Source organism: Paenibacillus sp. FSL W8-0187, from assembly GCF_037969755.1.
In the GTDB taxonomy this organism is placed as follows: domain Bacteria; phylum Bacillota; class Bacilli; order Paenibacillales; family Paenibacillaceae; genus Paenibacillus_AQ.
Genome location: NZ_CP150206.1, coordinates 4,085,103 through 4,142,314 on the forward strand (window position 1 = coordinate 4,085,103; position 57,212 = coordinate 4,142,314).

Annotated in this window: 58 protein-coding genes and 5 pseudogenes (2 of these 63 cut by a window edge); 12 read left to right on the plus strand and 51 right to left on the minus strand. The window is 45.6% G+C overall.

Annotated features, from left to right (window positions below; all coding sequences use genetic code 11):
- Positions 1-1,962 carry the 3' portion of an S-layer homology domain-containing protein gene (locus MKY48_RS18170; protein WP_339265210.1) on the plus strand. The gene continues 441 nt to the left of window position 1, outside the view, so only the last 1,962 of its 2,403 coding nucleotides appear in the window; the start codon falls outside the window, past its left edge; it ends in the stop codon at positions 1,960-1,962.
- Between the two features lie 279 nt (positions 1,963-2,241).
- Here MKY48_RS18170 and MKY48_RS18175 read toward each other — a convergent pair whose 3' ends face one another.
- From MKY48_RS18175 to MKY48_RS18185, 3 genes are read right to left on the minus strand one after another with little or no spacing between them, the layout of a single operon-like run.
- Positions 2,242-2,835, minus strand: a complete 594-nt coding sequence (locus tag MKY48_RS18175) for a YdeI family protein (protein ID WP_339265212.1) — start codon at positions 2,833-2,835, stop codon at positions 2,242-2,244.
- 12 nt (positions 2,836-2,847) lie between these two features.
- Positions 2,848-3,408, minus strand: coding sequence for a pyridoxamine 5'-phosphate oxidase family protein (locus tag MKY48_RS18180; protein ID WP_215157030.1), 561 nt, complete (start codon positions 3,406-3,408; stop codon positions 2,848-2,850).
- Positions 3,409-3,432: 24 nt separating this feature from the next.
- Entirely contained in the window at positions 3,433-3,582 is a 150-nt protein-coding gene (locus tag MKY48_RS18185; RefSeq protein ID WP_339290224.1) for a hypothetical protein, read from the minus strand.
- Positions 3,583-3,871: 289 nt separating this feature from the next.
- Here MKY48_RS18185 and MKY48_RS18190 point away from each other — a divergent pair, with 289 nt between their 5' ends.
- A complete protein-coding gene (locus tag MKY48_RS18190) occupies positions 3,872-5,926 on the plus strand; it encodes a serine hydrolase domain-containing protein (protein WP_339290226.1) in 2,055 nt (684 codons plus the stop codon).
- Positions 5,927-6,000: 74 nt separating this feature from the next.
- On the opposite strand, the gene MKY48_RS18195 is transcribed toward MKY48_RS18190, so the two are convergent.
- Positions 6,001-6,405 carry a nuclear transport factor 2 family protein gene (locus MKY48_RS18195; protein ID WP_339290228.1) on the minus strand — a complete coding sequence of 135 codons (405 nt, stop codon included), beginning with the start codon at positions 6,403-6,405 and terminating at the stop codon, positions 6,001-6,003.
- Positions 6,406-6,514: 109 nt separating this feature from the next.
- Positions 6,515-6,982 carry a DinB family protein gene (locus tag MKY48_RS18200; RefSeq protein ID WP_339290230.1) on the minus strand — a complete coding sequence of 156 codons (468 nt, stop codon included), beginning with the start codon at positions 6,980-6,982 and terminating at the stop codon, positions 6,515-6,517.
- A gap of 193 nt (positions 6,983-7,175) precedes the next feature.
- Between MKY48_RS18200 and MKY48_RS18205 the strand changes: the two genes are divergently transcribed.
- Both MKY48_RS18205 and MKY48_RS18210 read left to right on the plus strand, forming a co-directional pair.
- On the plus strand, positions 7,176-8,078 hold the full coding sequence (locus MKY48_RS18205; RefSeq protein ID WP_339293525.1) for a LysR substrate-binding domain-containing protein: 903 nt from the start codon (positions 7,176-7,178) through the stop codon (positions 8,076-8,078).
- A gap of 196 nt (positions 8,079-8,274) precedes the next feature.
- Positions 8,275-9,198: an LD-carboxypeptidase gene (locus tag MKY48_RS18210; protein ID WP_339290232.1), complete on the plus strand. Its 924-nt coding sequence runs from the start codon at positions 8,275-8,277 to the stop codon at positions 9,196-9,198.
- Positions 9,199-9,529: 331 nt separating this feature from the next.
- On the opposite strand, the pseudogene MKY48_RS18215 reads toward MKY48_RS18210, so the two are convergent.
- Positions 9,530-9,853: pseudogene (locus MKY48_RS18215) on the minus strand (ATP-binding domain-containing protein); the annotation flags it as partial.
- Here MKY48_RS18215 and MKY48_RS18220 point away from each other — a divergent pair.
- Positions 9,780-10,442, plus strand: coding sequence for an SDR family oxidoreductase (locus MKY48_RS18220; protein WP_339290233.1), 663 nt, complete (start codon positions 9,780-9,782; stop codon positions 10,440-10,442). The pseudogene MKY48_RS18215 and the gene MKY48_RS18220 overlap by 74 nt on opposite strands.
- A gap of 268 nt (positions 10,443-10,710) precedes the next feature.
- On the opposite strand, the gene MKY48_RS18225 is transcribed toward MKY48_RS18220, so the two are convergent.
- The 13 genes and pseudogenes from MKY48_RS18225 to MKY48_RS18285 form a co-directional block, all read right to left on the minus strand.
- Positions 10,711-11,073, minus strand: a complete 363-nt coding sequence (locus tag MKY48_RS18225; protein WP_339290235.1) for a DUF4181 domain-containing protein — start codon at positions 11,071-11,073, stop codon at positions 10,711-10,713.
- Positions 11,074-11,299: 226 nt separating this feature from the next.
- Positions 11,300-11,943 (minus strand): annotated as a pseudogene (locus tag MKY48_RS18230) (glycosyltransferase).
- 151 nt (positions 11,944-12,094) lie between these two features.
- Positions 12,095-12,973, minus strand: a complete 879-nt coding sequence (locus MKY48_RS18235; protein ID WP_339290237.1) for an AraC family transcriptional regulator — start codon at positions 12,971-12,973, stop codon at positions 12,095-12,097.
- A gap of 90 nt (positions 12,974-13,063) precedes the next feature.
- Positions 13,064-13,941 (minus strand): annotated as a pseudogene (locus MKY48_RS18240) (ADP-ribosylglycohydrolase family protein).
- A 53-nt stretch (positions 13,942-13,994) separates the two neighbouring features.
- A complete protein-coding gene (locus tag MKY48_RS18245; protein WP_339290239.1) occupies positions 13,995-15,527 on the minus strand; it encodes a DUF4179 domain-containing protein in 1,533 nt (510 codons plus the stop codon).
- Positions 15,521-16,084 (minus strand): sigma-70 family RNA polymerase sigma factor, encoded by a 564-nt coding sequence (locus MKY48_RS18250; protein ID WP_076321556.1) that lies wholly within the window; start codon positions 16,082-16,084, stop codon positions 15,521-15,523. Before MKY48_RS18250 ends, MKY48_RS18245 begins: the two co-directional genes overlap by 7 nt.
- A gap of 125 nt (positions 16,085-16,209) precedes the next feature.
- Positions 16,210-17,031, minus strand: a complete 822-nt coding sequence (locus MKY48_RS18255) for a DUF5643 domain-containing protein (protein ID WP_339290241.1) — start codon at positions 17,029-17,031, stop codon at positions 16,210-16,212.
- A gap of 283 nt (positions 17,032-17,314) precedes the next feature.
- On the minus strand, positions 17,315-18,565 hold the full coding sequence (locus MKY48_RS18260) for an MFS transporter (protein ID WP_339290243.1): 1,251 nt from the start codon (positions 18,563-18,565) through the stop codon (positions 17,315-17,317).
- A gap of 119 nt (positions 18,566-18,684) precedes the next feature.
- The gene (locus MKY48_RS18265; protein ID WP_339290244.1) at positions 18,685-19,080 is read right to left on the minus strand and encodes a VOC family protein; all 396 of its coding nucleotides are present in this window, start codon (positions 19,078-19,080) and stop codon (positions 18,685-18,687) included.
- A gap of 38 nt (positions 19,081-19,118) precedes the next feature.
- Positions 19,119-19,349, minus strand: a complete 231-nt coding sequence (locus MKY48_RS18270) for an SRPBCC domain-containing protein (RefSeq protein ID WP_256720445.1) — start codon at positions 19,347-19,349, stop codon at positions 19,119-19,121.
- 394 nt (positions 19,350-19,743) lie between these two features.
- A complete protein-coding gene (locus MKY48_RS18275) occupies positions 19,744-20,241 on the minus strand; it encodes a DinB family protein (RefSeq protein ID WP_339290247.1) in 498 nt (165 codons plus the stop codon).
- Positions 20,242-20,475: 234 nt separating this feature from the next.
- Positions 20,476-20,706, minus strand: a complete 231-nt coding sequence (locus MKY48_RS18280) for a hypothetical protein (protein WP_339290249.1) — start codon at positions 20,704-20,706, stop codon at positions 20,476-20,478.
- Between the two features lie 117 nt (positions 20,707-20,823).
- Positions 20,824-21,600, minus strand: coding sequence for a TerC family protein (locus MKY48_RS18285; protein ID WP_339290251.1), 777 nt, complete (start codon positions 21,598-21,600; stop codon positions 20,824-20,826).
- A 639-nt stretch (positions 21,601-22,239) separates the two neighbouring features.
- On the opposite strand from MKY48_RS18285, the gene MKY48_RS18290 reads away from it, so the two are divergent.
- Positions 22,240-22,647, plus strand: a complete 408-nt coding sequence (locus MKY48_RS18290; protein WP_339290253.1) for a FixH family protein — start codon at positions 22,240-22,242, stop codon at positions 22,645-22,647.
- Positions 22,648-22,653: 6 nt separating this feature from the next.
- On the opposite strand, the gene MKY48_RS18295 is transcribed toward MKY48_RS18290, so the two are convergent.
- A complete protein-coding gene (locus tag MKY48_RS18295) occupies positions 22,654-23,340 on the minus strand; it encodes a sulfite exporter TauE/SafE family protein (RefSeq protein WP_339265252.1) in 687 nt (228 codons plus the stop codon).
- Positions 23,331-23,555: a hypothetical protein gene (locus MKY48_RS18300; protein WP_339290254.1), complete on the minus strand. Its 225-nt coding sequence runs from the start codon at positions 23,553-23,555 to the stop codon at positions 23,331-23,333. Before MKY48_RS18300 ends, MKY48_RS18295 begins: the two co-directional genes overlap by 10 nt.
- Positions 23,556-23,727: 172 nt before the next feature.
- Here MKY48_RS18300 and MKY48_RS18305 point away from each other — a divergent pair, with 172 nt between their 5' ends.
- Positions 23,728-24,267 carry a hypothetical protein gene (locus MKY48_RS18305; RefSeq protein WP_339265256.1) on the plus strand — a complete coding sequence of 180 codons (540 nt, stop codon included), beginning with the start codon at positions 23,728-23,730 and terminating at the stop codon, positions 24,265-24,267.
- An 87-nt stretch (positions 24,268-24,354) separates the two neighbouring features.
- On the opposite strand, the gene MKY48_RS18310 is transcribed toward MKY48_RS18305, so the two are convergent.
- The 13 genes from MKY48_RS18310 to MKY48_RS18370 form a co-directional block, all read right to left on the minus strand.
- Positions 24,355-24,990: a flavin reductase family protein gene (locus MKY48_RS18310; protein WP_339290255.1), complete on the minus strand. Its 636-nt coding sequence runs from the start codon at positions 24,988-24,990 to the stop codon at positions 24,355-24,357.
- 154 nt (positions 24,991-25,144) lie between these two features.
- Positions 25,145-25,570 (minus strand): disulfide oxidoreductase, encoded by a 426-nt coding sequence (locus tag MKY48_RS18315; RefSeq protein WP_339290257.1) that lies wholly within the window; start codon positions 25,568-25,570, stop codon positions 25,145-25,147.
- Positions 25,571-25,919: 349 nt separating this feature from the next.
- Positions 25,920-27,464, minus strand: a complete 1,545-nt coding sequence (locus tag MKY48_RS18320) for a right-handed parallel beta-helix repeat-containing protein (RefSeq protein ID WP_339293526.1) — start codon at positions 27,462-27,464, stop codon at positions 25,920-25,922.
- A gap of 177 nt (positions 27,465-27,641) precedes the next feature.
- On the minus strand, positions 27,642-27,956 hold the full coding sequence (trxA, locus tag MKY48_RS18325) for a thioredoxin (protein ID WP_339265262.1): 315 nt from the start codon (positions 27,954-27,956) through the stop codon (positions 27,642-27,644).
- A gap of 55 nt (positions 27,957-28,011) precedes the next feature.
- Positions 28,012-28,902 carry a class I SAM-dependent methyltransferase gene (locus tag MKY48_RS18330; protein WP_339265264.1) on the minus strand — a complete coding sequence of 297 codons (891 nt, stop codon included), beginning with the start codon at positions 28,900-28,902 and terminating at the stop codon, positions 28,012-28,014.
- A gap of 389 nt (positions 28,903-29,291) precedes the next feature.
- Positions 29,292-30,131 (minus strand): SUMF1/EgtB/PvdO family nonheme iron enzyme, encoded by an 840-nt coding sequence (locus MKY48_RS18335; protein WP_339290260.1) that lies wholly within the window; start codon positions 30,129-30,131, stop codon positions 29,292-29,294.
- Positions 30,132-30,424: 293 nt separating this feature from the next.
- Positions 30,425-31,060, minus strand: coding sequence for a glycoside hydrolase family 11 protein (locus MKY48_RS18340; RefSeq protein WP_076321573.1), 636 nt, complete (start codon positions 31,058-31,060; stop codon positions 30,425-30,427).
- Between the two features lie 161 nt (positions 31,061-31,221).
- Positions 31,222-31,449: a hypothetical protein gene (locus MKY48_RS18345; RefSeq protein WP_339293577.1), complete on the minus strand. Its 228-nt coding sequence runs from the start codon at positions 31,447-31,449 to the stop codon at positions 31,222-31,224.
- Entirely contained in the window at positions 31,433-31,906 is a 474-nt protein-coding gene (locus tag MKY48_RS18350; RefSeq protein ID WP_339290261.1) for a MerR family transcriptional regulator, read from the minus strand. The genes MKY48_RS18345 and MKY48_RS18350 overlap by 17 nt, the downstream gene beginning before the upstream one ends.
- A gap of 143 nt (positions 31,907-32,049) precedes the next feature.
- Positions 32,050-32,463: a hypothetical protein gene (locus MKY48_RS18355; protein WP_076321575.1), complete on the minus strand. Its 414-nt coding sequence runs from the start codon at positions 32,461-32,463 to the stop codon at positions 32,050-32,052.
- Between the two features lie 183 nt (positions 32,464-32,646).
- Positions 32,647-32,751: a DUF6254 family protein gene (locus MKY48_RS18360; protein WP_015735743.1), complete on the minus strand. Its 105-nt coding sequence runs from the start codon at positions 32,749-32,751 to the stop codon at positions 32,647-32,649.
- A gap of 80 nt (positions 32,752-32,831) precedes the next feature.
- The gene (map, locus tag MKY48_RS18365) at positions 32,832-33,578 is read right to left on the minus strand and encodes a type I methionyl aminopeptidase (protein WP_339265271.1); all 747 of its coding nucleotides are present in this window, start codon (positions 33,576-33,578) and stop codon (positions 32,832-32,834) included.
- A 26-nt stretch (positions 33,579-33,604) separates the two neighbouring features.
- Positions 33,605-34,363: a TetR family transcriptional regulator gene (locus MKY48_RS18370; RefSeq protein ID WP_339290263.1), complete on the minus strand. Its 759-nt coding sequence runs from the start codon at positions 34,361-34,363 to the stop codon at positions 33,605-33,607.
- A 387-nt stretch (positions 34,364-34,750) separates the two neighbouring features.
- Between MKY48_RS18370 and MKY48_RS18375 the strand changes: the two genes are divergently transcribed.
- Positions 34,751-35,626, plus strand: a complete 876-nt coding sequence (locus MKY48_RS18375; RefSeq protein ID WP_339290265.1) for a hypothetical protein — start codon at positions 34,751-34,753, stop codon at positions 35,624-35,626.
- Positions 35,627-35,721: 95 nt separating this feature from the next.
- On the opposite strand, the gene glyA is transcribed toward MKY48_RS18375, so the two are convergent.
- Complete coding sequence (gene glyA / locus MKY48_RS18380; RefSeq protein WP_339290266.1) at positions 35,722-36,963, minus strand: serine hydroxymethyltransferase; 1,242 nt, start codon at positions 36,961-36,963, stop codon at positions 35,722-35,724.
- 151 nt (positions 36,964-37,114) lie between these two features.
- Here glyA and MKY48_RS18385 point away from each other — a divergent pair.
- A pseudogene (locus tag MKY48_RS18385) lies at positions 37,115-38,549 on the plus strand (PLP-dependent aminotransferase family protein).
- A 61-nt stretch (positions 38,550-38,610) separates the two neighbouring features.
- On the opposite strand, the gene MKY48_RS18390 reads toward MKY48_RS18385, so the two are convergent.
- From MKY48_RS18390 to MKY48_RS18430, 9 genes are all read right to left on the minus strand, one after another.
- Positions 38,611-39,843 (minus strand): benzoate/H(+) symporter BenE family transporter, encoded by a 1,233-nt coding sequence (locus MKY48_RS18390; RefSeq protein ID WP_339265280.1) that lies wholly within the window; start codon positions 39,841-39,843, stop codon positions 38,611-38,613.
- 21 nt (positions 39,844-39,864) lie between these two features.
- Entirely contained in the window at positions 39,865-40,608 is a 744-nt protein-coding gene (locus MKY48_RS18395; protein ID WP_339265282.1) for a YggS family pyridoxal phosphate-dependent enzyme, read from the minus strand.
- Positions 40,609-40,871: 263 nt separating this feature from the next.
- Positions 40,872-42,347 carry a DUF4179 domain-containing protein gene (locus tag MKY48_RS18400; protein WP_339265284.1) on the minus strand — a complete coding sequence of 492 codons (1,476 nt, stop codon included), beginning with the start codon at positions 42,345-42,347 and terminating at the stop codon, positions 40,872-40,874.
- Complete coding sequence (locus MKY48_RS18405) at positions 42,334-42,861, minus strand: sigma-70 family RNA polymerase sigma factor (protein WP_339265286.1); 528 nt, start codon at positions 42,859-42,861, stop codon at positions 42,334-42,336. Before MKY48_RS18405 ends, MKY48_RS18400 begins: the two co-directional genes overlap by 14 nt.
- Positions 42,862-43,134: 273 nt before the next feature.
- A complete protein-coding gene (locus tag MKY48_RS18410; RefSeq protein WP_339290268.1) occupies positions 43,135-43,692 on the minus strand; it encodes a hypothetical protein in 558 nt (185 codons plus the stop codon).
- 114 nt (positions 43,693-43,806) lie between these two features.
- On the minus strand, positions 43,807-44,100 hold the full coding sequence (locus MKY48_RS18415) for a hypothetical protein (RefSeq protein ID WP_339265289.1): 294 nt from the start codon (positions 44,098-44,100) through the stop codon (positions 43,807-43,809).
- Positions 44,101-44,399: 299 nt separating this feature from the next.
- Complete coding sequence (locus MKY48_RS18420) at positions 44,400-44,615, minus strand: helix-turn-helix transcriptional regulator (protein WP_213646620.1); 216 nt, start codon at positions 44,613-44,615, stop codon at positions 44,400-44,402.
- Between the two features lie 9 nt (positions 44,616-44,624).
- A complete protein-coding gene (locus tag MKY48_RS18425; RefSeq protein ID WP_339265292.1) occupies positions 44,625-45,107 on the minus strand; it encodes a DUF2975 domain-containing protein in 483 nt (160 codons plus the stop codon).
- Positions 45,108-45,367: 260 nt separating this feature from the next.
- Complete coding sequence (locus tag MKY48_RS18430) at positions 45,368-46,282, minus strand: arginase family protein (protein WP_339265293.1); 915 nt, start codon at positions 46,280-46,282, stop codon at positions 45,368-45,370.
- Between the two features lie 106 nt (positions 46,283-46,388).
- Between MKY48_RS18430 and MKY48_RS18435 the strand changes: the two genes are divergently transcribed.
- Positions 46,389-46,730, plus strand: a complete 342-nt coding sequence (locus MKY48_RS18435) for a helix-turn-helix domain-containing protein (protein ID WP_076321586.1) — start codon at positions 46,389-46,391, stop codon at positions 46,728-46,730.
- A 136-nt stretch (positions 46,731-46,866) separates the two neighbouring features.
- Here the strand turns inward: MKY48_RS18435 and MKY48_RS18440 are convergent.
- Positions 46,867-47,168: pseudogene (locus MKY48_RS18440) on the minus strand (hydroxylamine reductase); the annotation flags it as partial.
- 172 nt (positions 47,169-47,340) lie between these two features.
- On the opposite strand from MKY48_RS18440, the gene MKY48_RS18445 reads away from it, so the two are divergent.
- Positions 47,341-49,665 (plus strand): helix-turn-helix domain-containing protein, encoded by a 2,325-nt coding sequence (locus MKY48_RS18445; protein ID WP_339265297.1) that lies wholly within the window; start codon positions 47,341-47,343, stop codon positions 49,663-49,665.
- 61 nt (positions 49,666-49,726) lie between these two features.
- Here MKY48_RS18445 and MKY48_RS18450 read toward each other — a convergent pair whose 3' ends face one another.
- The 5 genes from MKY48_RS18450 to MKY48_RS18470 form a co-directional block, all read right to left on the minus strand.
- Positions 49,727-50,743: a glycosidase gene (locus MKY48_RS18450; protein WP_339265299.1), complete on the minus strand. Its 1,017-nt coding sequence runs from the start codon at positions 50,741-50,743 to the stop codon at positions 49,727-49,729.
- A 76-nt stretch (positions 50,744-50,819) separates the two neighbouring features.
- Positions 50,820-52,433 carry an extracellular solute-binding protein gene (locus MKY48_RS18455; RefSeq protein WP_339290272.1) on the minus strand — a complete coding sequence of 538 codons (1,614 nt, stop codon included), beginning with the start codon at positions 52,431-52,433 and terminating at the stop codon, positions 50,820-50,822.
- Positions 52,434-52,486: 53 nt separating this feature from the next.
- Entirely contained in the window at positions 52,487-53,398 is a 912-nt protein-coding gene (locus MKY48_RS18460; RefSeq protein ID WP_076321589.1) for a carbohydrate ABC transporter permease, read from the minus strand.
- A gap of 16 nt (positions 53,399-53,414) precedes the next feature.
- Positions 53,415-54,404: an ABC transporter permease subunit gene (locus MKY48_RS18465; RefSeq protein WP_339265302.1), complete on the minus strand. Its 990-nt coding sequence runs from the start codon at positions 54,402-54,404 to the stop codon at positions 53,415-53,417.
- A gap of 684 nt (positions 54,405-55,088) precedes the next feature.
- The gene (locus MKY48_RS18470) at positions 55,089-55,565 is read right to left on the minus strand and encodes a GNAT family N-acetyltransferase (protein ID WP_339265303.1); all 477 of its coding nucleotides are present in this window, start codon (positions 55,563-55,565) and stop codon (positions 55,089-55,091) included.
- 335 nt (positions 55,566-55,900) lie between these two features.
- Here MKY48_RS18470 and MKY48_RS18475 point away from each other — a divergent pair, with 335 nt between their 5' ends.
- Positions 55,901-56,026: a hypothetical protein gene (locus MKY48_RS18475; protein ID WP_339265305.1), complete on the plus strand. Its 126-nt coding sequence runs from the start codon at positions 55,901-55,903 to the stop codon at positions 56,024-56,026.
- Positions 56,027-56,388: 362 nt separating this feature from the next.
- On the opposite strand, the gene MKY48_RS18480 is transcribed toward MKY48_RS18475, so the two are convergent.
- Positions 56,389-57,212 carry the 3' portion of a DUF4179 domain-containing protein gene (locus MKY48_RS18480; RefSeq protein ID WP_339265307.1) on the minus strand. It continues 574 nt past the right edge of the window, so 824 of the gene's 1,398 nt are visible here — the last part of the coding sequence; its start codon lies beyond the right edge, outside the window; the stop codon is at positions 56,389-56,391.

Sequence of the window (57,212 nt, forward strand, 5' to 3'; positions counted from 1 at the left end):
GCGAGCATCTCCTACTATGCCAAGGATGCCGTTGCAGCCGCCATTGAGCTTGGGCTTATGAACGGCATGAATGGAAAGGAGTTCAACCCAGTCGGTCAAGCGGACAGGCAATCGGTCGCCTTAGTCGCCAATCGATTCCTGAAAGTGAAAGAGCAGCTAGATACCCCGTCAGAACAGCCAGTCCAGACGCCCAAACCCGACGAGGTAACACCTCCTCCTGCTGAGAAGCCGACGCAGAATCCAACGCCGTCTACCGGAGGCAGCAGCGGCGGATCAACCGTGCCAAGCTATCCGAATCCGGGCAACCCAAGCTCGCCAGATAGCGCTGCTCCGATTGTAAGGCTTTTGTCTGCCTCCTCCGTTCTCATAGGGGAGAACGTGGCGGTCACTAGCAATGAAACCGGTTTCGTTTACTTAGTCCCCTATTCCCTAAACACCAACACGAAAGCGCAGCTTGAAACCTCTGTCGCCGAAAAGCTTGCCAGTAAATCCGTCGTTGCAGCGGCTCAAGCGGAAACACTCATTGCAACGGCGAATCTGTCAGCGGGCGACTACAAAGCGTATGCGGTCGACGCTGCAGGCAATGTGTCCGCGCCAACCGGCAAAATTACGCTTTCAGCGCTGCAGTTGGAACAGCCGGCCTTGCATTTTTCCGATGCACGGACGCTCGTCATCACATACAATGAGACCCTTAACCCCCTCTTCGTTCCAACTGCCCATGAATTATCGGTATATACCAAGGATGGTGAGGTACAATTACCGAAAGAGGTTGAACATATTAACATTACGGGCCGAACCGTTGTTGTTGCCCTAGCGGAATCACTGCCGATGGCAAGGCCGGTGGAGGTCGTATATGATCCGTCTTCAGCCGCCACCGCGATCCGCAGTGCAACAGGAACGATCTCACCTGCATTCGGGCCGATCATGGTTCAGTATTTGCCGGACAACGTAAGGGAATTGTTTGAAGCGCTGATCACCGAAGCCGAGGCGCTGCGCGACACCTCAATTCCAGGGAACACAGCCGGCACTTACCCGTCGTTCGCGTTTGAGCAATTAAACCAGGCGATCTTGAACGCCTACTCCATCACAGACAACCCGAATTCGCCTGCTGCAAGTTTGGCAATCGGTTATAACGATCTGATCCAACAAATGAAAGCCTTCAAAAACAGCCGAATAGAGTCCCTAAGGGTCTCTCTTGCCGAGGAAAATGCATCGTTTGTATTAAATAGCAACATGTTGCGCGTGAATGGCATGTCAGCCCAAATTACGGACTCCTCGCTAGACGAAGATCGATATGATATAAGGAATATTAGAAACCTTATCGAGGTAACGAGAGGCGATGCTTTCATAGAATTGGACATTCGTTATGACTCTGTCACTAATAGGTACGAGATTCAATCAGAAGGCCAAACGATAGGACATATCGAGATCGAGACTTCGGATCCATCGCTCATCCAGTTAACCGCCCGTGATCATGGCATCCATGTAGCACCTGTTCCGAATGTCGATCAAGACCGCCCGGTCTCCCTGATCTTTAAAGTTTTCGAGAAGGATGCAGAAATCGACAAAGTCGAATTGCCCATCCGATTTGATTCCGAGCCTCCAACGGTTACAGAAGTTACTTACGACAGCGCTCAAGGACTCTTCTTATTCCAATCCAGTGAACCGGTATACTCTTATCCTCAGACCATTCAACTAAGAGCACAAGTGGATTATTCCGGTAACGGCGATTTCAGCCAAAATTCCATCGATATCTTCCCGTTAGTGGACGGAGAAGACTTCAATTTAGAAATCACACTGGATAAACGCGCCGTCACGCTCCAGCTTACCCCTATGGGCATTTCCAAGCTGGCCACCCAGCTTCCAGGTGGAAAGTTCAAAATCATGATTAACGGCATGAGTGATTTCGCTATGAATTGGCAGCCGGAGATTCATATCATTGACGCGCCGGAAACACCATAAACAGATGGAAGCCCGGATTTTTCAAGGAAGTACCCACGTTGTTCATTGCTACTCGTATATCCTCACTCTCGCAAAGTTAGATGGATTTGTTGTGTAAAAAGAGTTGAATTCCCTTCCAACATACAAAATCCCACTGATTCTTAATTTGATCAGTGGGATTTATTATCTGTGCGGACCCTTTAGATGAATATGTATTAATTTACTATATAACAGGCAGCACCTTTGTATGTGGGGCAGAACTGAGTCAAATACTCCAGGCTGTTGCTCGTGTGTTGTCGATCAATCATTTAATCCCTTTCCATTCAAGATATGCGGGATATATTTTTCAACCCTGGACTCTCGCGTTTTGGATTGCTTGGGTGCAGAAAAATGCAAAATGTAGGCTCTTTGCCGTCCCGGCGTTAATGCTTCAAAAGCCGTTTTTAAGCCTTGAATTTCAACGAATTTACTTTCTAATTCTTCCGGTATGATATATTCCGTATTCTTTTTAAAGCTCACTTGCAAACCGGCTTTCTCAACTTCGATGGCTTCAACAATATATGTTTTCAGGATAAGTTGCATTTCATCGATCTCTTGAACATTGGTGAACCGAATCTGACGCGCTGCCTGAACATTCGCCGTTTGCTGGATTAGGATTCCATGGGGATCTTTTAACAACGCGCCTTTGTGAAACAGAAGCGCACAGTAATCCTTAAAGCCATGAATCAAAACAATGTTTTTGTTATCTAACGTGTAACAAGGATGCATCCACTTAAAATCCTCGGTCAGTCCGCAGTCAAGAACGATTTCTCTCAGCAGATTGAATTCTTCCTTCCACTTCTTAAGCTTGTTAAAATAGGGATCAATCTTGGAATTCCTTTCACCGTTTGTCATAAGCTACCCCCTTTATGTCCTTGTTCGTTTCGCTAGAGATGTCGGCAATTGGTCGAGGCTGCTCAAATTCTTTTCTTGCCAGTAACTGTTCAAGCCTTCTTCACCTTTGTGCTCCGCCCACCGTTGGAGTGTTTCTCTCTCCTTTTCGTACGACATGAATGGTACCGCATAACCGCAGGACGTCTGGACTTTATGTATATCGACTGTAATGATCTGCCGGACTCCAGGCATCGGCTCGAACATTCCGTATAACAACTCCCACTCGGTGTGTTCCGGAAGAATTACCGTTCCGGTTCCGTACAGGCGCAGAATATTCGGAGGTCCCTGGAATGCGCAGAACATCATTGTGATACGACCGTTCTCTTCGAGATGGGCACTGGTCTCATTGCCGCTCCCGGTCAAATCCAAATATGCGACCTTACGATCGGACAAAATCCGGAACGTGTCGTATCCCTTCGGCGACAGGTTGACGTGCCCATCCCGCGACATGGGAGCCGTGCCGACAAAAAACAGGTGCTGCTTTCGGATAAAGGCCATATGCTCGGGGAGCATGGCCGGAAACTGTTTTCCCATCGTATCCCCTCCGATGAACTTGTATTAGGTTCGATTCACGCGTGAACACCGACCCAGGTCGAGCGCTCTGAGGCGTTCGGACGGATCGCTGGCTCCGGTCATGATCTCGCTCTTGGCTATACGTTCATTGTATTCGAAGCCGCCACATAAGTATAATATATTCTTATCACGCATACATACACTCCGGTTATGAATAAGGCGACTAACTCTTCACAACTGTTACGGATGCGCTCTGCCTCGATTATAGTACATGCCTTGTTCGTTATCGACCAACAACATGCCCTTACATTTTACAACTGAATTTCCCCTCCCCCCGCTAATTTATACATCGATATCTAACCCATATCTCTTACGAATCTTGTGTCCTGCTTCCTTTTTACTTTGGCTTTACTTCATTTTTACTCCCATCTATTAAGCTAACGTGAGGTAGTAAATACCGCTTTTATTTTAGGAGGAATTATTAATGAAGAAGATAGCTTCTGTGTTAATCGCCGCTATGCTTTTTGCATTACCGGCCACCCCTGCTTTTGCTCAAATGAATGAAGATACGGTCAAGCAAAAGGCTCAAGCGTTGGCTTCGGAGATCGTGTCCAATTATGATGTTAGTGGCTTGCAGTATGCCATCATGGATCATGGATCCATTGTGTTATCTGATAGCGCTGGTGTGTATGATAGAGCTACCAAGGAACCGGTAACCAAAGATACCATGTTTGGAATAGGCTCGGTCAGTAAAATGTATGTATCTACTGCAACGATGGTGTTAGCTGATTCAAATAAAATTGATATTGATAAACCACTGATCACGTATATCAAGGAATTTAAAATGGCTGATGAACGATATAAAAAGATTACGCCACGGATGTTAATGAATCATTCTTCAGGTCTTTACGGTAGTCACTATGCGAATAGTATATTTTTTGATGATAATGATACGAAAAATCATGATGAATTATTGGTCAAATTACAATCAGAAGTTTTAAAGTCAGACCCAGGCGAATATTCAGTATATTGTAATGATGGGTTTCAACTCCTTGAATTATTGGTTGAACGAGTGAGCGGTTTGAGTTATACCGAATTCATTGAACAATATATTAGCTCCCCGCTGAATTTAGACTCTACTAAAACACCACTCGATTCCTTTGATAGAGTACGGTTGGCAAAAACTTATTTCCCTGGGATCCATCGGGCTTTACCCGTTGAGAGTGCCAATATCCTTGGGACAGGAGGCCTCTACTCCACGGCAGAGGAAGTAAGTAAGTTTGCTGAAGTATTAATCGGGAATCGAACGGATATTTTATCTGAGAAGTCTGCAAAGGCCATGCAAAATCATGAGTATCGAAATGGAATCTGGGTTTCTGAAGAGACGAACACCGTGAATTACGGTCTTGGTTGGGATGCCGTTCGTTTAGCACCTTTTAGTGATTACGGAATAACAGCATTATCCAAAGGCGGGGATACCGTTATGTATCACGCAGCTTTAACTGCCCTACCCGAACATGATATTTCTATGGCTGTGCTTTCATCTGGAGGGAGTTCAGTTTTCAATAGTGCATTTGCATCCAACGTTTTATTAGAATATTTAAAGGATAAAGGCATCATTCAAGATATCCTGCCCGATAAAATATTTGATCCTTCCATAAAAGTGGATATGCCATCGGAATATCTCTCTTATTCTGGATTATACGGTTCCGTGGACAGAACAATAAATCTTGAAGTCAAGAACGGAGAAATTGATTTACCTGCTCTACAAGGCGGAGAGATACCATCACAAACATATGTATACACGGGGAATGGACAATTTAAAAACAAGGAAGGAAATGTAGCCATAAGCTTTGATCTACAAAAGAATGGAAAAACGTATTTAAAGGTTAACGCATATACGAATCTACCAGGTTTAGGCCAAACCGTTACGGTAATGTATGAATATCAAAAGCTGGATCCCAATCCTCTAAATGATACAACTAAAAAGGTATGGGAGCATAGAAACGGAAAGAGTTATTATGCATTGGATGAAAAGATAACTTCTGGATTTTATCTAGCACCACAGGTCTTAAATAAGAAAATATCCGTTGATGTGGAACATGGGTACGCAAACGGCACTAATATTGTGGATGAGAATCAAGCCGTAAACGCAGTTGAAATTCCTATCATGTATGGAAGGGATGCATTTGATTTGAAGTTCTATACATTGAACCGTACGGAGTATGTAATGGTCAATAGTCAATCCTATATCAGTGAAGATGCGATTCAACCCATATATGCAGGGAACTCCTCGATCAGCAGCATACCATTCAATGGTCAGGCTGTTTGGTATAAGATTGATGAAAAATCAGCCAATCGAGCCATGACTGTGGTGGCTCCTTCAAGTGGAGGATTTGCCGTTTATGACGGAAAGGGAAATGTTGTGAACTTTTCAAAGGCAAGCAACAATCACTCGGTTGTACTGCCTGAAAGCGGGATGATCGTTTTTGGTGGTAAGGCGGGAGATGTATTTCAAATTAATCTGAAGGCTAAGTAGGCTAGAACTTGTATGGGGAAGCCTTGATCCGAATGGAACCGGCTTCCCAATATACACGGCAGTGTTTATATCGATTATGGGGTCTCGTAGTTTTTTAACGGCATACCTACGTATTCCCGGAAGGAGCGAATCCGCTCTCCCTCGAACTCGAAGACGATTGCAAGCTCATTACGAAAAGGCCGCCCATTCAACAAACCTTCCGAGCGAAATACCACCACCCCGTTGTCCTCACTCTCAAGCTCGATGAGCGGAGTCAGTTGCATCTTAAATACGGAGCGCTCGAACCTGATCAACTCCTCGAACCGCTCTTTGCCTTGCTGTTCGTGGTTCCATCCCTCTAACGGAAGCGGAACGAAGAAATGGAAATCTTCCGTAACCGTTGTAAGAAAATCGGCTGTGTCCCCTGTTTCCAAAGCCTGCTTAAAAGCATCAAACACTTCACAAGTCCGGGATTGGACTGAGTCTAGAGATTTATCCATGAACAAATCCTCCTTATTAATGGTTTATTGTACTCTCTAAATATTGAGTTTTCATTGAGTCGTTTTGATTGGTGAGACGCCATGTAAAAGGAATCTTGCGTAACATTGGTTAGTGCGACACAACCTTTAGCTGGCTCGATATCGTTCCAAGGTGAATGGCTTCGTGAATCAGAGCGAAGTTGAACAACTCGCCGGCGGTGTTGAATTGGAACGGGCCCAAAGCATACGGATTCGAAAGCTTCTCCCCCAGCATTTCAGGTGTCAACTCAGATAAGCGAGAAAGCTGCGCGGTTAACAACGCGACCAACTCTTCCTTCGATGGAGGAGTAAACGTCCATTCCAAGGGCTTTGTTCCAGAGTTAAACAGCGTTTCGTACGAACCCGGTATAGCAGCCGGAGAGCCGAAGCTTAGCGTAGAATACTTATCCATCCAATAAATCACATGGCCGACATTCCAACGGATTGTATTGTTGAATCCTAGCCCTTGAATGTCGAACAGTTCCTCAGGGATCGCCTGCACCTGCTGCAGCACCACTTGACGTACGGTTGTTGCCGTGTTGATAACCATGTCAGACATGTTAATTTCCTCCTTTGTTATGAGAACCTTTTGCTATTCCCAGTTTAGATCTCATGGAACCTTCCATCAATGCAGTGGGCGTTACCGGAACGTTAAGTATCAGTTAACGATTATTCGTTGACAGAAAAACAAGATGGAGCAACAATAATCAGTGAACATGATACAGCGATACAATAGAAAGCAGGTGAGATCGATAGAGTTAAAACAACTGCAATATTTCATGGCCATATGTGAAGAGCTTCATTTCACGAGAGCAGCCGAAAAAATGGGTGTCAGCGCACCCAATATCAGTCAGCAGATAAGAAGATTGGAAGAAGAATTAGGGGTTCTGTTGTTCGATCGTGTGGGTAAAACTATTGTTCTTACAGACGCTGGAGCAATTCTTCGTGAACATGGTGCTGCCGTGTTCAGGCATCTGCAGCAAGCGGACGACGCCATTGCTGATCTGAAGCAAATGCAAGGCGGATCTCTTTCCATCGGGGTCTTGCCCGGTGACGCGGATCTCATGTTTAATGCCTTGCTACTGAACTTCCATCAAACCTATCCCACCATCTCCCTGTCCCTTTTGGAAACCACAAAAGTAACAGAACAAGTTCTGGACCGAAGCATCGATGTCGGAGTAACCATTGGACCTGTTATCGATGATCGTCTCACGTCAATTCCTCTGTTTCATGAAGAGTTCTCATTAGCAGTAAGTATGAATGATCCCATTGCCACGGAGAACTTCATCCCCTTGAAGAGGTTGCAAGCCTTAAAGATGGTCATGTTTCCAGCCGACCACCAATGCCGGAAGCTGATCGACCGATTTTGCATGGACAACGGGTTTACTCTACAGCCGCACATGGTGACAACAACGTTATCTTCCCTCCTGCAGATGGTTCAGGGCGGAGTTGGCGCTTGTGTTCTGCCGCGACTTCTATTGGAGAATCTTCACAATCCCGACATCAAGGTTGTGCACCTGAGGAACCCTACGCCTTCTCAGGACATTTGTCTGATCTACCGTAGCGACAGGTATGTCGGATACGCCATGCGTACGTTTATCAAAACTTTGAGAGCCTACATCGAGACATCTATCCAACATTCGAAGTCTTCATAGAAGGCAGCACTTTTCTGATCCTTCGGCGATATAGCAAGAGAAACGAGCAAGCAAAGTCTGCCCCACTTCTTCTATCTCAACACAGAATACGTTCATTCAAAATCTTTTTTTAGTACTGCACTGCAAATTTAGTCAATATATTCTAAAGACATGATCGCGATGGCTTCTTCTATTTTCAGGGAAGGAAGAAATGGATATGCCGATACGTCCGCCTATCTTGCAGAGCGGCGATACCGTTGGAATCGTTACCTTGGGTAGCCCACTCGCTGCAAACATCATTAATGCACGAATCGAATATTTGAGAGCAATGGGGCTTAACGTTGTATTGGGTCAATATGTATATGCGCAGAATGGATTTCTTGCCGGCACAGACGAGCAGCGCGCCTCCGATTTAATGATGATGTTTCGAGATGAGCAGGTGAAAATGATACTACCCACCAGAGGCGGTACAGGAGTGGCCGGAATACTTCCGTACCTTGATTATAATGAGATACGAAATCATCCAAAAATCGTTACGGGTTACAGCGACATCACGGTACTCTTAAATGTACTGCATCAATACGTGGATCTAATAACATTCCATAGTCTGCTGCTTATTGACTTCAAACCCGAAACGCCCGCTTATAATTTCGATCAGTTTTTTTCTGCGACATCCGTATATTCATTAACCCGGTCCATCTTGAATCCACAGGGGATGCCGCTGATAAGCCGTGTTCCCGGCAACGTTACGGGGCAGCTTGTAGGTGGTAATCTGACATCGTTTGTCGATACGTTAGGCACGCCTTTCGAAATCGATACACGGGGGAAGATTCTCGTTCTTGAAGAAACACATGAACCCACCAATACCGTCTACAGGTACTTGAATGATTTGAAGCTTGCCGGAAAATTTCGTGACTGCATCGGCATTATTATGGGAGAATGCTCAGGCTGCCAGGCGGCTTATGGCAAATCCTATGAAGATGTAATCAACGAATTTGTTGTACCTCTCGGTAAGCCGCTTATAACGAACCTTGCTACAGGTCATGGTTTTTATAAAGCCGCTTTGCCGATTGGCGCAACCGTTAATCTCGATTCAGTCCATAGTAGAATAACTATAGTTGAACCTACCGTCAGCGTTTAACATCGGCTAAGACGATGAGCTGTATCATGTCTAGCGAAAAGCCTCGCAGAGCGGAGCCTGCAAAGAAAGTTCTCTGCCCTTATAATGTGATGTACGGTTCAGACTAACAAGCAGTAAAAAACAGCCTTGGCCGACTAACGGCCTAGGCTGTTTACAAGTTTACATACGTGCGAGTCGACAACTTTGTTTGCAAAGGAGCTAGCATGATCCCTGTTGTCTGCTCATCGAGCTGTGTATGGATAAACAAGGTCGATGAATAAATGGATCTGTTCCCGAAGTTTGGCTAAATTATGGGCAGCAGCTTATCGCAAAAGGTGTCCTCATCGATCCGTCAATATGCTGCTTGCTCATACAAATCAACAGGCAATGCCTGCACGAACGGCGACCAGTCGCCCGTTGTGTATACGTGAAGTCGGTGCATGGCACGTGTACATGCTGTATATAGAAGTTTGCGATCGTTTTCCCGGCTGTAAGCTCGAGATGATGCCTCATAAATCAGAACCGCATCAAACTCAACACCCTTGGCGAGATATAATGGAATGACCATCGCTCCTTTTTCAAAGGTGGCCGTCTCCTTCGTAATGAACTGCAATGCTTCGCTACCTTGCATCCGTAACGATTCAAAGGCTGCGCGGCTTTCAGCCGCAGTCTTCGTTGGCCAACATTTGCTGGAGCAGTTCGTCGCCAATCGTTACGTTCGCATCAAACAAATGGCGGATTTGTCCATTGTGAAATATGGACGAATTGATGCTAACTTTAACAACGCTGGTATTATGCCCACAGCTCCGCTCGCTGAGAGCAGAAAACAAGAGTGGAAAGCCATGTTGGACGTAAATATTATGGGCGTTTTGAATGGAATCTCAGCCGTTTTACCAATCATGCAAAAGCAGCATTCCGGAAAAATTATTACAACATCTTCGGTTGCTGGTCATGTTGTTTATCCAGATTCGTCTGTTTATTGTGGTACGAAATTTGCTGTAAGAGCAATTATGGAGGGACTGCGTCAAGGAGAAAGAGAAAACAATATTCAATCCATCGTTATTTCTCCTGGGGCAGTTGATACAGAACTATATACGTCCATTCATCATGAAGAGAATCGAAAGTGGGTGCAACAAAATTCTGCAAACCCTGAGCTCAGCATGAAATCCGAAGATATTGCAGATGCGGTTGCTTATGTAGTAGGAACACCAAATAGCGTATCCATAAGCGAAATGGTTATTCGTCCAACAAAGCAGCCTATTTAAATACATCTCATGATTCAGCGAGTGGGTTTATTAGCAACCATGGAAATTAACATCATTATCAAGAAAGAGGTTGTCCTTCAAGTCACAAAATGTGACCTCGGGCAACCTCTCTCTCATTTTACAAGCTCTGTCCATTTCGAAGGTGCAACGGGGCTCTGCCCAAGTCAGAGAAAGCAACCCTTTCGGGTGACGATGGAAAGCTTAAACGGCTCTTAATGGTTTGTTTAGATAAAAAAGTTTCCTATAGAATTTCCGTGTTCTTGTGTTGTCACACAAATAGCTCGACACCAAGGAAAAAGAGAAAGCCGCTAACACTTGTATAAGCACTGAGGAGGTATTGTTTGGAATCCTTATTGAGGCGTCTTTCAACAACGGATCGGAATGCATGCAGAATAGCTATTACAAGAATAACGTCCTGATAAGCCGATAATCTCCATTCCATAACAAACCTCATGTAGAAAAGGCCGATTAGAAAAACAACTACAATGATGGACTCCCCAATTAGATGAAATCGATTAATATGCTTATACAGCAGCCCATCTGAATCGTAGGATACCTTCAGCTTTTTTTTGATCCATAAGTACCCGGACGAAACGACGATCGCATACAAAATGATACTGAGTAGGAACATTCTAAAGCCCCCTTTCCCAAATTAGAGGCCAGTATCACTCAAGACCTGACTTGCTTCGTTTTTTAAATTACACTTATCTGGTAATAGAGGTTTATCATTCCTTTAAAATACACTATTTTCTTATTTGAATCAATGCGTAAACAAAACAGCACCTATGGAAAACAAGGTGCTGTTTTGAGTCTGAGTTCAATGATTGTTCCAACGATATCTGCTTCTTAAGCGCGCATCAAAATTTTTCAGGAAATTGTTTGACAATGCCTTCCGTCAGAATATCCGCTAAATGAATCATATGGATCTCGTTTTTGTCAGTTGCTGCAATATCCGCTTTCCAATCTCCTTTGATACAGCTAACGACGATTTCCGTAACCAACTGAAGGTGCGTATACAGCATATCTTGCAGCGTTTTAAACTGCCAGTTCGGATTCGCTGCGCTTAAAAATTTGGCGATATCGTCGGCGTTTCTATGCCAATCTGCCTCTAACTTGTCACATCTGCCTGATTGCCCGCTTTGGCAGCGTCTACAATTTTCACTGCGATCAGAATATGCTCTCTTAGAAGATCAGCCAGCTTATTGCCTGCGGCTTCTCCATAATATGGCTTGATCACATTGCCCATGTCCTGCTGGTTCCGCAATAGCCGGTCCAATACGTCCTTCTGATCAGGTCGATTGGATACGGCGCTGACAATATAGCTTCTTGTCCATATTGTGTGGTCGATCCAAACTTTCTGCATATCGGTTTTTAGCTGCACCATTTTGGGACTTAGGCAATCCTTCTCCTTAGCAGCCTTCGCTTGCACAGGTACTACTGGCGTCATGGTAAAAACTAGCGCCAAGGTTAACAGTAATGCCACCAATCCTTTGTTTTTCACATTCATCTGCTCCTCTGTATGTTTGGAATAAAACAATCTGTCTTATTATGGTTGAAGCATCCCATTTCATACAGAGGATGATTTACGAGACAGCTGTCATTAGATACAGGTTTCAATTAACAAGAAAAAACACACGTAATGGAGTGTTTTTCTACCGGACTACTTTAATTACAGGAACCCATAACTCGACTTTTTTTTCTTCTGTAAACACCTGTTTTCCTATACCTACTTCGATATCAGGACCTACTTGTATCACTGGCCCTTCAACTTGCTCATACCCTGAGGAAGGAAACCATTCTCCATAAATACGGTGCCATTTCTCCTTCCCCCACGGGACCATAACTTCAAATACGACCCATGTCATAGCTGGTACAGATAATTTAGAGAAGTATTCTGGACAGGGTTCTGTTGAAGCAACTCCCATGTAATAATCAAAATCTTGCTTCAGTCGTATTGCATCTCCAACATTCACATGCAAAATTCCATATGGTTCTAAATTGTTAAGTGCTTTCAATAAGTTGTACGTTTCCTTGTCTGTTGATCCCCAGACCTGTGCCACACCAGGATGTTCTCCAGAATCTACTGGTGTAACTCTATTACTTATCCCAACCACTTGAAATGCGTCCTTTTGCTCAATTCTAAACCTCATGGGCTCACTACCTCCTATTGATAATCGAAAGGTCATTGGAGGAAAAGCTTGTAGTGAATGGCTGGTATTTCTTGCCTCTGTTGGTGTAATTCCATGTAATCCTTGAAAAGCGCGAGTAAATGCGTCTGGAGAATTGTAACCGTACTTAATGGCAATATCGATCACTTTGACTGTTCTGTCCTGCAAATCAAATGCTGCGAGCGTAAGACGTCTGCGGCGAATATATTCTTGAAGAGGAATACCTGCCAGGTATGAGAACATTCTTTTGAAATGAAAAACCGAACAGTAAGCACGTTTAGCTATCTCTTGTTCATCAATCTCATTCTCGAGATTCTGATCGATGTAGTCTAATGCTTCATTTAATTTTTCGAGCACATTCATCCAACGACCTCCCTTCATCCTTAGAATAGCAGGGAATGATATCAGACATCCGGCAAATCCTGTTCAATTTCTGCAGGGTGACAAACAACTCTATGAAGTTTTCAGTGCATACAGCTGCGAAATTATCCGATCGAGTCTCTCTTGGATGAGGATCGCTTCCGCATATCGGGCAGGAATGCCCTCATATCCGTAGTAGATACCTGCCAACCCACCCGCGATGGCGCCGATCGTATCGGAATCTTCCCCTAGATTTGCCGCCTTCTGTACGACGCCTGCAAAATCTGATGTTTGGAGCAAAATATGTAGTACCCACCGGAAGGTATGCACCACAAAACCGCTTGCCGGGCAATCCGGCTGTGCTTCAATGATGCCTTCGTATTCGCTTCCCACCACCTCGGCCATGATGGCTGCTCTTAAATTTTCGCCCTGTAGAAGGCGTTGCGCCATTCGGTTGTACAAAACGCAGACTTCGGCGCACCTTGGATCATAATGCGTCATCCGTGACTGCAAAATTGTCACTCGGTCAATATCCACCAGGTCCTTATAGGCAAGAGCCACCGGCAGGCAGCGCATGAGGGAACCATTCCCGGCGCTTTGCCCTATATCCATGTGCGCAACAAAGGCCGCTTCAAACCAGTCTCCCTCGTATTTTTGAAAAACATGACGGATGATATTCCCTATGTCTTTGGGCCGTGATTGGTACCATTCCATAAAGAAACGCCCGATCGCCTCCAGCGGCTCATCAGGGTTTTCGAGTATCCCATCTGCCACGCAAAGCGTCATCACGTATCATCGGTCACTTCCCCCGGTTTCAGCTGCCACACCCCGCCACCGATAATCTCCGTCAAATAACCGTGCTTCTCCTTAATCTCCCGTTCGCTCATAAACTCCGTCGTTCCACCAAGAGCGTCGCCTACAGCCACTCCGTACAGGCCGCCCTTGATGCGATCATATAATTTGTTATCCATGCAACCACCTCATATTCATTCTGGAAAAGAAATCAAGTAGTGTTTCTTCACGGTCATCGTAGTGAACGGATAGGAATTGTAATGTCTTGGTTTATCCGGACCGGGGCAGCTTCCCGGTACATTACAATTTCATAGGTTTCCAGTTTGGGAGCGAAAACTCGTACTTCATAGTAATCGTCCTGTTCGCTTCTCACTCGTGCTTCCCCTGAATCTATCCCGATGCCTTTATCGAAACGCTCCTGCAATTCGGGATTTAAACTCCCTTTGGCTTCAGGGTACATTGCAAACAAAATACCCAAACGCTTGTTATGATCGTTACTTTCCTTTTTAATTTTCAATCGCAAATAGTCGTTCTTGTAACTCGCCCCGATTATTGTTAACTCCTGATCTTTAAAGCGGACTTTCTTTGGATACGTTTCGTCTAGCGAAAGGGTAAACGATCCGCCCGGGCTCTTTTCTGTCAGTAGCACTTGATCCAAGTGCAGCGTAAGAGAATTCACCGACTCATCGAAGTAAGGGGAGCCTGTAAACATAAGCTTGTTGCCGTTCATCCGTTTCCCACCGGGAACATCCACCATGTTCTGCGGGGTGTCCGTATGCAATTGGTACTTCTTCCCCTTATCATCCGTTACAAATGGGGCGGCTCCAGAATGGCCGAATAACAGATAGTAATCCGCTTCATCCGCGATTTTGATATCGAGATAGGTATTGGTCGGTGTAATTTTTATATGCTCCAGCGTCATTTCCCGCAAATCCGGGTCCCCCGCCACCTTGACGGTCTGATGAATCGGTATGATCCGATCCTCCAACCAGTCCGTATGATGAAAAGGAACACTCATCTTGAGTGTATCTGTTGTTTGTTTACCGTCTTCATCAACGTAGGGTCGAATACCGATTTCAAATTGCAATTCTTTAGGGTTTTGGTTTAAAAACATGTTGACATCCTCTGGATTTACTTCACCAATCCGGCTGATGACCAGTATTGGCTCCTTTGCATCACCGCTCGATTCGATCACAACGCTAGCGCTACTGCCTCCATCAGCAATTTCAGGAATATTTACGGAATAGACCGGTGCTTCCCTGTTAAGATCTAAACTGCCGTCCTGTCTTTTAAAGACATGTTGTTTCAAACGGTCGGATTTAATGAACACTTTATATGACAGCCTATCGCTCGTCAAATATACATCGCTGATGCTGACTGTCACCCCATCAAACTGTTTCACGACAGGTTCAAACGGACTGTAGCCATGGGATTGGGCGTTCTCAACGCCATCATGACCGCGCAGCGTGTCCAGCCAATCCGAAACGATGGAGAAGCCGGGAATCCCTTTGACCATAGCGGCAAGAGCCGGAGACTTCTGCACGGTGAAACCCAGAGATAAGGCCAATACCATGCAGGCTGCAGCTATTGTATACCTTCTTCTGCCGCTTCGCTGCCGGGGCTTCGTCACCACCATGTCCTCCTCCGGCTGCTGATAACAAAGCGGTACCTCCTTGGCAAATTGAATTAAAGAATCAGGAAGCGGAATTTCATCTAACGATTGCTGTATATTTTTCTTCAGCTGCCGTTCATCCTGGTTTAACATTCGATCACCTGCTCCATTTTTAGTCGGGATGCCGTTTGGCTCAGCTTTAGTCTGGCGGCATGAAGCCGCGATTTAACCGTCCCGGCCTTGATGCCCAGAACGTCGGCAATCTCATCGATGGACAGCTCCTGGTAATAATACAGCGCAATGACGGACCGATGGTGGATGTCCAGTGACATGACGCATTCCAGCAGTTCGGATCCCCTCTCTTTTTTCAGTACGGCTTCGAGCGGTGATTCATGCTCGTCCGGAAGCTCCAGCTCGTCGATATTTCCCGAAACATTAGCGTGCCGTGACCTTTGTCTGACCAGATCCAATGCACGGCAGGCCGCCAAATGATTGAACCAGGATTTGAAATTCCTTATTTTTTTCCCTTTGATAATGGCTTGATAAGCTTCGATCAGCGTGTTCTGTACCGCATCCTCAGCCAAATGAGTGGAGCGCAAAATAGCCGCGGACGTACTGTATACTCGGCTCAGCAGAGGTTCCACCAGCTTAAAAAAAGCATCTTTATTGCCTTTCCGGCACAACTCAAACAATCGTTCTTCGCTTTCCATCCTGTCAACTCCCAAAAGTACTATACAATAAAGGCGAACAGAATGGAGGTTCGGTTCATTATTTGTGCAAAAAAAAACAGAAACGGCACTGATGGCCGTTTCTACTTCCTGCATATGGTTGGCTTTTACTGGAGCTTAATCCTCATCTCCAACTCTTTCAAAAACGTAACAGGCGTCATTCGCTTAGTCATCACCTGAAGGGCCGCATTTCGATCAACCGCCGGGAATTCAAGTTCGTAGCGGTAGACACCGTCTTTTAAGCCGATCAATTCCTTACGAGTTAAATCCAGGGCCTTTCCATTTTCCACGAGCCAAGTTCCAACGTTTTGAATGGATGCCGTCTCCCCTTCGATCGACAACGTTAGCACGGTCCGGTTCTTTTCGAATTTCACACCCGTTACGGTCATGGTTCCGATCTTGCCCTGATCCAGCTTAACCGGATAGGTATCCGATAGCTTCGCCGTTACGGTGGATTTTTCCGCTAACTTTGTACTTTTATCATCATAATTGCCTCCTACATAGGGCTTGATGATAAGTTCCTTCGGTTTGCTCTTTAATGCCCCCAGTTTCTCTTTATAATAACGGTCAAACGTGCCGTCCGGCTTTTCGCGCATTTTGTCTTCCGCCTGAATACGGTCGTAAATCCATCCGTTGCTGTCCATGACGACATAGTTCATAAGCATAATATTGCGGTCCATTTCCGGATCCATATTTTCAGGGACATTCCGTGAAATGACATATTCCATGAATTTCGGAGTAGCTGTTAAAGATTCCAGTTCAAATACGGCTCCCCCGTATTCCTTTATAATAGCCGGATTCAGCTTGAATCCGGAGCTTACTACGCTTTGCCCTGCTTCCGCTTGGGAAGCCGCATGAACGGCGTGCGACGACAAAGTTCCTCCGATTAATAACGCTGCACTTAGATATACAATGGTTGTTTTTTTCATGATTATTTCCTCCTTTATCTGATGAAACAAAACACATATCCGGGCTCCTTTATCAATTTGGATCAAGATGATGCATTGTTGTTTCTACACTATAGGCGAAGGAAATAACAAGAAGGTTCAGACAGGAATCATTTTAGTCCGATGGATAGATTGCAAGTCACGCCATACTGACCGTAGCTTCATGGACTGCTTGTGCTGGAAGTTAATCACCACAAAATGAAGAAGAACCGACTCATTTTTCATAGCCGGCTCTTTTGCATTAAACCTTATAAATATCGCGAGATTATATCTCTTGTGCAGTAAGTACGTTATCCGGCGCTTTTTGGTTCATAATCGGCACCATGACCAGTGCGCCAAAGAGAAATAGTAATCCGGCTCCGCCATATATCGTACTCAGCGAAAAGGCATCCTTTAACGCACCAGCGAAAGACATGGAAATGACCATCATGCCTACGAACATCGGATTCAGAACCCCATTCACCCGACCGACAATGGAAGCATGTGACCATTTCAGGATCATGGTGCTGATTCCGATATGAATGCAAGGGAACACAAGCCCATTCAGAAATTGAACGGTCAGCGTGACCGTAACGCTCGTCGAATAACCGACAATGGCTGTGCAGACCGCGCCTGCCAGCATGCCTATTGCAAGAAGAACCTGCGGCGGAACCCGCTTCGCGAAGACGGCAACGATCCCCCCGCCGATCAGCATGGCTACGCCATTCACCATCAGCAGATATTGCAGGAACTCCTCGCTCCTACCCAGCCGCTCCGTTACGATAAACAGGTTGAGAGCTTGGGCTACGCCAACAGCAAGTCCTGCGAGAATGAACGCGAGTCCGAGCATGCGCAGCACTTGGCTTTGCCAAACATAGCGGAAGCCTTCCGCGAAATCTTTACGGAATTGCCCTTTGACTGCGGCCGTTTGAGATTTCATATTATCCTCAGGAAGGCGAATCAGGACGAGTGCGGAAAGCAGAAAGACCACGCCCATCACAGCGATGGATGTTTCAAGTCCAAACGTGCTGTAAACGAAGGTGCCAAGCATAGGGCCAAGTACCATGAAGATGGCCATCAGCGATTGAAATAAAGCCATCCCTTGCTGCAGTTGTTCTTCAGACACATGATACTTAAATAACCGCATACTTGAAGGTTGCGAGAACTGCGAAAGAATAGCCGAGATGAATGCGACAAGGTAGACGGATTGCCAAGAACCGTAATGTATGGTAAGAAGCACTACGAATACCGATACCGCGGATAATAAATCGCACCAGATCATCGTTCGCTTTGGCCTCCAGCGGTCAGCAAATGTACCTCCGATGAACGAAAAAACAAAAATAGGTGCGAATTCTGCTACGCTGATAAGCGAAATGGCGTATGGATCATTATTTGTTCTATCCGCAACATACAGGAGGATCGCGAAATTACGTACCCAGATGCCGATCTGCAGGAGTACGCTTGATAATAAAATCGTCTGCAGGAACCGATTGCGTAGAAGGCTTGGTGCATTGGTGCTTTTGTCGTGCCTATTCAATCTTTTCAACCTCCAATTTGTCTTTAAAAGATATCCGCCTTGATTATGGGTATGTCTCTCCTTTCCATTCCTTATTATAAGGACCTCATCATCGTTGACCTCCGCCTGAAGACTGAAATCTATATCAATTGCTGCGCTATCTCCCAGACATGTCCTGCCGGATCTGTGAAGGCAGCAGTGCGTACCCCCCATGGTCGATCCACTGGACCATTAAGTAGAGCAACACCTTGTTTATTTAATTCATTACATACTGCATCCACATCTTCCACCCTAATGGTAAACTGGAAACGAGATCCGGATTCTCGGCTTGCAACTGTTCCAGGATGGATCAGACCGTATGCCTCGGAAATATTGAGGAGGTTAATGCTCATATTTCCGAAATCAAATACTGCAGATACTTCGTCTTCATATGTGGCGGAAAATCGAAATACTTCTTGATAGAACGCTCTCACCCTTTGCAAATCCTCCACAAACAACGTTATAACATCTACATTCATCGACCCTAATGTCTTCATACGTACACTCCTTCAACAATCAGATTAAATGGAAGGTTTTACACTATCTGATTTGAACCAGCGTTTCCCGTTAACGTCAGTTGGTATTTGGAAAAATCAACGCCATCAGGACCGAGCATGATAAACTCCCATGTACCGCCCGGCTTCATATCAAACTGCTGAATAGTCATCGTAAAACCTTGTGGCCCCCACCACTTCGATAGGTGTTCCTCTTTCGTCCAAACATCAAACACAAGATCACGTGAAGCATCAAATACGCGGGTGATCACAATCTCGCATTCACCTACTTGCGTCGCAATTTTGTTTGTTGCATTTGTTTTGGTTCATGTCCATCCCTCCAATATGAATTTGACTTGTTGACAACTCCTATTTTCGATCATAGCAAATTAATAATGCATGGATTTCTTTTAGATTGCTCTTTTGAATAACACAATGATTACACTCGAAAACGCCCAGTTTCCTTAAATAATTGATTCAATAAAACTGCCCGTTATCTTCAGGTTTGGCTTCTAAGGCCGATTGGAATTAGAGTATCATCTGCTCAGTTAGAATATATTTTTTTGTCTATATCCGCTGACAAAAAAAGCCGCGATTTCCGCGACTTCGTATGTGTATGTGTTCTTGTCTCTTACAAGTGCCCTGCGACTTTTCGGCGCTTCTCGTTCACTTGCCTTCCTCATCGGCTGAGGGACCGTAGATGCCCGGCACCGGAATATCAAGCAGCCGCAAATATACCCCGAGCTGCGCCCGATGGTGAACCATATGGCTTAAACCGAAGGTGCGAAGCGCGACTGCCCGCGGTTGGCGCAGAATGATATGGTCGCCGTTCCGCAAGGTCCATTCCTCTGCGAGCGCTTTCTCATCGCATTCGGCTAACAGCTGTTCAAGCTTGATAACGTTCGCGTCAAATTCCTCCAGCATGTCTTCGCGTCTTTCCAAAGCTTCCCGCCGAAGCGGCACGGTCGAAAGATCGAATTCCGGGTAAAGAAAAATCGCGACTTGCCAGTTCAGCAAGTTGATCAGGTGCGTGGCGAGCCCGCCTAACGTCATGGATTTGACGTGCGGTTTCCACGTCATATGCTCCTCGGGTAAGCACTCCAGGATGCGGCGCGTATGGGCCAATTCGTGCAGAGCGTCTCCGACGATCAGTTGTTTCACCATAAATTCCCACTCCTCCCTAATATGGTTAGCATACTATAAATCCGATCGAGTGAAAAGGCTTGTCTCGGTCGTTCGGCATCCGATAACGGGACGACATTTCCAGAACATATGTCCCTCCTTTGCATTCGAGGACTCAGTAATCCCCGTCATCGGCCGCTGGCCCAGGAGCAGACGGCTGATCGCATCCGCGTTATAGCCGAACTTGTGCCAGCTACTACTATTATCAGTATGATATCAGTCTTTATCTTCGTATTCAGCCCTTAAGTACGTTAAAATCTCCAAGGTACTCGGTTTTTCTTCAATGCCTTCGTTCTGAAGCATTTTTACGTATAACTTCCTTGCTTCGGCTATTGTACATCCTGTTTTCTCTTGCACATATTTACAGACATGGAGCACATCGTTCTTTTGTAAATAATCCAAAACCTCAGCAGAATCAACCGTTTCGCCATTTATTTCATAATACATATATCAAGAACCCCTTGGTCTGTCTTTATTTGTTATCAATGAATCCTATTCAATCTGATGCAAAATGGCCCTCCGATACGGAAAGGCCATCTGCCTGCAATGAAGGAAAGCACGGAACTAGAGTTGACCGGTCTGTGACTGTTTATTTTTCACAGGCGCAAACCAACCGAGAAGAGCTATCGCCACCAAGACACCATAGAAAATAATGGTCCAGACTGTGCTATGTGGGAAATCATGATTTAACACCCCGATATCCTCATGGGCCAAAGTAATCACAGCGAGCTTGACACCGACCCATGCCACGATGGCATAAGCCGTGGTCTCCAGTGCTGGCCGCTGCGCAAGCAGCTTTACAAACCATGTGGCAGCAAATTTGATCAGAACGAGCCCGGCGATTCCGCCAAGCACGACAACCAAGAATTGTCCTCCGTCCATACCGCCGAAATCCGGAAGCGGGGAATCTGGGAGACCCAGTGCCAAAGCCACTGCAGCAAGAATGGAATCAATTGCAAAGGCGAGATCTGCAATAGCAATTTTGCTTACCGTTGGCCAGAAGCCTTTACCGGCAGCATCTTTCTTTACGTCCTCGCGAATATTCGTGTTTTCCTTACCGAAACGCGCTTTGATGATGTGCTTTAACCCGAGGTATAGAAGATAAGCAGCTCCGATCGCCTGTATTTGCCAGACATTCGCAATAAACGATATTGCAAACAGAGCAGCGAAGCGAAAAACAAAAGCCATAATGATCCCATAATTAATAGCTTTCTTCTTCTGGTCCTCCGGTAAGTGCTTCGCGATCACTGCCAGTACAAGGGCATTATCCGCCGATAGTAAACCTTCCAATCCAATTAGAATTAGTAATGCCCAAGCATACTCCAACCAAAGTGATTCCAACAGTACTTCTCCCCTCTTAACTGAGAAATTTTATGGTTAAACCTCTGACTAAAACAACTAAGCTCCAGTTAAAGCAGCAGAGGTTTATTCCAGTTTTGATTGTGCCATGACTCCCTTTCGTTATTACGTTGTCAAGTAACGTCTCGTTTCATTCATTTATGGCACAACTTTTTAATCTACTCTCTACAAGGCGACTTCTCGATCAGAAATCAAAAACCCCCTTTTCCAAGGGGATTTCCTTATGCACTCTTATTTCCGCCAAAAAAGTTGAACAGTCTGCCTTATCTACAATTAAACTCGATCATTTTCTCAAGTATTGAGAAATCAACCGGACTTTCCTACCGGATACGTATCAATTCTTAAGATTGGAGACCCGCCTTCCCATCCATCAATATTCCATCCAAATCCCAAACGATCTTACAGAGTCCGCTATCAAAAAAATCCACAACCAGGTCACAGGGAAATTCCAACATCCCTAGAAGGTTGCGGAGGGGATTAAGTTCCGGTATGGATTTCTTCTCCATATTAGGTTACCAGCACATATCCAGAATTAGAGTCTCATCTATATGTGCATGTTCTGACCTTTTCTTACATACCTATGAGAGAATACTCATGTTTTCAGGCGAAAGAAGGGATATCATGAAGACAAGATGGGGCATTGCTTTGTTGTTGCTCTTTATGATCGCGGCTATAATTCTGTACCGGCAAGTTCATGATCGTACCAAAGTAGAAGATCTTTATACCGATGGGCAGCTTCGCATGGAAATACAAACCGTTCACTCTGTTGCAGAACCCATGAAGGAGACGTCCTTTCAGGTTTTCATTACCGAGCTGCCTGAGAAGCCCGTTGTTAACGCCGATATCAAACTCAACCTCAAGATGCCAGATATGTTTTGTGGTGTGTTCCCCGCCGTAATTGTCGAATCAAAGCCGGGTGTATACAGTGCAACGGCCGTACCTGTTATGCAAGGACTTTGGCAGGCGGAAGCGGTCCTTCGTTGGGAGAATGAATATGTCACGGTGAAGACGTTGTTCAAAGTTCGCTAGTTCTGCTTACCATAACCATGGGTGAATTCCCGGAATCCATCCGTTGACGCTAAGTCCTTTTAAAATAGACAGCACTCCCATTAAAAAGGCCAGAAATCCGCCGAATTTACGCATTCCTCTGCGCCACTTTTTCGTTAAACTGCCGGCAGACAGCCCCGTTAGGAGCAAAATGGGAAAAGTCGAAAGTCCAAACACCAGCATGATCAAGAGGCCTTCCAGACTAGAACCGGATGCCGCTGCATTCATCTGCATCGCATAGGTCAAGCCGCATGGAAGAAAACCGAGCAAAAGGCCGGTTAAAAATGTCGCTACCAACTCATACCGCTGACCAAGCCGTTCCAATTTCAGGTGAAAAAAAGAGTGTCTCGGCAGATGAGCGTTATAAATGGGCAATGTGTACCGCCGAAAAGTCCACAGCAGAATGAGCAGTCCGCCAATGATGCTGGCCGCTCCTTGGAAACCTACAAAGCTGCCAGCCACATCCAGGAAAGAGCCCACCATCCCCATAAAACCTCCGATCACTGTGTACGTTGTCACTCTGCCAGCGTTGTAGGCTAACACAGAAGCAAGCGGAGAACTGCTGGTTCGAAGGGCCAGAGACGAAACAATCCCTCCGCACATAATCAGACAATGCGGCGCCCCCATCAAGCCAGTCAGTGCTACTAACAGCAATCCGCTCCCCGTCAATGCCATGCTCTTACCCCCCGCTGTACCCATAACTGGGGTCCAGGCGAATGACCGACAACCAGCAAAGAGCTGGCTTCCATTCCGGTTGTAATCTCTGCTTTTGGCTTCAAATCCTGTCCGAGCCTTCCTCCATCTATTTTCGGTTTCCCACACATACGTAATATCGTTCCAAGAAGCATTCCATCCCCCTTCCCGGCCACATTATATATGCCGTTCTTCATAGGATTGCCGCACCCATTCATTGTATGAAGGTGCGCAAATATTAAGAATAGCTATGAGGCTGCGTGATTATGGGGTTGGAGAAATTAGAGCTAGGTTTTCTACTAATATATTGATAGGTTACAAATTATGGTATATGCTATAAGCACTACAACTGAAGAGGTGCATATCCTAATGAAAAAGACTTTTGTATTACTTTTGATGCTGGCATTGTTCATTCCGTCACAGGCTTTTGCAGCATCCGTTTCTACGTCTGAGATTCATAAACTGTACTTTAAGGACTATAACGCACAGGTGAAAAAAGTGAAGGCTGCCCAAAAAGCGTACAAGCACCCTGTGTGCGTGAATGTGACCTCGCTAACCACTCAATTCAAACAACTTTCTACTGAATATAACAGCCTTAAGAAGGCTAAAGCCAGTAAAGAAGCGTTGAGCCAAGCGAAAATGTCACTTGATAAGGCAAAAAAAAGTCTCAGCGAAGCAAAGAAAACTTGTAGCAAGCAGACATCCGACATGAAAAAAAGAAGCAACGTCATGCTAAAGAAATTGAACAAATACAAATCCGACAGCATTCAAGAGATCAAGTCTTATATGCAAGGCAAAAGTAAAATGTCTTCGGAAGAGTTCAGCAAGTACATATCTGGAATGAACACTTACATCAATACCAGCATTGAAGAAATTTTAGTTTTCCTTGGAGCACCAGCGGCAGGTTGAATCCTGTCGCTTTTTTTATTGCAAACTTATTGAGTTCAAGCCAAACGCTAGTCCCACATCGCATACCCTTATATGCCATACCATTCATTACATATTCATGCTTTCAACTGAATGAGGTCCGAATACCGGGGCTAATTTAGATGCAGACAATTGCTCACTTAAACCGAAATATTCACAAAAATTCATAATCATCGGATTCCATTTCGAAGGATCAATATAATTTGATTGGCCATCTATAAGAAGATTTTCCTCGATATGAACCTTTTCAATATGCACTTTGATGGCAACAAGTGAACTTGGTTCTTCAAAAGGATGGAGCTTTACAAACCTGGCTTCCAGATGGACGGGGCATTCTTTCACACGCGGCGCTTGAACAAGCTGGGACGGAAGTTGATTTAACCCTGCGACACCAAATTTATTCGCCTCAAACTTATATCCCCTCTCTGCTTTCGACTCAGGGACTGGGTTGCGACCTGTCAACATGGTCAGACGATCAACTGCGGGAATCAAGTCAATCGACGGGAGATTAAGCACACACTCACCTTCACGGATCATATTTTGCACAGTCTGAGACTTGCTGCTCATTCCAAGCATACATGATTGATTGAGCCACCAGGCAGAGGACATCGGAGCCAGGTTGGGGGTGCCGTCTTCGTTGATCGTACTTATCAACACAACCGAAGTCCCGAAATAGTGGATTTTGGGGTTGATTACTTTATGCATAACAAATTCCATCTCCTCGTCATGATTTTTAAGTAATGTATCACAAGCTCCTTGTTGGAGGATAGGGATATGGAATAAGACCACAAGATATAAAAAGTGGGTGATGATGGAAAACAGCCGACCATTAGGCCGGCTGTTACGTGTCATTTACTTATCACTGGTTTGTTTGTTGCTTCTGCGAGCGCAGGGCCATCAATAGAGCTACAGCGATGAGCACGAACGCGGCAAATGCCAGCATCGGAATCGTCAACCAGCCGAACCAATTCAAGTAGTCATTCAAGCAGGAGACCGGCCCGCATGCAGCAATACCCGACTCTTTGGGGAGCTTTTGAATAATACTATGATATGTAGATATGCCTCCGCCAATGATAACCAGGGGCAGGATATATGGGACGATGTGCGTCTTTTGCCGATATGCTGCGATTCCCAAAACAATGACTAATGGATACATGAAGATCCGTTGATACCAACATAAGACGCATGGCGTAAAATGCCATACTTCACTAAGAAACAAACTTCCGCTAGTTGCTGCAGCTGATACAGTCCATGCAAAAAATAACCAAACTCCTGTTTTATTCATTTTTCAAGCTACTTCCCTTCTATTCCATTCTTGTTCCAGCAGCCTTACGACTCGGTAGTATTACATGATTTTCTCATTTTCTCTTAATTATCTATATATGAAAATGGCTCATTCGGGCTATATGTGATCATGAGTCAAAAAAAGACTGCCGGTCATATTTACCGACAGCCTTCTTAAGATTTTCATTTTCCATCAATACAATACAATCATCCAGGCATTGGGGTTCCCTGATTCCAAAAAGCCAATAGTCTGTCATGGTTGACACGTGGCCAGCTGGCGCAGCATGTTCGTAATATTGCCTCCCTTAACATTTCAGCTCTGTTTTGCCCATTTTCAAAAAAACATTGCTCTACTCATCTGCGCCGATGTTCACATTGGCTCCTTGCACTCTTGGCTCACCGTCAATGTCCTGCGTTCCGATGATCGCGTGATCCGTCGAACCAGCATCTATCGCTGGGGACGAAGACTGAAGATGAAAATCGCCTTCGGGAGCATTTACGAATTTAGGATCCATGAACAAAGAATGCGCATCGTTGCCGGTTCCCGCTTTGTATGCGGAGAAGCCAGTATAGTCTTTGCTCTTCCATGTCCAGAATGCATCTGCACTACCGCCTGGAGAATAATATAGATTGTAATCCACGACGTTTCCTGAATTTTTGGCATATTCATTGTAGATCAGCACACCTGTGGAACTGGCCACAAAGATATTGTTCTTGATCACGTTATTTCTCGTATCATACTGGACATAGAGCTGGCCGCTACCATCACCTAAAATATCGTTATTGTAGACGGTGTTGTTTACGACTTTACAATTCACCGTTGAGCCCCGCTCCTCGTCGTATCCACCCATGGCGATCCCCGTCAACCGGTTATTGTGCACCATGTTGCTTCGAATCGTAATATTGCTGGTGGATTTGCCCGCATGCTCGGAGGCAATTTCAATGCCGATATCATTGTTGTAGCTGTAGTTCTGCTCAATGATGCTGTCTTTGCCGCCATCAACATAAATACCGCCAGCTGAGTTACTGTTATTCGGGATTTTTTTCCCATAAGAAGGATTGTTGTTGGAAGAAATGTTGTATATCCGATTACCTTTCACCAAGCCATTTCGGGCCTGGTCGTATGCTTCTTCCGGCGCTGTCCCCTCGAAACCGATAATATCGATCCCAATGTTGTCGTTATCGTGAATGAGATTGTCCGTTACCGCGAACTTATCTACATTACCATTCAGTACCAGTGTCTCACTGGAACCAAGGACAAGATTATACAGCTCATTACCATGAATCGTAATGTCATGAAGCGATTCCGGAGCTTTGGTGCCATATACGGCGATACCATGAGCATCTCTTCCAAGCAAATCGCTGCCGGTTGGTGTGACCGTGCTCTTGATATCGTGGATCTTGTTGTTGGTCAGATTAATAAAGCCGCCTGAGCCTTGAACATAGATTCCAACAGGCACCGCATTTCTGGAAGTCGTCGTATAATTGCGAATCTCTAAGCCCTGAATAGTAATGTAATTCACATCTTTTATCTCGATTAGCCCTTCGATCCCGTTGACTGAAAGTCCAGCACCATCAATGATGGCTTTCTCCGAACCGTAGTTCGTGAAAGTAATGGGACCTTGTGCAGCTGTCCCGGAGCGTGTTATCTTAAGCTTCTGATTGTATACGCCGTCCCGAACGTAAATCATGCTACCCGGATCAGCCTCGTCTGCCGCATGCTGCAGCGTCTTCCATGGCGCACGGATCGTCCCTGGATTGGAGTCGCTGCCGTCGGTGGCGACATAATATTCTGTACTGGCTGCCGACACGGCGGTAGGTTGCACATTTCCAGAATCTAAACCAATTACAGTCATGCTCAATCCCACGAGCATAGCCTTTACTAATTTCAACATCATTCCTCATCTCCCATCTGTTCATATTTATATTACATTGAGGTCATCCATGAAGTCACGACGAATATGGAAAAAGCCAAAAAAGCCGCCCACAAAGCACGACTTCTTGTGCATGCATACCGTGATCCCTTTGAGATCTCATTTCTATTTATGAAGAACTCCTTTCATTTTGAGCCTTTAATTGGAGGCAGTGCGATGTTTCAAGACATGTTTCGGCAATATGCCTGATTCTTTATAAAGAAGCTTCCCATCTTTGAAAATAAGGGTGGTCGGTATGCTCATAATCTGATATTGGGAAGACGTCACCGGGTTATCGTCTACATTAACTTTAACTACTTTAATGGAACCTTTTGCTTCCCTTTCAAATTCCTCAAGAACGGGTGCAAACATTCTGCACGGACCACACCAAGAAGCCCAAAAATTCACTACGGTTACTCCTTCGGTTTGGACCATCCCTCTAAAAGTAGAATCTGTTGCGTGTTGAATCGCCATCACTATCATCCTTTCATCTTCTTGGTCTGACTACGTAACACGTGCGTAGTCTCGATCAAATTTTTCTTGTGTACATGCTTTGATCTTGCATTCGAACCAGTACTTTGCCATAACGACCACTCTGCCGGATGGTTACTTTGCCGGACGGATACGCTTGCTCCAAATAGTCTGCAACCAATTTCCGATTCTGATCATCTGCAGCAAGACCGTGACTGCGAAGCCAGTTCATCATTTCTTGTAACGCCGCTTCTCTTGTAACTTCCGTCGTTTTCGTTTCCCGTGTGATAAGGGACTCATAGGAATAGCCTTTGAGATACAGCAGATGAAGCAAATATCCGAACTCCAAGTGCTTCGATTGGAAGGGCTGACCGGTGATGAGCGGCCAGATTTCATTCACCAAACTGAGCTCCATAGAGCCTGCCGGCATACTGATATAACAATAATCCCGGGCGCATTGTAAAATCTTTTCGACGCTATCCCAATCCAGAATGACCGGACACATCGAAACAAAGACAAGATTGAAGGCATTGTCCCAGTCTCTGGCCAGCACGTCAATATCTTCAAAAGGTTCCGGTACAATCTTCACCTGGTCATTGGCGAATTTTGTGATATTTTCCTTCAGCAATTCGATCAATGGCAGAGAGGATTCTACGGCAGTTACGCGGGCCCCTCGCTCTGCAAACGGCACCGAAAATACTCCCGAAGCGGCGCCAATGTCCAGTACAGAGGCGTTGTCGAATTGAACCCCTTGTCCTTCAAGCCAATTCATGATCCGTGTGGTCCGTTTTCTTCCCTCTTCATTAAATGATTGCTCATTGAAGGTCTTCGCCTTATGATCAAAGGTTCGGGTCGGGTCGATTCCGGTCTTTTTCATCTTGTTCACAACGCGTTCGCCGTGTTCTTTCCATGCCTTCTCCCAAATGGCTTCATTAAAAAAATCGTTCATAACATCCATCTCTCTTCCGCTATAGTTTCTGAGGGCAGTGAAAAGCCCGCCTAGCCGCCTCCAATAAACTCCACATCGAATGTTGGTTGATCATTGGTTTTTTACTTTTACGGATCTACATTATCCATAATTGGAGCGAAAAATAACCTTCTTGCATACGCTATTGTTCCATTGCTAATGAGCCTGATCCGGTACGGATTATATTATGGATGTCTTATATCCATAATAAACGATTCAACTTCAGTTTGCAATAGGCGTCCATTATCAAAATTCTTTATTCGCTAGATACCAACGGCTAACGAACAAAAAACCGCCCTCTTCAGAGGACGGCGAGAGGTTTATATCATTTCTTGGGCGAATGAATCAACCTTAATTATGCCTTGTTCCGGCTATTCTCCGCGAACGACACGAAAACCCTGATCGGGGCCAAAGCCATTGGGATCGAATTTACCTCGGAAAGATATCTCGTTGTTGCTGACGTCGCCGATCCAACCTCCACCCTTTACTACTCGGAAGGAACCGCTTGGACTATCCAAGTCGCCATGCCAGTCCCAGCACCATTCCCTTACGTTTCCAGACATATCGTAAACCCCCAACTCGTTGGGTTTCTGGGTACCGATCGATTTTGTTGTATTATGATTGCTCTCTATGATAGGCCAGTTCCAATCCCCAGATAGGTATTTGTCTCCGGCGTTTTTCCAATACCATGCAACCTCGTCGGCATTATTGCTTCCGCTGTAGATGTAACCCTTGCTATTCTGACCTCCGCCTGCAGCATATTCCCACTCGGCTTCTGTAGGCAATCGGTAACCGTTAGCTCCCTCATTGATCGTGACAATCCATTTGATATGATCGTTATCATTCCTATTATTCGGATCTTTCTTACCCTTGTCTATGTTGTAATATGGTTTTAAGCCCTCTAGAATACTTCTTTGATTACAATACTCCACAACGTCATACCAACTCACCATTTCCACCGGCAAATGGTCGCCTTTGAATGCAGAGGGATTACTGCCCATGACTTCCACCCACTCTTTTTGAGTGACCTCATATTTGCCAATGTAAAAGTGCGATACGGTTGCGTTTTTTTCAGCGTAGTTAGACTGGTTGTTCTTAGAGGTCCCACCTTCCACAAATAGAAAACCATCTATCTTTTCAGACTTCACTTGTGAACAAGCGCCGATCACAACCATTGTTGCTATTAAAAAGAACATTAATAGCTTTCTCATTGATATATCTCCTTTATGCTGATGCTGATAGGAACACTGATAGGCCATAACGGCATGTAACTCGCCTCCCCCCGTTACGTTGAAGGCCGTTCGTATGACGAGAAACGGCCCGCAACGTATCCGCACTTAGGGGTAAACGAAGGAAACGGCCACCGGTCTGTCTCCAATGTGGGGGATTGAAGTTTCCTTATGGTCGATTCGTTGTTGATACCATATCAGACAGCACAAACCCCGCTTATCCTCAGAGACGGCCCTACCACTCCCGTTCGCTTGAGTTTATTGATGGCGATCGGTTACCACACTGTTACGTTTGAGCTCCCGCTACTTTGATAACCCTCTGTTGCTAACACCTGATATGACCAGCTGCTTCCCAGATTCATTCCCTTGCTTGCCCATGCGTTCACGTGGTTGCTGAAAGTGATGGACGAGTTGACCCCGGTCGCTCTTTTCGATTGTCGAACACTCCAGTACTGGGCAAACGTTTGTGTGCCGTCAATGGAAGGTGCGTTGTATCTCATGGTCGTATAGATGTCATATGTGCCCCCATCACTGGTTACCGTGCCTTTATGAGTCCCGGTAGGTCGATACGTACCCCAGCTGTCAACGACGTAATATTCGATCAGTGCGTTTCTCGTCCATCCGTAGAGTGTCAAATACCCATTGCCGGACGGGGCCCAGACCCCGGCATTGTAATTAATCGTCCGGTTTGGCGATCCCGTATTCCAGCCTTTACCGACAACAAAATTCCCGGTGTTTTGCCAGGTCACGCTGTAATTACCGCCGGAGCCGTTAACGGCATTAACCGTTCCGCCGCCATCGGTCCAATTTTGCCAATAGTCGGTCGCAGCACTTGAGGTCGTTGCAAACAAACCAAAACTCATGGTAGCTGCAAGAATAACCGTCATCAACTTCTTACTGAATTTAAACATAATCTACCTCCTCATATTTTGATTTATCTTTTTCCTTTTACCTCCTTTCTAAGTAAATTATAGAATGACAGCGATTACACAACACTTAGCAAATTAAATATGATATCTAGATTATTTTACAATTTTAGGCACTTGCGACCTTATGGAACAGGTCGGAAAGATTAAGACAAAAAAGAAGACTGCCGGTAATTTACGCCGACAGTCTTATCATCCAAGTAGTAAATTCTTTTTCCTTTTCGCTGGACAACGGTTCGAGTGTCCATCGCTATCGCACTCACATGGAGCATCGGCAGCACTGCGGATTGCCCATTCCATGCGTGTGTAAAGGCAAATAGTATCGCCAGAATGCCAGCAATCAAAAAATAGAAATTCCTAACGTTGATGCCCATGACATCCCTCCTCGGATATTCCCGGTTCCTGCTTGCGAATAGACCGGTAAAGTTCGCGAACGATTTCTGCCAGCCGTTGGTCGCTTTCATGATTAAAGTCCCTTAGCGTTTCGGCTGCTACGTCGAGCAATTGACTGACCTTTTCCAGATGGGCAATTTTCTTACGCGTTTCTGCATTCTTCGCATCGAGGAACGAAGCAACCTTACGGCAATAAGCTGGATCTACATTCTCCATTCTGTGGAACCCAAACGTTCCCTTGATCTCGTTAAGAGTGAAGTCCGCATACTGCATGATTTGAATATTCATCAAATCGATGAGGTCGTTCTTCGAATACCTGCGGTACCGATTGTCTTCACGGGACGGCGATACGATCCCAATCCGGTCATAGTACCGAAGCGTATCCTTTGGAATCCCAAGTAACTGCGAAACCTCTTGTATAGAATAAAGTTTTTCCATGTATTCAAAGTAACATTGGAGTAAGCTCCAATGTCAAGTCAATTTGTATATTCATTTTCGCATAATCAAGCAATCTCCAGATTCGTTGTGAGTCTGTTAAAGACAGATAAAAAAAGACCGTCCAATTATGGACGGTCCAAGCATTAGTATGATCTTGCAGCCAATGAAATCCAGTAGGGTCCTCCACCATCATTTACAACCACTTTGATTTTGTAGGTTCCTTCGATTTTGGGTTTAGTCTCCAGTTTAACTTGATAATCAGTCCGAGATGTTGAATTACCTGAAGCAAAAAGATTGCCATTTGGATCATAAACAAGGAGCTCCATACCAGCGCGTTCATCATCCCCCAGCCAGACACGTAAGTTCACTCCATCTGATTTTGCATAATCAAAAGTAACCTCATCTTCACCTGATATAACGAAATTCCATTGATCATGTGCAAGCGGGGTGATAATGCTGGATGATTGAGTTTGTAATGGCGTGTATGCAAATGCACTTGCTGGAATAGATAATAAAACTGCAGTAGCGGTAAGAATACTAGCAATTCTCTTTTTCATAGGCGCACGCTCCTCTTCACACAAATATTATTTTTAATTCCAATATCTACTATAATTGTAATATAAATATTTTTCAAGTTTTTTCCATAGACTACCGAGATGTCTGATGAATGAATACAAGAAAGAAGACTGCCGGTATTTTACGCCGACAGTCTTTCTCTCACATGGAGTATACTCTTCATTCTATTCGCTGGACAATTCCTTGAGCGATTTGATTTTACCATGGGGATGCTGTTCTTGCTTTCGTGACTTCCAGGCAGCTTCTTTCCTTCTCTTCTGGTGAGCCATAACAGATATCCTCCTTTGGAAAATGAAATGTATACCACTTTCTTATATTGTCATTCCCCGGCTTTGTTCATTCAAAAAATTCACTGGGCCGTTAAAATCAGCGGTCCGTCAGCCGTGATTGCAATCGTATGCTCATATTGCGCCGACAGCTTGCCGTCGGCCGTTCTCGCCGTCCACTGATCGTCGTCGATCGTGATACGGAACGTACCTTCGTTGATCATCGGTTCAATCGTAAACACCATGCCTTCCTTTAACCGAATGCCTTTGCCGGCTACGCCGATATGCTCGTAGTTCGGCTCCTCATGCAGGCTCCGCCCAATCCCGTGCGCCAGCAGATCGCGTACGACCGAGAACCCGTTCGCTTCCGCATGCTGTTGAATCGCCGACGTGATGTCGCCGAGCCGACCCCCGGGGATTGCCCGGGCGATCCCCAGATCCAAGCATTCCTTTGCCACCTTCATTATTTTTTGCGCCTCCGGCCGGATATTGCCCACCGCATAACACCAGCACGAATCGCCGAACCAACCGCCGTATTCCACGACGATGTCGAGCTTCAGCAAGTCGCCGTCCATAAGCACCCGATTCGAAGGAATGCCGTGGGCCACCACATCGTTGACCGAAGTGCAGGTTTCGGCGGGGAAACCGTTGTACCCTTTCGTAAACTGCTTGCCGCCCAGCTTGGTGATGTGTCTGGCAACAAAGTCATTGATTTCCCGGGTGGTGATCCCAGGCTCGATCAGTCTGGCCACCTCACGGTAGCAGTCCGCAACGATTTGGCTCGCCGGCTTCATCTCTTCGATTTCCCTAGGTGATTTTAAAATGATCATCTATGTTTATTCGCTCCTTATCAGCACTATAGTTTTAAAAACCGTACGATATCCCTGGCCTCCTCGTGCAGCTTACCGCGGCGAAGTGAAAGCGAGGCACAGCCGACTAAGGCGGCCAGCAGCATTTCCGCGCGCTGCAGCCGATTTGGCGGCTCCGCCGCGTTTCCGCCAGAAGGGGCAGCTCCTTCCGCCACACGGCTGGTTTCCAGCAGCGTGGCAAACGGAGCGAGCACCTCCCGGTGAAAGGCGGCTGAGAGCGGGGCCGAACGCGCTTCAGGTAACGAGGCAAAGCCCTCACCGGCTAGCTTATGCAGCAGGTACAGGGCGTGGTCCTCAGCCCAAAGCTCCAGCAGCCGGACGCTGGAGGCAGCGACGGGGCTAAGCTCTGCGGCATCGGCCGTTTCGCGGCTTTCGCTTCGGGAATCCGTGGCAGCGGAGTTCCCGGTATCCGCCGCCGCAGCCAAGCCGAAATGCCCGCCCGCCAGCGCCTCATCCGAAGCCGGAGCCCGCGCGACCTCCGGCTGAACCTTCAGCGGCGCCTCTGGTGGAGCCTCCAGCCATCCCCCGGCCCGCTCCAACGCGTCCCATAGCAGATCGTGGAGCAAATCGCCCTTATTGCTGTAATAATGGTATACCGTGCCATAGCCGAGCTCCGCCTGCGTGGCAACATCACGGATTTCCAGTAAAGGCCCTTTATTCAAAAACACATCGGCAGCGGCTTTACGGATTTGCGTCAGTCGCCGCAGCCGGATCTCTTCGTTTTGTTCCTTCGTGCGTGGAGTCATCTCGTCCGTTCACCTCTTTTATTTTTGACCTACTCTTATGTCAATATAAAACATCAGCCTACGAATTACAAGAGATTAGCTGGGACTTTTCGGCTCAACCTAAAAATCGGTGACTTGACCAACGGGTTAGCTTTGAGCCGGAAATCCCGTTTATCCTCAGGCTGGCTTTAAGCACGTTATTTCAAGCTCTTTCTACCATTGCTCCAGTTTGACTGTTCTGCCCATCAGCATAACGAGGTTAGCCTCTGCTGAATAACATCACTTCCTCTATGTCCCGCCTGGTCCTTTAAGCGCATGTCTACATTACTAGTAGCTATTATAATAGAATGAGACATCCCAAAGTTATCAGAAGAGCGAGCTTATCCCCCTCGATTGAAAGGAGTTATTATGAATAACAAGCTGATGCGCGTTTTGAAAAAGCTGTACCACCACTCGAATAACGACTATGATCGGGAACGCGAGGTTTCCATCTATAAGACCGCTACACTTACTCCGGCCGAGCAGGAGCTGCTCCACGCCAGCGGATGGGTCCCAAATGAACTGCAATACATCCGTCATGACGAGATCATCGACAAGCTGATCAAGCTGCAGACGAACCCCTTCCTTTCCTGGAGCAGCGTAGGCAGCGCCTTTATCGCCGGGGTTGGCGGGAGCTACCCGCGAGGCATATCTTCGCTGGCCAGTTACCATTCCATGATACATGCGCGGGCGCATACGTATGAGGAAGCCGAGCGCGTTCTTGCCTGTAGGGTGTGCGCATTCAGTCATAGCGACGAAGGCTGGGACAACTTGTCCTACATCCGTTATGCAATGCATCTGGGCAATAATTACAGCGGATCGAGCTTCGGAGCGTATGTAGACATGACCGAGTTCGTCAAACTGCTGGAGCAAGGTCCTATTCAACCAACGGAAAAAGACAAGCAGGCTTTCAGCGATCTGCTGCATAGCCTGGACCGGGCGGAAGCGGGCGAAACACCGGGGAAATATGAGAAACGACTCACCGCCGAGAAAATCATCAAAGGACACGCTGGCATACGCCGCGGCATGCTCAAGGCGCTCGCCATGGTCGGTGTGATCCCCAATCGCATCCTGGAGCTTGCCCCGGATCGCTGGACGAACATGGAGTCGATCATCAACGCCGAGTTCAGTCTGGACAACACCAAGGGCCGTTCCGATATGGAGATGCCTTGGGCTGGCTGGCAAGGCAGTCTGGGCGTGGATTGGAGCAAAGCTCGCGCAATTTTCGGCGAATGGGTTGAGTAACTCGGGGTTATGATTGGCGATCCATTTAAAAATGGCTGTCGATTGAACTCGACAGCCATGAGTATTTGGCTACTAGCAGACTTAAAGCAAAACTATTAAAGCCCGCCATATAAAGGAAACTGAGAGATAATTTCACGTACACTTCCCAATATCTGATCTTTAACCGTCGAACTGTTCGGATTTTTAAAGGCAAGTCCAATCAGCTGGGCAACTTCTTTCATTTCCTTGGGGCCCAATCCTCTTGATGTCATAGCAGGGGTTCCGAAGCGAATGCCACTCGTTACTAACGGGCTTGCCGTATCATGAGGAATTGCGTTTTTATTAGCGGTAATCCCCACTTCATCAAGGATGGTTTCAGCTTCTTTTCCCGTAAGTCCAATCGTGCGCAAATCAACCAAAATGATATGATTATCTGTTCCTCCCGATACAACGGTTAACCCTTCATTCACTAGTGTTTCCGCTAGTACATTAGCATTTTCAATAGTTTTTTCCATATACGTTTTAAAATCCGGTTGCAATGCCTCGCCTAGTGCAACCGCTTTGGCCGCGATGACATGCATAAGCGGGCCGCCTTGTGACCCAGGAAATATCGCTTTATCAATGGCTTGCGCCCATGGCTTACGGCACATGATGACTCCGCCTCTTGGTCCTCGCAACGTTTTATGCGTTGTTGTCGTTACAAAATGCGCATGCGGTACAGGGTTGGGGTGCAAGCCCGCAGCGACAATTCCCGCAATATGTGCCATATCCACAAAGAAAAGGGCTCCAACTTCGGCAGCAATTTGGGCAAACAACTCAAATTCAATCGTTCGAGGATAAGCGCTTGCGCCAGCAACGATCATGCGCGGATGATGCTTATGAGCAAGTTTTCGCACTTGATCAAAGTCAATGCGTCCGGTTTGTTCATCGACACCATAAGGGACAAAATTGTAAAGTCTACCGGAAAAGTTCACCGGACTCCCGTGCGTTAAATGTCCACCATGGGATAAATTCATGCCCAAAATGGTGTCACCAGGCTTGACTGATGCAAAATAAACTCCCATATTCGCCTGCGCACCGGAGTGAGGCTGCACATTGGCATGTTCCGCACCAAAAAGCTCTTTGACACGGGAAGTGGCAAGCTCCTCTACGATATCAACATATTCACATCCGCCATAATATCTTTTTCCCGGATACCCTTCCGCATATTTGTTGGTCAGCACCGTACCTGTGGCTTCCATGACAGCCTGGCTTACAAAATTCTCCGATGCAATCAGTTCTATTGTATCCCGCTGCCGTATAAGTTCTTGCCGAATAGCATGTGCCACTGCTTTGTCTTGTTGTTCCAAATATTTCATGAACCCTCTTCCTCTCTGTATGCTCGTTTGTCTACTTATATTGTGTTGTATAAGCAACGATTGTCATGATAGTATATCAATCAATGGAGTGTTATTTAATATCCATAATTCAGTAAATTAAGCAATCCATAATAACATCAGAGGTGTATGTATGCTAAAAGTTAACCGAGATGATGAACGTCCCATCTGGCAGCAGCTTCTGGATCAAGCAATCCATAATATTACGACCGGAAAATGGCCGCCAGCCAGGCGAATTACTGCTCCCCTCCCGCGAACTCGCTCCATTGATTGGCGTTTCCCGTTCAACCATACAGATTGTTTACGAGGAATTATTCAGCCGCGGGTACACCGTCACCTCTCGTCGCGGCGGGACAAGAGTTAGCGAATGGTCATATGCCTCTCGTCCATCAGAGGATACGGCTACCCAAGGGCCCCTCCTCCCCGAATTGCCCTTATTAAACGCTTCAGTCGGTCATTTGCACAGTTGGTTCGGAGACAAAGAACATCGGAAAGTAGACATCGATTTCAGTCCCCATGAGCCCTATCTGGACGAACATTTTCAAAAGAATTGGAGACAATCTTTTTTACATGCTTCCACAGAAACAAACTTGGACAATTGGGCTTACGGCAACGCTTATGGCTTCCTGCCGCTGCGAGAACAGATTCAACGTTATTTATCCCTTGAACGGGGCGTTCATGTGAATCTCGATCAAATCATATTAACTTCAGGCGCACAACATAGCATTGATCTAATCGCCCAAGCCCTTTTACATAAAGGAGATACGGTATCGGTTGAAGATCCCGGCTTCCCTGCTGCCTGGATGGCGCTGGAGTATCGGCGTATGCAAGTTGTATCCGTTCCGGTCGATGAGTACGGGCTGTATGTCGACCGCATTCACCCTCAATCCAAACTAGTATTTGTTACGCCATCCCACCAGTGTGCGGTTGGAGTTATTATGTCGGAACCTCGCAGGCAACAATTGTTACATATGGCTGCCGAACAGCGGTTTTGGATTGTTGAGGACGATTACGACAGCGAATTTCGATATCGCGGCGATCCCCTTCCAACCTTGTTCAGTCAGCGTCCTCAAAATACCTTGTACATGATGAGTTTTTCCAAAATGGTTGCTCCTGGAATTCGCATCTCGGCAATCATTGGTCCCAATGAGGCTATTCGCCGGCTTGCCCAAGTTCAAGAACTAACCTATCGTCATCTTCCAATTATGGAGCAATTAACGCTTACTCATTTTATTAAACATGGTCATTTCATGCGCCATATGAGACGAGTTCGAAATGTATATCGGCGCAGACACGAAGCCATGACGAAAGCTATCATCGCGACGGGTCTGAATGAACACTTTACACTAAGCGGCATAGAAACAGGGCTGCATATGCTTCTTGAGGCAGAACCATCGTTTGACGAAGAAGCCGTGACGAAGTTAGCGCTCGAAAAAGGTATCCGTGTTTATCCGCTTAGCACGTATGGTTTGGAGAGCAATCGAAAAGGATGGGTACTGGGTTTTGCTAAAGTAGATGAAGCTGCCATTGAAGAAGGCATTTATCGTCTTGCGGGGTTGCTTTTATAATACCAACAACCTCGCACCCGTCTTTTGACCCGCGCTATCCCTGTTTTCATGTTCCCACCTTCTATTGTTTTGGTTCCGCTTGCTGTACTCCGCTTGATCTGTATTGCTTTTTATGAAATTTCCCATGAATCAATAGATGTGCTGCCAAACCCGCAACAAGTCCCCAAAATGCGCCACCGACGCCAAGTAGAGTGACATTCGCGGCTGTCGCTAAGAACGTAATCAATGCAGTCTCCCGTCCCTTGGGATCCGTTAAAGCATTGGCAAGACTACCACCAATGGTGCCAAGCAATGCCAATCCCGCTAATGTCGCGATAAAGGTAGCCGGCAGAATCAAAAACAGAGCAGCCAACGTCACGCCAAAAATGCCGACAACAATATAGAAAATGCCACATGCAATGCCTGCAATATAGCGTTTTGTGGAATCCTCATGCGCATCTTTCCCTGTGCAAATCGCTGCCGTAATGGCTGCTACATTAAAAGCATGCGAGCCAAAAGGTGCTGCAAGAAGTGAACCCAGACCCGTTACGGTCAAAATCGGATTTGCGCTCGTCTTAAACCCGTCATTCCGCAAAACGAGCATTCCAGGCATGTATTGTCCTGTCAAAGTAATAATAAACAGCGGCAATGCAACACCTAATGTAGCATGTAGTGAAAACTCCGGAACGACAAATACCGGTGATGCAATCGCCAAGTGGATCGTGCTGAAATCCGCTATTCCCATAACAATCAAATAAATCAGTCCGATGGCCAGTATGCCAACAATCGCATAGCGGGATGTAAACCGTCTTAACACGATATAAGCGGCAAACAGGACAACGACAAGCAATGGATCAACTTTCGCTCCCCCAAAAGCTGAAATGCCAAACTGCAGTAAAATGCCTGCTAGTAGTCCAGAAGCAATACCTGAAGGAATAAGCCGGACAAATCGTTCGAACATGCCCGATAATCCTAAAACAATAAATCCTACGGCAGAGATTATGTAAGCTCCAATGGCTTCCGGATAAGGGGTTACCGCTAAGGCCGAAACGAGAAAAGCCACGCCTGGTGTTGACCAAGCCGTAATAATCGGTTCCCGGTAACGATAACTTAGCCAGATCCCGGTTATGCCCACTCCAATGGAGATGGACCAAATCCAGGAAGCGGTCATTTCGGGACTTAAACCCGCGACTTTTGCTGCCTGAAACACGAGAATAAAGGTGCCTCCATAGTTGACAATGACAGATATTAAAGCGGCTATGGTTGGCGATATCAAATCGCGGCCGCGCAGCGAAGGGGATGTTGTTGTATTCATGAGTGTTCTCCTGCCTTTCTCCTAATCGTCCTGTTGCGCGTGTTCGTTCCAGTAATAGCTGTCCGGCAAGTAACGCTGGCCGAATACGCTTGTCCCTACACGGATGATGGTAGCTCCCTCCTCGATGGCCACCTTATAATCACCGGACATGCCCATCGAGAGGATATCCATTTGCACACGAGGGAAATTTTTCTCTCTGATTTGTGTTTGAATACATTTTAGTAACCGGAAGCAATGCCGGGTCTCATCGTTGGTTGCATTCAGTTTGCCAATCGTCATTAAGCCTTTCACGTTTAACGTTTCGAACTGGGACAACTGTTCTACCAACTCCACTGCCATTTCCGGAGGAGCACCAAATTTACTTTCTTCATAGGACGTGTTGATTTGCACCAAAACATCCATGGTTTTGTTCTCTTTAACGAGCTGATGGTGAAGGGCCTGCCCCAGTTTCAAACGGTCCACAGAATGAATGAGCGTAACATATTTGACAACGTCCTTCACTTTATTCGTTTGCAAATGTCCGATAAAATGCCACTCTACCTGATTGAACTGCTGCATAAGCGGAAATTTGCCCCGTAGTTCTTGTGCTTTGTTTTCCCCGAATAGAGTCTCCCCCGCTTGTATAGCCATTTGCAATTTTTCAAGCGGTACGGTTTTGGTTGCCAACAACAATTTCACGTCCTCTATCTGGCGACCCGATGCTTGGCATGCCAATTCCATCTGCTGCTTCACGGTTTTGAGATTCTCTTCAACGAAATGCTCCATGTCTTCTCCCCTTTCTGCTGCACGTACAAGTCCATCATGACAACCTGCACGCTATTCAAAATTAAGTCCTGTTGTCATCCGCTTCTTAGAGCCATTCGACTCTCCTCCTTCTCTATGTTTACGCTAGTATATCAACAGATGGATTGTGGATATATATCCAAAACTGATGTAATCGAGCAATCCATAAAAGCGCACATTCCATTCCAACATCTTAGAAAGAAAAAAAACGAACTCATTCCCTGAGAGGAATGGTTCGTTTGTTTCTACTGTTTTATGAATACGGACCATTCAGGGTCTTTGTATCGTTTATCCACCACTTCCCTTACCAGTATAAGTTCCTCCGGAATCTGATCTAAACCCGGAATCCGGAATTCATAAGGCTGCTGTGTGTTACGATCCCCCATGCTGATAAATCCCTCTCTCCAATGATCAGTCAGAGTATTTACGAATGATGATGCTCCCCTCATAGTTACCTCATACTGCTTGCCTGCTGAATCATAGGCTTTCCATTCCTCGTGTCTTATTTCATTTTCCATTTCCCCGTAGAATGAGACAGCCATTTCAGAGATTCCGTCGCCGCTTTGCGATTCCTCAAGCGAAGTCCCAACCAACTCCACTCTATCATTCAATATTTTAAAGGCTTTGGGCTCGGTCAGCTGCGACGGTTTAAAGGAAACCCTGCTTCCGTCCTTTTCCGCGACCGAGTATCCATCCAGGACAAAACGGTACGGTTCATGCTCAGGCAGGTACTTGAACGTATAACTCCAACGCATTTTTCCGTTTCCTATCACTCTATGATCAGATGTCATCAGGCTGTTCATGTACCCCATTTTTCTCGGATTCATCGAATGAATCTCTTCTCCTTCTATGGTTTCGAAATGATAGCTTAGCATCTGCTTTTCCCATAAATCACCGGGGGATCTTCCCATTGCTTCATCATCAAGCTCGGTCTCCAGTTCGAACCGTACTCCTTGTACCATTCTCGTCAGCCTTTTTAATGTGATCGTCATGCCGTTCGGCGTTGTGTAGCTGCCAGACAATTCCTCTATTTTGGTCTGCTTGTTTGCTTCTTTCATATCCATGTCAAAGATAAAGTTCCAATTTCCTTCTATTGATGGTTCGTTCCTTTGTCCAAGCGTCCCAATATTCCCTTCTATCGTAATCTTGTCTGTTTGCAGCGGCTCACTAAAGAAAGCAACCATATAATAAAAATCGCTCGTGTACCCCATATCGTACATGCTGCCTACTTCGTTTCCTTTGTCATCTTTGATCGTAATCTTGTTCGGATCAATAAGGGCAAGCTTGTTGCGATCATGCTTCCCTTTTCTATCAAAAAGTTGAAGAGCAATCGTCACTCGGGTTGGATCCGCAACAGCTTCATCAATGACCAGCGTGTAACCTTCGTCCTTCACTTTAATATGGGGATCATGCACCAGTCCCAATTCTTGGGCTCGCAGGAGTCCGATATCCGAGTTGTCCTTGGCAAATAAAGACCTGAGCATTTCGGCAAATGTCGGCACTGTAAAGATTGAAACCGTACCTAGGACGAAAATGAGGGCTATAACTGCTGCTGCCCATCTCCATCGTTTAAGGGGATATTGCTTTTTCATATTCTGCTTAGAAAGTGAGGAAAGCGTGTTATCCACAGCAAGCTGTACTGTATCAGGAATGACCAAGTCTTGTGTTTTGGACTTTAACAATTGTTTAAGCTCGCGGTCGACCGGATCATGATAATTCATATTTGGCTTCTCCTTCCCCTAGGACGAGCTCGGATAATTGCTGTCTAGCCCTGAATAAACGTGATTTTACTGTTCCTTCGGAAACTTCAAGCACTTTGGATATTTCCTTGACCGATAAATCCTCGATATAAAAAAGCGTCACGATGGTTTGAAGCTGTTCATCCAGTTTGTCAATCACCTCAAACAGCTCGATTTGTTCATAATCACCCTTATATGATGTCTTTCTCATATCATAAGGGACAGGGTGTACTTGTTTCTTTTTCTTAATAATCCGATTACACTCGTTGATCAAAATTCGAATAATCCATGTTTTAAAATAAGCCGGCTTTTTCAGTGTATGTACATTAGAAAAAGCTTTAGCAATCGTCTCCTGCATCGCATCTGCACAATCTTCGTCGTTTTTAACGATGGATCTTGCTATAACAAATAGGCTTTGTTGAACAGCTTTTATTAAGTACATGAAAGCTTCCTTATCCCCTTGTCTTGCTAGCTCTGCTTTCTCTGGTAAATCCACGCGTAGTTCCCCTTTCCCCTCAAGTCCTTCTTCTAATTAGATCATCAAAGACTTGATCTGGTTCACAAGAAAAACACGACCTGTTGAAGGTCGTGCTTAACACAGGCGGTAATATTCTCGAAGTCGCATTCAGATTTAGGCGCCGGTTGCCTTTGCAAGCTACACCCCTAAAGTGTCATCCTATACTTAAAAGGCAGCCGATCATACTGGCGGCTGCCTTCAACTTATTATTCAGCTATGGTTCCCGTTCGCTTAGATAGGCTTAACAAGGGCTTATATCTGTTCCTTTTCCTTCATCCATTCTTTATATTCTGGTAAAGTATATTCGTCAGTTTTTACGACGGTCCAATGGTTGTTCTTATGTTCTAAGAACAGCTTAATTAAATATTCCCCTCCGGACTCATCAAAATCATCTCTCAAACAAATCATACTTGCATGAATAAGAACTTCCACGTTATTATCGTTTATCGATTTCACTTTAATTCGTTCATCATCTTCAATATTATAATTGGCATCCAACAAGTTAACATTTTGATTTAAGGATTCAACCTCATATTTCTCAATATTAACACCTTGCTTGTGGTCAATATTTTCTTTTAGATCTGGGTAATGATCCCACAAAATATGAATATCCTTGTTAACCACGGCTTGTGTTCTATAATACATGTACTCTCTGACTGGCGTTATATATTTCACCCAATCCGATGGTTCTGGCTCCACAAAACCTTCTATTTCTAATTCATTAGTGAGGTTTTCTGTTGAGGTCGTATTTTGCTGACACCCGATTAAAGATACGAAGAGTACAATCAATATACTTCTTAAAAGAATCATCATACTCTCCCCCTTCATTATATGACGATCTTAATTTCCATAAGTTGCAACGTTAAATTACCCTTTCGCTCTCCTGACCATTAGTTAAATAACTTTACACGTTAACGCACTCGTTTAACTATAGTGTGGAAACTGATCGCACATAAAAAGAGACATTGCTTCCTTCAAGTTTTTATTCTGGCTCATATATTCAAATAAGATGGTCGATGTGAGCACCGTTTCAGAATCTTCGATATGAATATTCCAGCAAGTTGGCTCCTCTTGGTTATTACTTTCCCTTACGATGCCATATGCTACACCTAACTTATCGATCATCTCATGAAGAATCTGATCCACTTCGCTGATCCATTGATCATTATCAATCTCACTATTTTCCTGAGAATTACCAATATTGCAGTTGTCCATCATACCTTACCCTCCTCATGTACACACGATAGATGTTTCACGAGCCTTTGTTTGTTGAACTTTCGTTTTCGTTACTAAAACAAAAAAATCTTCGATAATTACTCCCCGAATCAAGTATCGAGCCCCTCTTCAATTGTTCTTGCCAACAATATTACCACATACTGGGGGCAGTGATCCTTGCCTGCTATGCAAACCAAACTGCATGTCAGTTTATTGTTTCGATGCTGTTCCCCATCAGACATTCATCTCATCAACTATGAATCACCAAAATGGCGATTTTTTGCGTCCTTGCTTTATGATCCTTACGTGTTCTCGTCACTTTTGTATTCTAAAATATCTCCAGGTTGGCATTCCAGCGCTTTGCAAATGGCTTCTAAAGTTGAAAGCCTAATGGCTTTGGCCTTTCCATTTTTCAATATAGAAAGGTTAGCCATTGTTATTCCAACCCTCTCCGAAAGTTCGGTTACGCTCATTTTTCGCTTAGCCAGCATGACATCAATATTGATTATAATCGCCATAGTATCACCTCAGACCGTCAAATCATTTTCAGATTTTATATCAATTGCCTCTTGTAGAAGCTTTTGAAGAACTGCAGCAAAAACGGCAATCACCATGGACGCAAAAATCAGTGCCATTCCGATGAGTATGATACCTGGGGCATCGTCTTTCTCCGCAATCAGATAGAAGAGTGGCATACCTACCACAAACAAGCTGCTGATTATGGTTGCACAGTATTTTATATTCTTTAGAACGCGCACGGATAATTCTGAAAAAGCTTTGTTCTTGTCAATATAGCCTATAAGCTTATAAGCCTGATACAAAGCAAAATAAAAAGGTATCGCTGCTGCATACAAATCGATGAAAACGAGATATTTCAAATAAGTATGATCTGGATACAATTCTGCAGTGAAATTCGCTATCCTTGGTACCACAAATATACACAATGCAAGAATTGGGATTCCAATAAGAATAACAGCTATCCTTAGAAAGAGTGTGGATCCACGTTTCATTAAAAGCACCTCACTTCATTATTATGAATTTGATTTTATCAATAAATTTATCGTTTTACAATAAATATTTACTGTTTATTATTATATTTATATTGATATTAAGATATGAAGGCCTTCCTCAAGGAATGGCCTTCATTTAAACGAAATCAATCTGAATCATTGCACTTGCTACCATAAAAAAACACACCCTAAAACTAGGGTGCGGAATGTATTTTCTAAGTATATGCAGTTCGTTGTTCTATTAAAATACTTTTATAATTTTAGTTATTTAAAATGGGTATATCTCCAAGGAGTTTCTTCAAGTTAATGGAGTCCCACGGCAAATGCTCTGTTATACCTAATCCAACGACATCTGTCGCTTCAGATAATTCTTTAAGCAAACTCACTAGTTGAGGCATTTGCATGGTTCCCTTAGGAGATAAATTAAAGGGTTCTTCAGGGTTAGCGAATAATAGAGAACGAAATGCCTGTGGATCAAGTACGTCTAAATCAAGGTGAATAGCTAGGTGCTTAATGCCGCTTTCTTTGATCCATTCTTTTATAGATTCAGTACTGCTCGCTAACTCTTTCGTTCCGGCCGTTCGAATACCAAGTCTTTGAATCATTTCCGTGTCTGGTTCTGTAGGTGCAACACCTAGTCTTTGAAACGCTTCTGAAATCACTGCAAGTTCTTCTTCTGTAGGAGTCGCTAATCCTGCAATAAAGACATTTTCAGGTTTTAGCGGGATTTTCACATGTTTTGCAAACTCCTCATCTCCCTCTCCCAAAAGATTCCCGAGAGGTAATGCGTGCCCGTTATCATAGCCGACATAATTGACCAAATCAGAGTGAGCGTCGATCCATATTAAACCTAATTCCCCATCGTACCGCTCGTTTAAATAGGCAAAAGGAGCTTGTTCAACTAAGCAATCACCGCCAAACATGACGATGCGATCTGGCTTATGAGCTTCAATAAGATGATGAGCAGCCTCTAGCTGTTTAAGCAGCTGTTTTCTTCCATTCATTCCATCCTCGTTTTCTAGCGGAGTTCCATCATAAGTTTGAACCGGTACATGGATAAGGGGCTGATCACTGTCCGGAGCTAGCCAAGCAAGCAACTCGGCTCCAAAAGAGTAGTTCGGGTTGTTTCCCCCTTGCCACTGTGGCATTAACAGGCGTATTGTTTTTTTAGTCATTTGTTTCTCTCCTTTACATCAAAGTAAGGTTAGTATAGACTGAGCACAAATAAAAAAATAGTACGCACAATTATGATAGGTACTACCCGAAAGGATAGTGTTAAGTATGAGTATGGCTGAATTTAAAGGTAAAGTTAAAAATGTTCAAGATACACCTTTTGGATATACCATTTCAATTATTGGTGGTAAATGGAAAATGGTTATTATGTACCTTTTGGCAGAAAACCAAACCGTTCGCTTTAATGATCTGAAAAGACAAATAGGAGCAATCACTTACAAAACATTGAGCTCACAGCTCAAAGAATTGGAAGCTGACGGCCTGGTGTCACGCAAAGAGTATCCTCAAGTTCCGCCAAAAGTCGAGTACAGTCTTACAGATAAAGCGGAAACGCTATTACCCATCTTGGAACAGTTATGTGAGTGGGGAGCAAAAAACCAACACCATTAAGCCCAGCAAAAATAAAAAAATGGCGATCCCAGGGAGTTCATCCCTGTACCGCCATTTCCAAAAGAGTCAATTAAGCGGCTTTAGTCCTGAATTTCTTCAGGGTAAGGCCGTTTAATTTAATTTGCCATTTGAATAATTATGACAATGCCAGCCTGGCATTCATGTCTTCCTCCGCCGTTGTAATCAGCTTCAGGCTGAACATGTCGACCAGGATGTCCAGGACCCCATTGGAGATGAACTCCGGTGGTTTCGGTCCAATTCGGATATCTTGAATGCCCGACTGAATAAGCCCAGCAGAATAGCAACGGCCTTTTGCTCAAACCAGGACAGCACGATGCTGACGGGCAGCTCATTGACCGTACACCCGAATGCATCGGCCAACGCCAGTGCAATTTTGACGGTGCATTGCCCCAGATCGATATAACGAGGAATGCCTGTATCGCCAACGGTGAGGTTACGTTTAAGTAAAGAGTAATTATTAGAAATTTAATTTTTAATATTTCTCTGAATTATATCATTATAATGATATAATGTTTCAAGTAACTTATCGTTTTTGATAAAATCGGATTTCCGCAGACATGAAAGAATGCAATGGAGGATTTTCACCCAAATGACCATTCACAAGCTCAGATCATTCATCGTATCCACTTTCCGGATAAACTGGAATCACTTTAAGTCGAAGCTGCTCTTAAGATACGTTCTGTCTTATATTCTGATCTTCCTGATTCCCCTGACGGGGGTAACCATTTTCGTTTATGATAGCGCTGTCAACGGACTTCGTTCCGAGATTGAACTATCCAACATTAATCAATTGAACCAGGTCAAAATGAACATCGACTCCCGTATCGCAGAGCTTCGGGAGATTTCAGGCCGAATCGCTTATGACAGACGCTTAACTCCTTATATGGTTCGTGATTCTTATTACAGGGTGGAAGCCATTCAAGCTTTGGCCAACTATAAGGCGAACAGCAGCATCATTGAAGACATTTTCTTATACTATCATAACGACCCGGTTATCTATTCTTACCGCGGCCTAACGAATGTTAACGTTGCGTTCGATTCCTTTTATCGTTATGAGAACTGGAATCTGGAAGATATAATCGTTGCTCTGAACGAAACGAATCAGATGTTAATACGGCCTGCCGAGAATGTTACAATCAACAGCTCTAGGCAGGAGGCGATGCTGACTATAATCGTACCTATTAAGCCCAATGCTCCCTATCCCTACGGAAGTGTCATATATATGGTGAAAGAGTCCAACCTTACCGGGGTCATGGATTCCATTCTTAGCGATTTCACCGGGAGCAGCTACATCTTCAATCAAAATGATGAAGTGCTTACAGCCAACCATCAAGGCGTATCCCTGTCTCAAGAACATCTCGGGACATTGGCTGCGCTTGATGCCGGCATACACAATGTCTCCCTGAAGAATGACAAGTACTCCGTCGTATCCGTCAAATCCGGGGAGAATGGCTGGAACTACATGACCATCATGCCAAGCTACCAGTTCTTCAGCCGGGTCGCTCATGTACAGACGCTCATTCTCATGGTGTTTGGCATCGCAGTCGTAACCGGAGTGCTCGCCGCTTTTGTACTGGCTAGACGCCAATATCACCCGATTAAGGACTTGATGGAATTCGCCAAGCTCAGAGTCAACGATACCCCAGAGCCAAGAACGCGCAATGAATGGGATTGGATTCGTCAGACCCTTCACGATTACAGTGCCCGTATCGATATGCAAGAACCCTTCGTGCGCAACCAATGCATGCTGCTTCTACTGAAGCACGGCAAGCCGGATGATCCCGAAATCGAGCGAATGATCGCCGGAGTCGGACTGGAATCTCCCCAAGAACAAGTCATTTATTTCTGTGTGATTCTGTCCTGGGAAGAAAACGATGCGACCGAGGATGTCCAGAATGATCGTCAGCAGGTGCATGAAATTCTCAGCCATGTTGAACCATCAGGGCTTCATGCGAATATTTACGGCGTTGAATTCTCAGCCGATAATCAATTTGCGCTGATCGTATCACTTCCTGACCCTGGTCAAGATTTGCTGAAGCTCCGGATGGAGCAGATCATTCGCGCGGTCCAGGAATTGATCTCCGAGAACACGCGGCTCGATCCGAGCATGGGCGTAGGTACGCCTTACCGGAGTTTAGGGCAGCTGAACCAATCCTTCATCGAAGCCGCAACCGCACTGGAGCACCGAATGGTTGGCAGCAGCCGCATCACCTATTTCGACCAATTGGCAGAGCAGAGTCATCCTGTCGCCAAAGGCGTGTGGCTTCCAAGAAAATCGCTGCTCAAGCTGGAGCAAAGCCTGAAGCAAGGCAACGAGTCGGTGGCTGTGCAGATGATCGCCGAGATGATGGAGACCATCCGGAGCGAACCGCTGCAGATTCATCTGCTGCGCTGCATTTGCTTCGATCTGCTGAACGCACTGCTTCGTTCCGCCTCCGAGGTCGGAATGAACGAAGTATTCAGCAATATCTCGGACTATACGTCGTTTGAGACGCTTGAGGAATTCGAGGACAAGCTGTTGTCGCTGACGACAGAGGTTTGCGAGAAGGTTGAGCGCAACCATGAGCAAGCAGCGCCTAAACTGATCGATGATATCGTACATTATGTGAATCAGCAGTTTGCCGACTATACGCTCAGCCTGGAGCATGTTGCCCTTAAATTTTCCGTCTCTACCTCTTACTTAAGCCGCAGCTTCAAAGAGAAGACCGGGATCAGTTTCTCGCAGTATATCTGGAAGAGGCGCACGGAAGAAGTCATTCGGCTGCTTGTGACGACAAGCGCTCCCCTGAAGGAAATCATCGAACAGGTGGGCTACCTGGATGCACCCAATTTCATCCGCAAATTCAAGAAAGAAACCGGGCTTACGCCCGGTCAGTACCGCAAACAACATCACTCGAATAGGCTGGATATATAACAGAAGGGCCCTTTAGGAGATCTTGTCTCGAAAGGGCCCTGATGCTTCTACTTCACTTCACTCACTGCGGTTCGTTCAAGATATGCTCTACCAGCTCATCGACCGGCACGGTAGCCAGTGCAATTGCAGTATCGGTCACACCATAATAGATATAGAGCAGGCCGTCTTTGACCACGTTTCCTGTCGGGAACACCACATTCGGAATTTGATAACCGAATTTCTCATAATATGTTTCCGGTTCCATAATGAAATTCTTAGTTCTTGCTATGACCTTCTCAGGGTTGTTCAGGTCAAGAAGCATCGCCCCAACACGGTAAACGACCTTATCATCAACGCCGTGGTAAAGGACCAGCCAGCCTTTATCGGTTCGCACAGGTGGCGTTGCTCCGCCAATTTTCCTGGATTCCCACGCCGTATTCTCGGCCTTGGCCAGAAGCTTCGGCTCTTCCCAATGAACCAGATCCTCTGAGTATGTAATCCACATCGCCGCGCTGTCCGTTCCGTAAGCCGCACCCACGTATTCCTCCGGACGGCGCAGCAATACATATTTTCCGTTAATCTTCTCAGGGAACAAAATGTTGTCACGGTCGTTTATGTCGAGTGGTGTCGTATCTGCAACGAATTCCCAGTCGATCAGATTGTCCGACTTCACAATCGAAGAGCGAGTGAGCCAGTGGCCTTCCTCCTCTCCCCACCCGTCCGGATATTTCGGAATCGAACGCTCCGGTATGCCCGCTCCTGTCGGATAGTAACTCATGGCGCACGGCCTAAGGGCATAGTTTAGATAGTACGTGCCGTCAATTTTGACAATCCGCGGGTCCTGGACGCTTCCATATGGAAAGCCCAGCATGTCAGGAGTCACGATCGGCTCGTCTTTTACGTGCGTAAAATTCACTCCGTCTTCACTCTCCAGCAGTCCCAAAACATTCTTGCAAGGCGTTAGCGAGCCTGCGGTACGCTCGATCATGTAAAACTTGCCGTTGTCGATAATAACCGCAGGATTGAATACGGTGACTTTACGCCATTCGTACTTCCCCGGAACGACGATCGGATTGTTCGGATGTCTCGTAATTTTCATAGACTATGCCTCCACATTTGTATGATATTCAGGATTTAATCAGGCCCACTTGAATTCTACTAGGCACAATTTATGTTTAGTTTGACTTCCAGCGGTCATATGCACCTTGGTAGATTTCAACGACCCGGTCGGCACCCATTTTCTTCATCGTGTTCAGGTAGTTATCCCAATTTGACAATGGTTCTGCTCCGGTAACGAATTTCGCTTCCATCTGTTGTACATACGTGCTCAGATCAGAGTTCAGACTGTTAATTTCAGTTTGCTCTTCAACGGTAAGGAACAACGCAGGGAATGGAGGTCTGGCTCCGCGATCAAGCAGCTTTTCCTTCGTTTCCTTCTCAACCCACAGATCAAAGTCGGTCTTCAATCCTTTATTAATATCGTCCGTGTTGATGGTAGGAGCCGGAATGCCGTAATTTGGTGTCAAAGTCGCACGGTAATCCTCCATTTCCTTGCCGTCTGGAACAGGCAGATAGCGCTTCACACGATTGGCTTCATCCGTGTACTCCCACAGCTTGCCTTCAGGTCCTTTGTTGAAAAAGAGCGATCCTTCATAAGAGTAAAGGTAGTCCACCCAACGCATCGATGCTTCAGGGGCAGGATTGGTAACCGTGATGGCAAAAGCTCCCGTAGTAATCCCTCTGTTCTTGGCGATGGCCGGCTTGTCTACCAAATCGCTCTTCACCGGAGCAAACATCGGATCTTTGGTGGACGGTTCTCCCCCTTTGGTCATGTAGGCATGCCAGTCGGAGAACAGGGCCACCTGATTGTTCTGTGCCTTGGCCTTTTTCTGTTCTGCAGTTTGTGAATAGCTTTCGTGGTCAAGCAGATCCTCTTTCCATAGACGGTTCATATAGACCAGATACTCTCTGAAGCCCTCTTCTATCGGGGTATAATGAACAACATCCTCATCATCAACATAAATTTCGTCTTCATAAACGCCGAAAGCGCCAAGAAGCCAAGTACGAATATCCCGAGCATTGGTCGTTGCTGTCGATACGGAAGAGATCGGGATTTCATCGGCGACACCATTGCCGTTCGGATCTTCTTCTTTTACCCGCTTCAGGAAGGTATAGAGCTCCTCAGTCGTCTCCGGAAGCTTGTCGATATTCAGGGCCTCCATGAAATCTCCGTTATACCACATCGGGTTGCGATACCAGTGCTGGCTTAAATCGATCGCAGGCAAGGAGTAGATATGCCCATCAGGAGCGGTAATGGATTTACGGATCTCGGGAATCTCGTCCATCAGCGCCTTGAAGTTCGGAGCATATTCCTCGATAAGCTCCTCAAGCGGAATCAGAATTCCCTGCTCGCCATAGTTCATCTGTTCAGCCGCCGTCAAGCCTGCAGCATAGAAGACATCCGGGTAATCGCCGCTGGCAAATACGAGGTTCTTCTTCGTATCAAAGCTATCCTTCGGAGCGTTTAAGTATCGGAAGGAAATGCCCGTCATTTCCTTCATCTGCTGCAGAACGATCATATCCTGCCAGTTCTGAACACCGACATCAGGTGCCATCATCGTCAGCGTTAGTGGTTCATTAACAATCGGGAAGCCTTCCTTATTCACTGCGGCTGCTTCTGTTGACTTCGTTCCAGTAGTCGTATCGCTGGCCGAACTGCATCCGGCGAGCAGAGACAGGGCCGTCATGCCCGTCAACACCAGCTTCCAAGGTTTGCTTGTCATCTTCATCCATGTTTCCTCCCTTTGAATACTCAAGTTCATATTTTTATAAAACGCTTTCATCATCCTTTTACAGAGCCAATCATGACCCCTTGGACAAAGTATCGCTGTAAAAAAGGATAGAGAGCCACAATCGGCAGTGTCGATACGACGATAACCCCGTATTTGATCAGTGATGCGGTTTCGGCTTTGGAATTCATTGCCCTGGCGGCATCCCCGCTGATTCCCGCGCCGGTCGTCTCCGCCGTCATTTCCTGAAGAACCAGAATCTGCCGTAATACCATCTGCAGAGGGTACTTGCTCTCATCGTTGAGATAGATCAGAGCCGGAAAATAGCTGTTCCAGTGACTGACCCCGTAAAACAAAGCCATGACTGCGATAATCGGTGCGGACAGCGGCAGAATAATGCGGACGAACAGCTTCAGGTTGGTACAGCCGTCCATGTATGCCGCTTCCTGCAGTTCCTTCGGGATCGTCGTCTGAAAGAACGTCCGGGCAACGATGATATTCCATACCGATGCTGCTACGGGAAGAATGAGCGCCCCCATCGTGTTGATCAGCCCCAAATTCCGGACTACGAGATACGTTGGCACAAGCCCTCCGGTAAAGAACATCGTGAACAGAATAAATCCCAAGAACAGTTGACGACCGACTAAATCAGACCTGCTGAGCGCATAGGCTGCAGGCAGAGTTACGGCCAGGTTCAACAGCGTTCCTATCCCAGTATAGACTATCGTGTTCAGATATCCGTTCCAAATCTTCGGGTTTTCGAAGACCAGCTGGTATCCGGCCAAGGTAATCTCCTTGGGAAACAGCCACATCGCACCCGAATTCACCTGCTGCGGGCTGCTGATCGATGCGCTGAGAATATAAATAAGCGGATAAAGAACAACAATCAGAGCGATGGATAAATAGATATAGACGCTGCCAAGAAATACCTTGTCCCACTTCGATTCCTTCATAGCGGTAACCAATGTACTTTCCCCCTTTCTACCATAGGCTGTTCTCGCTGGTGCGTCTGGCAATCCGGTTAACCGTTACCAGTAAAATGACGTTGATAACGGAGTTGAACAGGCCAACGGCTGTCGAGAAGCTGTACTGCGCGTCTACCAGACCGGTCCGGTAGACATAAGTTGAAATGACATCAGAAGACTCCATATTCAGTGAGTTCTGCAGCAGCAGTATTTTTTCGAAGCCTATCGTAAGAATGTTGCCCATGTTCAAAATTAACAAAATGGTGACGGTTGGGAGTATGGCCGGCAGGTTGATGTGCAACAATCGTTTGAAACGACTGGCCCCATCCACGATCGCAGCTTCATGCTGCTGGGGATCGACACCGGACAGCGCAGCCAGATATATAATGGTCCCCCATCCAGTGCTTTGCCAGACCCCAGACAGAACATATACGGTCTTGAACCAGGCCGGATCCGACAGAAAATTCGGCGCGTCGATGCCCATCCATTTGATAAATTGGATCAGTATGCCTGTGGACGGCGATAAGAACGTAATAATCATACCCGCCATGACAACAACGGATATAAAATGAGGCGCATACGTAACGGTCTGGACTATTTTCTTGAAGGGACCCGTCCGGATTTCGTTGAAAGCAAGCGCCAGGATGATCGGCAGCGGAAACCCGATTAACAGCTCGTAGAAGCTGAGGCTGAACGTATTCCACAGCAAATCCCAGAAATAGTAGGAATGGAAGAAACGCTCAAAATGATCGAAACCCACCCATGGGCTGTCCATGATTCCTTTGCTAGGGATAAAGTTCTTAAAGGCAATCTGGATACCATACATGGGCGCATAGTGAAATACAAGGAAATACAGCATGACCGGCACCAAGAACAGATAGAGCTGCCAGTTCACCCTGATTCTTTTACCAAGAGACGTTTGGTTTACACCCTTATTAGGCGGCTTCGTTTCGCGATGGATTGAACGTCTTTCGGATATCACAGCAAGTAGTCTTTTCCCCTTCATGCTTCCCCTCCTTTCTCAAATATCGATTCATGTCAGGTTATCTGGTTCACTTACGTACATCACGTTTCAGTGATTAACAGGTAACGCTTACATTCCAAAGTGTAGAGAAGACAACATGACATCGTAAATGTGTAAGATGTGCATTGTCATCCGTCTGTCCGGCGTAATCCCGCTGCTATCATCAATTTTCTCATTCGAATCTCCGCGATCATTGCTCATATATGATGTTGAGAATGTGTGAATTATGAACCAATATCAAGTTTCATAAGTTACATATTGTGCTCCATCAAGCATTGTACGAACACCGCCTTCGAACACCGAACAACTCGCAGGAGAACAAGGAAAGACAAAATAAGATACAATATAGGAGAGAATCCTAATGAACCTGCCAGCCTCTATTATTGAGCATTTGAATGAAGCCGAAAAGCGGCTTAGCCATCATCCCAAACTGCAAAGATGGTACGGACACTGCTAGCCTTGAGTCGGGTAGCTTTCGCTCGCCCACAATTTGCTCAAGAAGAATCAATAACCAAAAGCCAGAAATGGCAGTGTAGGGATTACCTCCCTAGCACCGCCATTTCCTTATTATTGTTGTTTCTTTCATCTATCGAGTGGTCTTTTCGAGCGAACAGATCTTAACTTTTGGGACAATCTCTTCTAAGGTTGATCCATTGAAGCAGTGAATCAGAGTTGTAACACGGTTATTAACTCGTCTCCACTGCTTTCGCCGTTGTCACGGAAACCGTAGCTTTCATAAAGCTTTTTGGCGGCCATGTTATCAGCCTTATAAGAAATCCAACAGTAATGTGCTGGCCCTGCCGGAAAGGTACGGATAAATTCCAAGATTTTTGTCATGGCTTTTCGACCATAGCCCCTGTTCTGGTATTGCTTGTCCATCATCAGCCGCAGGATGCAATAGCTGTCGTCTGCGATTGTCGGGAGTTCGTACCCGGTGATTCTATAAGTAATCATAACAAAACCGACCGGCTGTTCATCCGCGTAAATGGCAAATGGAAATGGATGTCCGTCATTGGTTGCAAGGACATAACACGAAGCCACGCTCGACAGATTGGACGCAACGAAGCGCCGTTGATCTTCTGAAACTTCCAGATTAAATATGGCACGTCGGTTTTCTAACGTGATTTTTCTGAGTGTAATCATGCAAGACTTCTCCCCTCATTATCATGTCTTATTCGTTTTGCGCCGCGGTCGCTTATATAACATACAATTTATCCAAAAAAAGTAATAGACTTATATTGAATTTTTTTATATACTATCATGTATCTATGGCTTTATTGGGTATCAGAAATATCAGTCAACCGGCACATCCTTGTGCCGGTTTATTTGTTGTTAATATAAGCTGCCCCTTAGCATTCCTGTAAATGGATACTCCAGATGGAAAGCATTCATTTTGCTCGTTGTCGCTTATTCATCTGTTCCACCGCATTCTGCTAACTCATTGGGATTGACCGTTAACTTTCAGGCTGCCGCTAACCATGTCGATTGGGGAATTAAAATTGACCGAAAAGGTACTGGAAATGGTAAAGGTCAAGGGGATCAGCGGCGAAGGCGAAACTGCTCACGGTGAACATTTAAAAGTAGAGGCTGAAGATACATTTTAATGAAGTAACCCCCCATAAAGTCGATATTGTTGGAAACCCATATGGGAAACCAATCATACTTTAGGGGGGGTTATGAGGAAGAAGCTGATTGAACAACTCTTGAGCGGACCGTGATTCCGCTATTTGTGAACAAAGGTGCTAAGCATAAGGTTAAGCGGACACAGGTTCCGCTATTACCGATATATCACCGCAAAATCAGGGAAAAACCGAGAATAACGGATCCTGTGTCCGCGAATCCTTGAATTTGGTACAGTTGTTGGGAAATAGCGGACCTCCTGTCCGCAAACATCAGGTGCACTCCGCGCACAGCTGTGCACACCGACACATCATCCACACTGCCCATCAATCGTCCGACGTTTACATTATTGAATCGGTATTGTCATTTCCAGCTCTTTCGGGAAAATGGGATTTTTGTATTCATGGGTGACAAAGACTGGCTGTTGATCCGGATTCAAGGCCGGGAATTCGGTTACGTAATCATTATTTTGGGCGTCAACTAACTTCGTCTCCGTTTCTTCCGATGGAATAATGTACATGTCCCATGGGAAAAAATTGTACTTACCTTCCAAATCCTCGATGATCAGCCCTGTTTGCTGAAGGGGGTCAATGACTTCTTTCCGGTAATGTACCATCGTCTTATCTTTTAACCGTTCCACTTTCGTCACTAGCAGACGACCTAATTCCCCTTGAGGAATAATTAGAGGATGATCGGTCGACGGTTCATGATTCATCGGCACTCTAATTCCATATACCGGAACATCCCCGCGCAAATACGGACGGAGCGTAATGGACTTCGGTGTAACAAGGGGCACTTCAAATTGAAAGGTTCCCAGCTGAATATGCGTATCGTCTTTAACGTAGCCATCTCCTACCATCGCATAATATTCCAACTCAATTCCAGTATCTGTAATAGCCTGGATGTCATACATGGGATCTTGCGCTTTAGCTGCCGGCCGCCTGTATTCCAATTCCACATCCATCGTACCCGTACCTGGTTTAATGCCTATTTTTTTAATCAGCAGGGTGGTTTCCCCATCCGTTGCACTCATCATCGGCATCCATGATTTCATTCCGGAAACGGTCTTTTTAACGGGAATTGAAAAATCCCAATGGCCTTTAACTCCTCCCACGGCTGCTACTTCGATCGTTAGTTCGAACTCATCCGGTAACTTCTGTTTAAATGGCT

What these genes read in the sequence shown, in the direction of transcription:
- MKY48_RS18180 (WP_215157030.1), bottom strand. Translation starts at nt 3,408, where the DNA reads ATGGGAAAACAGTTTCCGGCCATGCTCCCCGAGCATATGGCCTTTATC.
- MKY48_RS18315 (WP_339290257.1), bottom strand. Translation starts at nt 25,570, where the DNA reads ATGAATAAAACAGGAGTTTGGTTATTTTTTGCATGGACTGTATCAGCT.
- MKY48_RS18335 (WP_339290260.1), bottom strand. Translation starts at nt 30,131, where the DNA reads ATGAGAAAGCTATTAATGTTCTTTTTAATAGCAACAATGGTTGTGATC.
- MKY48_RS18280 (WP_339290249.1), bottom strand. Translation starts at nt 20,706, where the DNA reads ATGTATTATGAAATAAATGGCGAAACGGTTGATTCTGCTGAGGTTTTG.
- MKY48_RS18470 (WP_339265303.1), bottom strand. Translation starts at nt 55,565, where the DNA reads ATGATTACACTCAGAAAAATCACGTTAGAAAACCGACGTGCCATATTT.
- MKY48_RS18200 (WP_339290230.1), bottom strand. Translation starts at nt 6,982, where the DNA reads ATGTCTGACATGGTTATCAACACGGCAACAACCGTACGTCAAGTGGTG.
- MKY48_RS18225 (WP_339290235.1), bottom strand. Translation starts at nt 11,073, where the DNA reads ATGTTCCTACTCAGTATCATTTTGTATGCGATCGTCGTTTCGTCCGGG.
- MKY48_RS18390 (WP_339265280.1), bottom strand. Translation starts at nt 39,843, where the DNA reads ATGAATACAACAACATCCCCTTCGCTGCGCGGCCGCGATTTGATATCG.
- MKY48_RS18400 (WP_339265284.1), bottom strand. Translation starts at nt 42,347, where the DNA reads ATGAATTATCATGATCCGGTCGACCGCGAGCTTAAACAATTGTTAAAG.
- MKY48_RS18415 (WP_339265289.1), bottom strand. Translation starts at nt 44,100, where the DNA reads ATGATGGACAACTGCAATATTGGTAATTCTCAGGAAAATAGTGAGATT.
- MKY48_RS18250 (WP_076321556.1), bottom strand. Translation starts at nt 16,084, where the DNA reads ATGGAAAGCGAAGAACGATTGTTTGAGTTGTGCCGGAAAGGCAATAAA.
- MKY48_RS18245 (WP_339290239.1), bottom strand. Translation starts at nt 15,527, where the DNA reads ATGTTAAACCAGGATGAACGGCAGCTGAAGAAAAATATACAGCAATCG.
- MKY48_RS18435 (WP_076321586.1), top strand. Translation starts at nt 46,389, where the DNA reads ATGAGTATGGCTGAATTTAAAGGTAAAGTTAAAAATGTTCAAGATACA.
- MKY48_RS18375 (WP_339290265.1), top strand. Translation starts at nt 34,751, where the DNA reads ATGAATAACAAGCTGATGCGCGTTTTGAAAAAGCTGTACCACCACTCG.
- MKY48_RS18475 (WP_339265305.1), top strand. Translation starts at nt 55,901, where the DNA reads ATGTCGATTGGGGAATTAAAATTGACCGAAAAGGTACTGGAAATGGTA.
- MKY48_RS18300 (WP_339290254.1), bottom strand. Translation starts at nt 23,555, where the DNA reads ATGAAGAACGGCATATATAATGTGGCCGGGAAGGGGGATGGAATGCTT.
- MKY48_RS18190 (WP_339290226.1), top strand. Translation starts at nt 3,872, where the DNA reads ATGAAGAAGATAGCTTCTGTGTTAATCGCCGCTATGCTTTTTGCATTA.
- MKY48_RS18265 (WP_339290244.1), bottom strand. Translation starts at nt 19,080, where the DNA reads ATGAAGACATTAGGGTCGATGAATGTAGATGTTATAACGTTGTTTGTG.
- MKY48_RS18425 (WP_339265292.1), bottom strand. Translation starts at nt 45,107, where the DNA reads ATGAAACGTGGATCCACACTCTTTCTAAGGATAGCTGTTATTCTTATT.
- MKY48_RS18455 (WP_339290272.1), bottom strand. Translation starts at nt 52,433, where the DNA reads ATGAAGATGACAAGCAAACCTTGGAAGCTGGTGTTGACGGGCATGACG.
- MKY48_RS18175 (WP_339265212.1), bottom strand. Translation starts at nt 2,835, where the DNA reads ATGACAAACGGTGAAAGGAATTCCAAGATTGATCCCTATTTTAACAAG.
- MKY48_RS18340 (WP_076321573.1), bottom strand. Translation starts at nt 31,060, where the DNA reads ATGTTTAAATTCAGTAAGAAGTTGATGACGGTTATTCTTGCAGCTACC.
- MKY48_RS18445 (WP_339265297.1), top strand. Translation starts at nt 47,341, where the DNA reads ATGACCATTCACAAGCTCAGATCATTCATCGTATCCACTTTCCGGATA.
- MKY48_RS18255 (WP_339290241.1), bottom strand. Translation starts at nt 17,031, where the DNA reads ATGAAAAAAACAACCATTGTATATCTAAGTGCAGCGTTATTAATCGGA.
- MKY48_RS18195 (WP_339290228.1), bottom strand. Translation starts at nt 6,405, where the DNA reads ATGGATAAATCTCTAGACTCAGTCCAATCCCGGACTTGTGAAGTGTTT.
- MKY48_RS18210 (WP_339290232.1), top strand. Translation starts at nt 8,275, where the DNA reads ATGCCGATACGTCCGCCTATCTTGCAGAGCGGCGATACCGTTGGAATC.
- MKY48_RS18395 (WP_339265282.1), bottom strand. Translation starts at nt 40,608, where the DNA reads ATGGAGCATTTCGTTGAAGAGAATCTCAAAACCGTGAAGCAGCAGATG.
- MKY48_RS18350 (WP_339290261.1), bottom strand. Translation starts at nt 31,906, where the DNA reads ATGGAAAAACTTTATTCTATACAAGAGGTTTCGCAGTTACTTGGGATT.
- glyA (WP_339290266.1), bottom strand. Translation starts at nt 36,963, where the DNA reads ATGAAATATTTGGAACAACAAGACAAAGCAGTGGCACATGCTATTCGG.
- MKY48_RS18450 (WP_339265299.1), bottom strand. Translation starts at nt 50,743, where the DNA reads ATGAAAATTACGAGACATCCGAACAATCCGATCGTCGTTCCGGGGAAG.
- MKY48_RS18355 (WP_076321575.1), bottom strand. Translation starts at nt 32,463, where the DNA reads ATGAAAAAGAGAATTGCTAGTATTCTTACCGCTACTGCAGTTTTATTA.
- MKY48_RS18360 (WP_015735743.1), bottom strand. Translation starts at nt 32,751, where the DNA reads ATGGCTCACCAGAAGAGAAGGAAAGAAGCTGCCTGGAAGTCACGAAAG.
- MKY48_RS18370 (WP_339290263.1), bottom strand. Translation starts at nt 34,363, where the DNA reads ATGACTCCACGCACGAAGGAACAAAACGAAGAGATCCGGCTGCGGCGA.
- MKY48_RS18305 (WP_339265256.1), top strand. Translation starts at nt 23,728, where the DNA reads ATGAAAAAGACTTTTGTATTACTTTTGATGCTGGCATTGTTCATTCCG.
- MKY48_RS18320 (WP_339293526.1), bottom strand. Translation starts at nt 27,464, where the DNA reads ATGTTGAAATTAGTAAAGGCTATGCTCGTGGGATTGAGCATGACTGTA.
- trxA (WP_339265262.1), bottom strand. Translation starts at nt 27,956, where the DNA reads ATGGCGATTCAACACGCAACAGATTCTACTTTTAGAGGGATGGTCCAA.
- map (WP_339265271.1), bottom strand. Translation starts at nt 33,578, where the DNA reads ATGATCATTTTAAAATCACCTAGGGAAATCGAAGAGATGAAGCCGGCG.
- MKY48_RS18185 (WP_339290224.1), bottom strand. Translation starts at nt 3,582, where the DNA reads ATGCGTGATAAGAATATATTATACTTATGTGGCGGCTTCGAATACAAT.
- MKY48_RS18420 (WP_213646620.1), bottom strand. Translation starts at nt 44,615, where the DNA reads ATGGCGATTATAATCAATATTGATGTCATGCTGGCTAAGCGAAAAATG.
- MKY48_RS18345 (WP_339293577.1), bottom strand. Translation starts at nt 31,449, where the DNA reads ATGGGCATCAACGTTAGGAATTTCTATTTTTTGATTGCTGGCATTCTG.
- MKY48_RS18465 (WP_339265302.1), bottom strand. Translation starts at nt 54,404, where the DNA reads ATGAAGGGGAAAAGACTACTTGCTGTGATATCCGAAAGACGTTCAATC.
- MKY48_RS18295 (WP_339265252.1), bottom strand. Translation starts at nt 23,340, where the DNA reads ATGGCATTGACGGGGAGCGGATTGCTGTTAGTAGCACTGACTGGCTTG.
- MKY48_RS18310 (WP_339290255.1), bottom strand. Translation starts at nt 24,990, where the DNA reads ATGCATAAAGTAATCAACCCCAAAATCCACTATTTCGGGACTTCGGTT.
- MKY48_RS18220 (WP_339290233.1), top strand. Translation starts at nt 9,780, where the DNA reads ATGAACTGCAATGCTTCGCTACCTTGCATCCGTAACGATTCAAAGGCT.
- MKY48_RS18290 (WP_339290253.1), top strand. Translation starts at nt 22,240, where the DNA reads ATGAAGACAAGATGGGGCATTGCTTTGTTGTTGCTCTTTATGATCGCG.
- MKY48_RS18330 (WP_339265264.1), bottom strand. Translation starts at nt 28,902, where the DNA reads ATGAACGATTTTTTTAATGAAGCCATTTGGGAGAAGGCATGGAAAGAA.
- MKY48_RS18235 (WP_339290237.1), bottom strand. Translation starts at nt 12,973, where the DNA reads ATGAATGTGCTCGAAAAATTAAATGAAGCATTAGACTACATCGATCAG.
- MKY48_RS18430 (WP_339265293.1), bottom strand. Translation starts at nt 46,282, where the DNA reads ATGACTAAAAAAACAATACGCCTGTTAATGCCACAGTGGCAAGGGGGA.
- MKY48_RS18275 (WP_339290247.1), bottom strand. Translation starts at nt 20,241, where the DNA reads ATGGTGAAACAACTGATCGTCGGAGACGCTCTGCACGAATTGGCCCAT.
- MKY48_RS18410 (WP_339290268.1), bottom strand. Translation starts at nt 43,692, where the DNA reads ATGATTCTTTTAAGAAGTATATTGATTGTACTCTTCGTATCTTTAATC.